This window comes from Actinomadura sp. NBRC 104412, from assembly GCF_030269515.1.
Lineage (GTDB): Bacteria > Actinomycetota > Actinomycetes > Streptosporangiales > Streptosporangiaceae > Spirillospora.
In genome coordinates this window covers 1-56,569 of sequence record NZ_BSTM01000034.1, presented here as the reverse complement: position 1 = coordinate 56,569, position 56,569 = coordinate 1, and the positions used below count along the sequence as shown (strand labels likewise).

52 protein-coding genes (1 of these 52 cut by a window edge) are annotated in these 56,569 nt (G+C 72.8%); 31 read left to right on the top strand and 21 right to left on the bottom strand.

Going from position 1 to position 56,569, the window contains the following annotated elements; translation table 11 throughout:
• The 7 genes from QSK21_RS30620 to QSK21_RS30590 all read left to right on the top strand — a co-directional run.
• Positions 1–129 carry the end of an AfsR/SARP family transcriptional regulator gene (locus QSK21_RS30620; protein WP_285700962.1) on the top strand. It extends 2,868 nt beyond the left edge of the window, so only the last 129 of its 2,997 coding nucleotides appear in the window; its start codon lies beyond the left edge, outside the window; its stop codon occupies positions 127–129.
• A gap of 93 nt (positions 130–222) precedes the next feature.
• Positions 223–1,824, top strand: a complete 1,602-nt coding sequence (locus QSK21_RS30615; RefSeq protein WP_285700961.1) for an MFS transporter — start codon at positions 223–225, stop codon at positions 1,822–1,824.
• A 41-nt stretch (positions 1,825–1,865) separates the two neighbouring features.
• On the top strand, positions 1,866–2,789 hold the full coding sequence (locus tag QSK21_RS30610; RefSeq protein WP_285700960.1) for an SPFH domain-containing protein: 924 nt from the start codon (positions 1,866–1,868) through the stop codon (positions 2,787–2,789).
• 3 nt (positions 2,790–2,792) lie between these two features.
• Positions 2,793–3,059 (top strand): type II toxin-antitoxin system antitoxin, encoded by a 267-nt coding sequence (locus QSK21_RS30605; RefSeq protein ID WP_285700959.1) that lies wholly within the window; start codon positions 2,793–2,795, stop codon positions 3,057–3,059.
• A gap of 3 nt (positions 3,060–3,062) precedes the next feature.
• Positions 3,063–3,689: a GOLPH3/VPS74 family protein gene (locus QSK21_RS30600; RefSeq protein ID WP_285700958.1), complete on the top strand. Its 627-nt coding sequence runs from the start codon at positions 3,063–3,065 to the stop codon at positions 3,687–3,689.
• A 59-nt stretch (positions 3,690–3,748) separates the two neighbouring features.
• Positions 3,749–5,308 carry a DHA2 family efflux MFS transporter permease subunit gene (locus QSK21_RS30595; RefSeq protein WP_285700957.1) on the top strand — a complete coding sequence of 520 codons (1,560 nt, stop codon included), beginning with the start codon at positions 3,749–3,751 and terminating at the stop codon, positions 5,306–5,308.
• 94 nt (positions 5,309–5,402) lie between these two features.
• On the top strand, positions 5,403–6,881 hold the full coding sequence (locus QSK21_RS30590; protein ID WP_285700956.1) for a hypothetical protein: 1,479 nt from the start codon (positions 5,403–5,405) through the stop codon (positions 6,879–6,881).
• 29 nt (positions 6,882–6,910) lie between these two features.
• On the opposite strand, the gene QSK21_RS30585 is transcribed toward QSK21_RS30590, so the two are convergent.
• Positions 6,911–7,351 carry an organic hydroperoxide resistance protein gene (locus QSK21_RS30585; protein WP_285700955.1) on the bottom strand — a complete coding sequence of 147 codons (441 nt, stop codon included), beginning with the start codon at positions 7,349–7,351 and terminating at the stop codon, positions 6,911–6,913.
• A gap of 135 nt (positions 7,352–7,486) precedes the next feature.
• Here QSK21_RS30585 and QSK21_RS30580 point away from each other — a divergent pair, with 135 nt between their 5' ends.
• Complete coding sequence (locus tag QSK21_RS30580) at positions 7,487–8,383, top strand: ATP-binding protein (protein WP_285700954.1); 897 nt, start codon at positions 7,487–7,489, stop codon at positions 8,381–8,383.
• A gap of 10 nt (positions 8,384–8,393) precedes the next feature.
• On the opposite strand, the gene QSK21_RS30575 is transcribed toward QSK21_RS30580, so the two are convergent.
• A complete protein-coding gene (locus QSK21_RS30575; protein ID WP_285700953.1) occupies positions 8,394–9,464 on the bottom strand; it encodes a mechanosensitive ion channel family protein in 1,071 nt (356 codons plus the stop codon).
• 239 nt (positions 9,465–9,703) lie between these two features.
• Between QSK21_RS30575 and QSK21_RS30570 the strand changes: the two genes are divergently transcribed.
• Entirely contained in the window at positions 9,704–11,365 is a 1,662-nt protein-coding gene (locus QSK21_RS30570) for a CocE/NonD family hydrolase (protein ID WP_285700952.1), read from the top strand.
• Positions 11,366–11,379: 14 nt separating this feature from the next.
• Here QSK21_RS30570 and QSK21_RS30565 read toward each other — a convergent pair whose 3' ends face one another.
• Both QSK21_RS30565 and QSK21_RS30560 read right to left on the bottom strand, forming a co-directional pair.
• Positions 11,380–11,850 (bottom strand): peroxiredoxin, encoded by a 471-nt coding sequence (locus QSK21_RS30565; RefSeq protein ID WP_285700951.1) that lies wholly within the window; start codon positions 11,848–11,850, stop codon positions 11,380–11,382.
• Positions 11,847–12,566, bottom strand: a complete 720-nt coding sequence (locus tag QSK21_RS30560) for a histone deacetylase (protein ID WP_285700950.1) — start codon at positions 12,564–12,566, stop codon at positions 11,847–11,849. Before QSK21_RS30560 ends, QSK21_RS30565 begins: the two co-directional genes overlap by 4 nt.
• 188 nt (positions 12,567–12,754) lie before the next feature.
• Here QSK21_RS30560 and QSK21_RS30555 point away from each other — a divergent pair, with 188 nt between their 5' ends.
• Together QSK21_RS30555 and QSK21_RS30550 are read left to right on the top strand one after the other, a co-directional pair.
• A complete protein-coding gene (locus QSK21_RS30555; RefSeq protein ID WP_285700948.1) occupies positions 12,755–14,041 on the top strand; it encodes a glycosyltransferase in 1,287 nt (428 codons plus the stop codon).
• Between the two features lie 138 nt (positions 14,042–14,179).
• Positions 14,180–17,116 (top strand): helix-turn-helix transcriptional regulator, encoded by a 2,937-nt coding sequence (locus QSK21_RS30550; protein WP_285700946.1) that lies wholly within the window; start codon positions 14,180–14,182, stop codon positions 17,114–17,116.
• Here the strand turns inward: QSK21_RS30550 and QSK21_RS30545 are convergent.
• The 4 genes from QSK21_RS30545 to chrA all read right to left on the bottom strand — a co-directional run bounded on the left by QSK21_RS30545 (position 17,113) and on the right by chrA (position 21,313).
• Entirely contained in the window at positions 17,113–18,180 is a 1,068-nt protein-coding gene (locus QSK21_RS30545) for an NAD(P)H-dependent amine dehydrogenase family protein (RefSeq protein ID WP_285700945.1), read from the bottom strand. The genes QSK21_RS30550 and QSK21_RS30545 overlap by 4 nt on opposite strands.
• Positions 18,181–18,246: 66 nt before the next feature.
• Positions 18,247–19,041: an SDR family oxidoreductase gene (locus tag QSK21_RS30540; protein ID WP_285700943.1), complete on the bottom strand. Its 795-nt coding sequence runs from the start codon at positions 19,039–19,041 to the stop codon at positions 18,247–18,249.
• Between the two features lie 105 nt (positions 19,042–19,146).
• Positions 19,147–20,100, bottom strand: a complete 954-nt coding sequence (locus QSK21_RS30535; RefSeq protein WP_285700942.1) for an ornithine cyclodeaminase family protein — start codon at positions 20,098–20,100, stop codon at positions 19,147–19,149.
• A gap of 58 nt (positions 20,101–20,158) precedes the next feature.
• Positions 20,159–21,313 (bottom strand): chromate efflux transporter, encoded by a 1,155-nt coding sequence (gene chrA, locus QSK21_RS30530; protein WP_285700941.1) that lies wholly within the window; start codon positions 21,311–21,313, stop codon positions 20,159–20,161.
• On the opposite strand from chrA, the gene QSK21_RS30525 reads away from it, so the two are divergent.
• The gene (locus QSK21_RS30525; RefSeq protein ID WP_352231345.1) at positions 21,228–21,596 is read left to right on the top strand and encodes a trypsin-like serine protease; all 369 of its coding nucleotides are present in this window, start codon (positions 21,228–21,230) and stop codon (positions 21,594–21,596) included. The two genes, chrA and QSK21_RS30525, sit on opposite strands and share 86 nt — an antisense overlap.
• Positions 21,597–21,660: 64 nt before the next feature.
• On the opposite strand, the gene QSK21_RS30520 is transcribed toward QSK21_RS30525, so the two are convergent.
• Positions 21,661–22,401 carry a thioesterase II family protein gene (locus tag QSK21_RS30520; RefSeq protein WP_285700938.1) on the bottom strand — a complete coding sequence of 247 codons (741 nt, stop codon included), beginning with the start codon at positions 22,399–22,401 and terminating at the stop codon, positions 21,661–21,663.
• A 195-nt stretch (positions 22,402–22,596) separates the two neighbouring features.
• Between QSK21_RS30520 and QSK21_RS30515 the strand changes: the two genes are divergently transcribed.
• Together QSK21_RS30515 and QSK21_RS30510 are read left to right on the top strand one after the other, a co-directional pair.
• Positions 22,597–23,709, top strand: coding sequence for an acyl-CoA dehydrogenase family protein (locus QSK21_RS30515; RefSeq protein ID WP_285700936.1), 1,113 nt, complete (start codon positions 22,597–22,599; stop codon positions 23,707–23,709).
• A 21-nt stretch (positions 23,710–23,730) separates the two neighbouring features.
• Positions 23,731–24,735, top strand: coding sequence for an ADP-ribosylglycohydrolase family protein (locus QSK21_RS30510; protein ID WP_285700935.1), 1,005 nt, complete (start codon positions 23,731–23,733; stop codon positions 24,733–24,735).
• Here QSK21_RS30510 and QSK21_RS30505 read toward each other — a convergent pair.
• From QSK21_RS30505 to QSK21_RS30490, 4 genes are all read right to left on the bottom strand, one after another.
• The gene (locus QSK21_RS30505) at positions 24,732–25,151 is read right to left on the bottom strand and encodes a TIGR03668 family PPOX class F420-dependent oxidoreductase (RefSeq protein WP_285700934.1); all 420 of its coding nucleotides are present in this window, start codon (positions 25,149–25,151) and stop codon (positions 24,732–24,734) included. The two genes, QSK21_RS30510 and QSK21_RS30505, sit on opposite strands and share 4 nt — an antisense overlap.
• A 9-nt stretch (positions 25,152–25,160) precedes the next feature.
• Positions 25,161–25,814 (bottom strand): class II aldolase/adducin family protein, encoded by a 654-nt coding sequence (locus tag QSK21_RS30500; RefSeq protein ID WP_285700933.1) that lies wholly within the window; start codon positions 25,812–25,814, stop codon positions 25,161–25,163.
• Between the two features lie 9 nt (positions 25,815–25,823).
• Positions 25,824–27,374, bottom strand: coding sequence for an AMP-binding protein (locus QSK21_RS30495; RefSeq protein WP_285700931.1), 1,551 nt, complete (start codon positions 27,372–27,374; stop codon positions 25,824–25,826).
• A gap of 186 nt (positions 27,375–27,560) precedes the next feature.
• Positions 27,561–28,250, bottom strand: a complete 690-nt coding sequence (locus QSK21_RS30490) for an ACT domain-containing protein (RefSeq protein WP_285700929.1) — start codon at positions 28,248–28,250, stop codon at positions 27,561–27,563.
• 196 nt (positions 28,251–28,446) lie between these two features.
• On the opposite strand from QSK21_RS30490, the gene grpE reads away from it, so the two are divergent.
• The 10 genes from grpE (at position 28,447) to QSK21_RS30440 (ending at position 41,914) form a co-directional block, all read left to right on the top strand.
• Entirely contained in the window at positions 28,447–29,103 is a 657-nt protein-coding gene (grpE, locus tag QSK21_RS30485) for a nucleotide exchange factor GrpE (RefSeq protein ID WP_285700928.1), read from the top strand.
• 127 nt (positions 29,104–29,230) lie between these two features.
• On the top strand, positions 29,231–30,814 hold the full coding sequence (locus QSK21_RS30480) for an Hsp70 family protein (protein WP_285700927.1): 1,584 nt from the start codon (positions 29,231–29,233) through the stop codon (positions 30,812–30,814).
• 12 nt (positions 30,815–30,826) lie between these two features.
• Positions 30,827–33,502, top strand: a complete 2,676-nt coding sequence (locus QSK21_RS30475; protein ID WP_285700925.1) for a SaeA-related protein — start codon at positions 30,827–30,829, stop codon at positions 33,500–33,502.
• Positions 33,503–33,545: 43 nt separating this feature from the next.
• Positions 33,546–34,856 carry a TRAFAC clade GTPase domain-containing protein gene (locus QSK21_RS30470; protein WP_285700924.1) on the top strand — a complete coding sequence of 437 codons (1,311 nt, stop codon included), beginning with the start codon at positions 33,546–33,548 and terminating at the stop codon, positions 34,854–34,856.
• Between the two features lie 10 nt (positions 34,857–34,866).
• Positions 34,867–37,074 carry a GAP1-N2 domain-containing protein gene (locus QSK21_RS30465; protein WP_285700923.1) on the top strand — a complete coding sequence of 736 codons (2,208 nt, stop codon included), beginning with the start codon at positions 34,867–34,869 and terminating at the stop codon, positions 37,072–37,074.
• A 3-nt stretch (positions 37,075–37,077) separates the two neighbouring features.
• Complete coding sequence (locus tag QSK21_RS30460; RefSeq protein WP_285700922.1) at positions 37,078–38,823, top strand: TRAFAC clade GTPase domain-containing protein; 1,746 nt, start codon at positions 37,078–37,080, stop codon at positions 38,821–38,823.
• Between the two features lie 148 nt (positions 38,824–38,971).
• Positions 38,972–39,427 (top strand): excisionase family DNA-binding protein, encoded by a 456-nt coding sequence (locus QSK21_RS30455; protein WP_285700921.1) that lies wholly within the window; start codon positions 38,972–38,974, stop codon positions 39,425–39,427.
• Between the two features lie 2 nt (positions 39,428–39,429).
• Positions 39,430–39,987 (top strand): PIN domain-containing protein, encoded by a 558-nt coding sequence (locus tag QSK21_RS30450; RefSeq protein ID WP_285700920.1) that lies wholly within the window; start codon positions 39,430–39,432, stop codon positions 39,985–39,987.
• 236 nt (positions 39,988–40,223) lie between these two features.
• The gene (locus QSK21_RS30445) at positions 40,224–40,826 is read left to right on the top strand and encodes a malonic semialdehyde reductase (protein ID WP_285700919.1); all 603 of its coding nucleotides are present in this window, start codon (positions 40,224–40,226) and stop codon (positions 40,824–40,826) included.
• Positions 40,827–41,002: 176 nt separating this feature from the next.
• Entirely contained in the window at positions 41,003–41,914 is a 912-nt protein-coding gene (locus QSK21_RS30440; protein WP_285700917.1) for an LLM class flavin-dependent oxidoreductase, read from the top strand.
• A gap of 9 nt (positions 41,915–41,923) precedes the next feature.
• Here the strand turns inward: QSK21_RS30440 and QSK21_RS30435 are convergent, their stop codons facing one another.
• Entirely contained in the window at positions 41,924–42,559 is a 636-nt protein-coding gene (locus QSK21_RS30435; RefSeq protein ID WP_285700916.1) for a TetR/AcrR family transcriptional regulator, read from the bottom strand.
• 61 nt (positions 42,560–42,620) lie between these two features.
• Here QSK21_RS30435 and QSK21_RS30430 point away from each other — a divergent pair, with 61 nt between their 5' ends.
• Both QSK21_RS30430 and QSK21_RS30425 read left to right on the top strand, forming a co-directional pair.
• Entirely contained in the window at positions 42,621–43,598 is a 978-nt protein-coding gene (locus tag QSK21_RS30430) for a phosphotriesterase family protein (RefSeq protein WP_285700915.1), read from the top strand.
• Positions 43,599–43,717: 119 nt separating this feature from the next.
• A complete protein-coding gene (locus tag QSK21_RS30425; protein ID WP_285700914.1) occupies positions 43,718–44,848 on the top strand; it encodes a S1C family serine protease in 1,131 nt (376 codons plus the stop codon).
• 3 nt (positions 44,849–44,851) lie between these two features.
• Here QSK21_RS30425 and QSK21_RS30420 read toward each other — a convergent pair whose 3' ends face one another.
• From QSK21_RS30420 to QSK21_RS30405, 4 genes are all read right to left on the bottom strand, one after another.
• Positions 44,852–45,649 (bottom strand): SDR family NAD(P)-dependent oxidoreductase, encoded by a 798-nt coding sequence (locus QSK21_RS30420; RefSeq protein WP_285700913.1) that lies wholly within the window; start codon positions 45,647–45,649, stop codon positions 44,852–44,854.
• Between the two features lie 91 nt (positions 45,650–45,740).
• A complete protein-coding gene (locus QSK21_RS30415; protein ID WP_285700912.1) occupies positions 45,741–46,970 on the bottom strand; it encodes a cytochrome P450 in 1,230 nt (409 codons plus the stop codon).
• Positions 46,967–47,950 carry a phosphotriesterase family protein gene (locus QSK21_RS30410; protein WP_285700910.1) on the bottom strand — a complete coding sequence of 328 codons (984 nt, stop codon included), beginning with the start codon at positions 47,948–47,950 and terminating at the stop codon, positions 46,967–46,969. The genes QSK21_RS30415 and QSK21_RS30410 overlap by 4 nt, the downstream gene beginning before the upstream one ends.
• 40 nt (positions 47,951–47,990) lie before the next feature.
• The gene (locus QSK21_RS30405) at positions 47,991–48,788 is read right to left on the bottom strand and encodes a phytanoyl-CoA dioxygenase family protein (RefSeq protein ID WP_285700909.1); all 798 of its coding nucleotides are present in this window, start codon (positions 48,786–48,788) and stop codon (positions 47,991–47,993) included.
• A 148-nt stretch (positions 48,789–48,936) separates the two neighbouring features.
• Between QSK21_RS30405 and QSK21_RS30400 the strand changes: the two genes are divergently transcribed.
• Positions 48,937–49,623, top strand: a complete 687-nt coding sequence (locus QSK21_RS30400; RefSeq protein ID WP_285700908.1) for a DUF1707 SHOCT-like domain-containing protein — start codon at positions 48,937–48,939, stop codon at positions 49,621–49,623.
• Here the strand turns inward: QSK21_RS30400 and QSK21_RS30395 are convergent.
• From QSK21_RS30395 to QSK21_RS30385, 3 genes are read right to left on the bottom strand one after another with little or no spacing between them, the layout of a single operon-like run.
• Complete coding sequence (locus QSK21_RS30395) at positions 49,620–50,390, bottom strand: hypothetical protein (RefSeq protein WP_285700906.1); 771 nt, start codon at positions 50,388–50,390, stop codon at positions 49,620–49,622. The two genes, QSK21_RS30400 and QSK21_RS30395, sit on opposite strands and share 4 nt — an antisense overlap.
• Before the next feature lie 58 nt (positions 50,391–50,448).
• Complete coding sequence (locus QSK21_RS30390; RefSeq protein ID WP_502871612.1) at positions 50,449–51,924, bottom strand: amidase; 1,476 nt, start codon at positions 51,922–51,924, stop codon at positions 50,449–50,451.
• Positions 51,890–52,885 carry a D-2-hydroxyacid dehydrogenase gene (locus tag QSK21_RS30385; protein WP_285700904.1) on the bottom strand — a complete coding sequence of 332 codons (996 nt, stop codon included), beginning with the start codon at positions 52,883–52,885 and terminating at the stop codon, positions 51,890–51,892. Before QSK21_RS30385 ends, QSK21_RS30390 begins: the two co-directional genes overlap by 35 nt.
• 268 nt (positions 52,886–53,153) lie before the next feature.
• Here QSK21_RS30385 and QSK21_RS30380 point away from each other — a divergent pair, with 268 nt between their 5' ends.
• The 4 genes from QSK21_RS30380 to QSK21_RS30365 all read left to right on the top strand — a co-directional run bounded on the left by QSK21_RS30380 (position 53,154) and on the right by QSK21_RS30365 (position 55,945).
• Complete coding sequence (locus tag QSK21_RS30380; RefSeq protein ID WP_285700977.1) at positions 53,154–53,636, top strand: DUF3830 family protein; 483 nt, start codon at positions 53,154–53,156, stop codon at positions 53,634–53,636.
• Positions 53,637–53,649: 13 nt separating this feature from the next.
• Positions 53,650–54,411, top strand: coding sequence for a maleate cis-trans isomerase family protein (locus QSK21_RS30375; protein ID WP_285700902.1), 762 nt, complete (start codon positions 53,650–53,652; stop codon positions 54,409–54,411).
• A gap of 52 nt (positions 54,412–54,463) precedes the next feature.
• Positions 54,464–55,228, top strand: coding sequence for a maleate cis-trans isomerase family protein (locus QSK21_RS30370; protein WP_285700901.1), 765 nt, complete (start codon positions 54,464–54,466; stop codon positions 55,226–55,228).
• A gap of 63 nt (positions 55,229–55,291) precedes the next feature.
• Positions 55,292–55,945, top strand: a complete 654-nt coding sequence (locus tag QSK21_RS30365) for a GntR family transcriptional regulator (RefSeq protein ID WP_285700900.1) — start codon at positions 55,292–55,294, stop codon at positions 55,943–55,945.
• Positions 55,946–56,569: the final 624 nt, after the last annotated feature.

Below are 56,569 nucleotides of genomic sequence, written 5' to 3'. Positions count from 1 at the left end.
CCCGGCGACCTGGCGCGGGTGGAGGCCGGTGCGCGCCGCCGGATCGGGGACGAGGCGTACGAGGCGGCGCGCGCCCGCGGCGCCGCCCTGCCCGCCGACCGGGCCCTGGCGGAGGCGCTGACCATGTGACCCCGCTGACCGTGTGACCCCGCTGACCGTGTGGCGGGAGGCCGTCAGCGGACGGTGCGTGGACGGTGAGCGGCGCCCGCGACCGTTGACGGCATGAACACGACCTCTCGTACCCTCGGCAACACCCGCAAATGGGGCACGTTCGTGATCTGCGCGCTGCTCGCGCTCGTGCCGAACGTCGACCTCACCGCACTGAACCTGGCCATCCCGCATCTGACGGCCGACCTGAACCCGTCCGCCGGGCAGATCCTCTGGATCGCCGACGCCTACGGGTTCGCGCTCGCCGGGCTGCTGATCACGATGGGCGGCGTCGGCGACCGGATCGGGCACCGGCGGCTGCTGCTGATCGGCACCGCGCTGTTCGGCGCGACCTCCGTCCTCACCGCGTACGCGGGCACCGCCGAGATCCTGATCGCGGCGCGGTTCCTGCTGGGCGTGGCGGGTGCGACGCTGATGCCCTCGGGACTGTCGCTGATCCGCCGGGCCTTCACCGACTCCAAGGAACGCACCATGGCGATCGGCGCGTTCATGGGCATCGGCGGGTTGGCCGTCGGGCTCGGCCCGGTCGCCGGCGGCGCCCTGCTGAACCACTTCTGGTGGGGCTCGGTGTTCCTCATCAACGTGCCGGTGATGCTGGCGGTCCTGGTGGCCGGGCCGTTCGTGCTGCCCGAGTCGTCCCGGCGCGGCCGTCCCGGAAGGCTGGACCTGGTGAGCGTGCCGCTGTCGGTCGCGGGGACGCTCGGGCTGGTGTACGCGGTCAAGGAGGCGGCGGCGGGCGGCGACCTCGGCACCGGGGTGCTCGCCCCGGCCGCGGGCGGGCTGGTCGCGCTCGCCGCGTTCGCGTGGCGGCAGTCCCGGCTGGACGAGCCGCTGCTGGACCTGGGGCTGTTCCGGCGGATCGCGTTCACCGGCTCGGTGCTCACCGGCATGTTCGCGATGTTCGCGCTGGTCGCCCAGTCGCTGATCTTCTCCCTGTACTTCCAGCAGGTGCTGGACTGGTCGCCGCTGCGGTCCGGGCTCGCGGGCCTGCCCGGCGCGGTGGGGGCGATGGCGGGCGGCGCGGCGCTGGCCCCGCCGCTGATCGGCCTGCTGGGGCGGGCGCGCGTGGTGGCGGCCGGGCTGGTGATCGCCGCGACCGCGTACGCGCTGTGCGTGGTCATCGGGCAGGACACCCCCTATTGGGGCGTGCTGGTGCCGCTCTTCCTCATGTCCGGCGTGGGGATGGGGATGGCGCTGACCGTCACCGGCGACACCGTCCTGGCGACCGTGCCGAAGGAACGGTCGGGCGCGGCGTCCGCGACCTCCGAGACCGGCACCGAACTGGGCGGCGCGCTGGGGCTGGCGGTGCTGGGCAGCGTCCTGAACGCCGTCTACCGGGGCACCATCGCCCTGCCCGAGGGCCTGCCCGCGGGCGCCGCGCACGCCGCCGGTGACTCGTTGAGCGGGGCGATCGGCGCCGCCGCCCTGCTGCCCGCGCGGCTGGCGGGTCCGGTGGTCGACGCGGCGCGGGACGCCTTCATGCACGGCATGCACGCCGCGCTGGCGTGCAGCGCCGGGCTCGCCGCGGCCGTCGCCGTGTTCGCCCTGGTCGCGCTGCGGGACGTCCCGAAGGTGATCGAGACCGGCGACGAGGCCGAGGAGGTGGAGGCGGGCACCCAGGCGGGCACCGTGGCGGGCACCGTCTTGGAAAAGTGATATCACTTTGCTAGATTGCTGCCATGCCCAAGGAGGACCCCATGAACGAGCCCCCCGCCCCCGCCGACGTGCCCGACATGCCCGATCCGGCGATCACCGAGCGGCCGGCCAAGGACGCCAACGGCTGGCCCATGCTCGGCCTGGCCCTGCTGCTGATCCTGATCGGCGTGCTGGCCCTCGTCCTAGGCCCCGCCTCCGGGGAGACCGCCGGCGTCGTGGCCGGGATCGTCCTGGGAGTCCTGCTGGTCCTGGGCGGGCTGGTGGTCGCCGCCGGGCTCACCGCGGTCGCGCCCAACGAGTCCCGCGTCCTCCAACTGCTCGGCCGCTACGTCGGCACCGTGCGCAACGACGGGCTGCGCTGGGTCAACCCGATCACCCAGCGGCAGCGGATCTCCACCAGGATCCGCAACCACGAGACGGGCCTGGCCAAGGTCAACGACCTGGACGGCAACCCCATCGAGATCTCCGCCGTGGTGGTCTGGCAGGTCGAGGACACCGCGCGCGCGGTGTTCGCCGTGGACGACTTCGTGGAGTTCGTGGCGTTCCAGACCGAGGCGGCCGTCCGGCACATCGCCGGCAGCTTCCCCTACGACTCGCACGAGCGGCTGTCGCTGCGCGACAATGCCGACGAGATCACCGGCAAGCTGTCGCAGGAGCTGGCGCAGCGCGTCGCCCCCGCCGGAGTGACGATCATCGAGTCCCGGATCACCAGGCTGGCGTACGCGCCGGAGATCGCGCAGGCGATGCTGCGCCGCCAGCAGGCCGGCGCGGTGGTGGCGGCCCGGCAGCGCATCGTCGAGGGCGCCGTCGGCATGGTGCAGCTCGCCCTGGAACGGCTGGACGAGGAGAACGTGGTCGAACTCGACGAGGAACGCAAAGCGGCCATGGTCAGCAATCTGCTGGTGGTCCTGTGCGCCGACCGGGACGCCCAGCCGGTGGTCAACACCGGGTCCCTCTACCAGTGAACCGTGGCCGCCGAGCGGAAGAAGATCCTGCTGCGGCTCGACCCCGCCGTCCACGACGCGCTGGCCCGGTGGGCGGGGGACGAGCTGCGCAGCACCAACGCCCAGATCGAGTATCTGCTGCGGAAGGCGCTGGCGGACGCGGGGCGGATGCCCCGGACCGCCGGGCGGATGCGCCGCCCGGGCCGCCCGCCCAAGAACGCCCCGGAGCACGACGACGGAGACGTTCCCCACACACCACCCTCCGAGGGACGCGCCACGAGCGAGGATTGAGCCATGGTCGAGCTACCCGACTCCCTGCCCGCCAGGATGTACCTGCTGGCCTATGACCTGAAGAAGCACCGGCTCGCGGTGTCCGGCTCCAGGCTCGGGTACGTGCTGCGCGCCGCCGCCCTCACCGAGCTCTTCCTGGACGGGCGGCTCACCGAGGAGCGTCGCAGGCCCCGGCCCGACACCCCCGGCGAGGACCCCTACGGCCTGGTCGCGCAGATCGCGGCGTCCCGTCCCCGCTCCTGGCAGTACTGGGTGCGCAAGGACAGCAAGGCCATGGTGCGGACCGTCCGCGACGAGCTGGCCGAGGCCGGGTACATCAAGGTGCGGCACCGCCGCGTGCTCGGCCTGTTCCCGTCCGAGCGGATCACCGTGCGCGACCCGCGGGTGGTCAAGACGCTGTGGGGCGGGGCGTCCTCGGCGCTGCGCGGCCTTCCCGTCGCGCACGTCAACAGCTACGACGCGGCGGCGGTCGCGCTGGCCGCGGCGGGCGAGCTGAAGACCGTGCTGCCCAGCTCGGACCGGCGGCGCCACAAGCGGCGCATCCAGGAGCTGACCGCGCGGTCCGGGCCCGCCGCCCCCGCCGTCCGCAAGGTCATCAGGGCGCAGAACGCGGCGGCCGGCGCCGGCTGACCTTCGTCCCCTCCGCGGTCCCGATCCGGCACCCATGATAGGAATCCGGGCAGGGAGTAATGCTCCGGACGGAGGGACGGCGGGTGCGCGGGGCCAGGCGAGGCGGCGGCACCCACAGCGCCCGCAGCGCGGCCCCCACCGCTTCACCAGTGCGCAACCCATGGCGGGTGCTGTCGGCCGTGTGCCTGGGCACCACCGTCCTGGTCGTCAACATGAACACGCTGAACATCGCGCTGCCCGTGATCGTCCGGCGGTTCGAGGCGGGCGCGGCGGCGGCGAGCTGGGTGCTGCTGGCCTTCGCGCTGACGCAGACCTGCCTGCTCATGGTGTTCGGGCGGCTCGCGGACGTGTTCGGGCGGCGGGGCACCTACCTGGCGGGGATGGGCGTGTTCACGCTGGCCAGCCTGGGCGCGGGCCTGGCACCGGGCATCGAGGTCCTGATCGCGATGCGGGTGCTGCAAGGGGTCGGCGGCGCGGTGCTGCTGGCCAACGGGACGGCGATCATCGCGTGGGCGTTCGGGCCGGTGCGGCTCAGCCAGGGCCTCGGGGTCTACCTGGGCGTTCTGGGCGCGGCGCCGCTCCTGGGCCCGTCCATCGGCGGGTACCTGGCCGAGGCCGCGGGCTGGCGGTGGGTGTTCTGGTTCAACGTCCCACTCGGCGTGCTGGCGCTGGCCTGGGGGCTGCTGTCGCTCCCCCGGGTGCCGCGCGGCCGACGCGAGCCGATCGACGTGCCGGGCGCGGTGCTGCTGATCGGCTGGCTGGGCGCGCTGGTCGTGGCGTTATCGGAGGCCGGGTCGCGGGGCTGGGGCGGCCCGGTGACCATCGCGGGCGCCGTCGTGTGCGCGCTGGTGCTGCCGGTGTTCGCCCTGCGGCAACTGCGGTTCCGGTACCCGCTGGTGGACCTCTCGCTGTTCGGCGACCGCGGGTTCACGCTGGGCACGGTCGCGGCGCTGTTCAACACCCTCGCCCGGTTCGGCACCATCCTGTTGCTCGCCCTGTTCCTCCAGGCGATCGCCGGGCTGACCCCGGCGCAGGCCGGGCTCGCGGTGCTGCCGGGGCCGCTGGCGTCCATGGTGGCGTCCCCCGCCGGAGGCTTCCTCGGCCGCCGGATCCGCGCCCGCACCCTCGCCGTCGCCGGCTCGGCGATCACCTCCACCGGGCTGGCGCTGACGCTGCCGATGCTGGACGGCGACACCCCGTACTGGACGGTCGCGCTGTGCATGGTGCTGGTCTCGACCGGCAGCGCCCTGTTCACCACGGGCAACACCGCCGCGATCCTCGCGGGCGTCCCGGCCGAACGCCTCGGCGTCGTCAACGGCCTGCGGATGACCGTCCAGAACGTGGGCAACGTGCTGAGCACCGCGCTGTGCCTCGCCCTGGCCACGTCCGCCCTCGCCCGCGCCGAGCGCCACCTGCTGTACGAGGGCGCGGTGGCCGGGCTGTCGCGCGGCTCCCTCGGCGATCTGGTGGACGGTTACCAGCGGGCGTTCACGCTCCTTCTCGCCGCTTCGCTCATCGCCACGCTGCTGTCGTTCTCCAACAGCCGCGGCCGCGCCCCGGCGCACGCCGGCGTTTCCGTGGACACCGCCCTGGACGAGACCGGAACCGTTCCAAAATAGAATGCGGCGCGAGAATTGCCCGTTCTAAAGTGTCCGGATGATTCGCAGGCGCCGACGCGCGGCCCCCTCCCTCGGCCCTTCTCTTTTCGAGCATGTGCGGGCGCACATACCGACCGAGGGACCCGGTCTCACCGACGGGGGCGAGCGGCTTCCGGACGAGACGGACGACAACATCTGGGCTCCGGGCGCACAGGATGGCGTCCTCACCCACCACTGGGGCGGCCAGGCCGACCCCGGCACGGTGGAACGCCTGACCGCGGCCCTGACCGAGGCCGTCGCCCGCCACGGCGGCAGGGACTCCGGCCCCTTCGACGCGCTGTACGAGACGGCGCGCGAGGTCCAGGTCATCGCGCTGGTCGAGGACCTGCTCGCGGCGGTGCGCTCGTCCGGGATCGACCCCAGGGACTGTTACGACATCGCTTACAGACTCGCGACCGAGGGACGGCACCGCGAGCCGGTGAAGCTCGGCATCGCCCTGCTCGGGCTGTTCGACGCGGGCCACCACCGCGACGAGCTGATGACGCTGGGACGCCACGACGAGTTCACGCTGTTCGCCGCGGTCGCGCTGCAGAACCGCGAGGGCGACGGCGCCGAGGCCGACCTCTGGGAGCTGGCCCGCAACGTGCGGGGCTGGGGCCGCGTCCACATCGTGGAAAGGCTGGCCGACACCGCCGACCCGCGGCTGCGGAACTGGATTCTCCGCGAAGGCTTCCGCAACGAGGTGATGGACGCCTATCTCGCCGGAATCGCCGCCGAGACCGGCGGGCTCGCCGACGCGCTCGCCGACGCCGACCCGGACGACGAGCTGCTGGACGCCGCGTGCGACATCCTCACCGCGCTCGCCGACAAGGGCGGCCCGATGCAGGGACTGCCCGCCTATGCCGAAGGCGAGCGCGCCACCACCCTTTTCCTCGGGCATATGTCGACGCGCGCAAGGGAGCTGCGCCATTTCCTGGCCGTCCACGAGCTGCGCGCCTACGCGGAGTCGGAATGGCCCCACCTGACCCCGCGCTGCGCCGAGATCCTGGACCGCCCGCTGTGGGCCGACCTCGCCCGGCGGGAACTCGCCTCGGCCGACCGCGCCGCGTTCTTCCGGGCGAACCGGGTGTGCGAGATCCTCGGCGTCCCCACGCTTCCGGCGCTGCTGAACCGGCTGCGCACCGTGGACCCGCTCGACAACCATGCCTGGTTCGACGCCGCGCGGCACGCCGGTCCCGGTGAGATCGACGAGGTGGTCGCGCTGGCCTGCGAACTGCTGCCGCTGGCCGACATCGCCACCGGTCCGGGCACCGAGACGGGCCTCGGAACCGCGTGGGCACCGCACACCTGTCTCGACTTCCTGCTGCCCGAGCTGGGCAGGTGGCCGGGACGCGGCGTACCGCTGGTGCTGGCCGGGCTGGCGAGCCCGGTCGTCCGCAACCGCAACATGGCCATCCGCGCGCTGGACGGATGGGGCCGCGACGCCTGGCCCGCCGAGATCCGGCAGGCGGTCGCCACCGCTCTGACCCGCGAGCCGGACGACGACGTCCGCACCCGCCTCCAAGCCCTCATCGACGGCCGCGAAGTCGACTGACCAGTGTGGGGGGCGACCCCCACGCCCAGCTACTCCAGGACCAGTTCGACCGGGATGTTGCCGCGGGTGGCGTTGGAGTACGGGCACACCTTGTGGGCCTGCTCGACCAGTTCGCGGCCGAGGTCGCCGGACAGGGCGTCGGGCAGTTCGATGCGCAGCACGACGCTGAGGCCGAAGCCGGATTCCAGGTCGCCGCCGATGCCCACCTCGGCGGTGACCGACACGTCCTTCACGTCGTGCTTGCCCTTGCGCGCCACGGCGCCCAGGGCGCTGGCGAAGCAGGCCGCGTAGCCGGCGGCGAACAACTGCTCGGGGTTGGTGCCCTCGCCGGTGCCGCCCATCTCGCGCGGCACCGCCAGGTTCACGTCGATCCGGCCGTCGGAGCTGACCGCCCGCCCGTCCCTGCCGTTGGCCGTCGCGACCGCCGTGTAATGCGTCGACATCGTCTGCCGCCCTTCTGGCTCGCTCATCGGACGTCCAGTAGCGTACAACTTAGTTGCACACAACTCAATAGCGGGGTCATATCTCACCACGGCGAGGCGATTTGACCGCCATACAAGGGGCAGACACCGACATAAGTGAACAAGCCGCGCTACGGAGACGATGTGGAGATCAGTCTTGATCTTCGATTCCCGCGGGACGCCGCCAGCGTGCCGGCGATCCGCCGGCTCCTGGACGCGTCACTGGACGTGCTCGGCGTCGAGGAGCGCACGCGCGGCGACATCCGGCTGATGCTCACCGAGGCGTGCGGCAACGTGGTCCAGCACGCCGGCTCGTCCGGCTCCTACACGGTGCGCGTGCTGATCCTGGACGAGCGCTGCGTGATCAAGGTGATCGACCACGGGCAGGGATTCGACCCGGCCACGATCACCGTCACCCGCGCCGCCGCCACCGAGACCGTCTCCGGGCACGAGCCCGAGCACGGCCGCGGCATCCTGATCATGGAGAGCCTGGCGGACGTGGTGCGGCTCAGCTCGCTGCCCGACCACGGCGCCCTGGTCGCCCTGGAGAAGCGGCTGAGCTTCGGCGGCGACACACTGGGGCGGCGGCTGGCCGACGCGGCCTCGGCGGACCTCCCTCGGGCCGACGCGACACCGCTGACCAGCGACGCCGACGTGGAGCTCAAGCAGTTCGCGGCCACGCTCTTCGAGATGGCCAGGCGGGGGCGGACCGAACAGCTCGTCACCTACGTCGGCGCGGGCGTCCCGGTCAACCTCGACAACGAGATGGGCGACACGCTGCTCATGCTGGCCGCCGTCCACGGGCACGCCGGCACCGTACGGGCGCTCGCGGCGCGCGGCGCCGACCCCGGCCGCGAGAACGACGACGGCCGGTGCCCCCTCACCAGCGCCGTCTTCGCGAACGAGCCCGAGGTCGTCCGGGCCCTGCTGGACGCGGGGGCGGACCCGAGGTCCGGGCATCCCTCGCCCTACGAGACGGCCCGGATGCTCGGCCACGCCGAGTTCGTGTCCTGGTTCGAGGAGGCCGCGCCGTCCGCCTGAGGGCGCGGGGTCAGCCTTCGAGCTTGGTCAGGTCGGCAGCGCGGCCGTTGTGGCGGGCCGACGGCGGCAGCATCCGCAGGTGGGGGTAGGGGATCTCGATGTTCTCCATCCGGAAGCGCCGGTGCAGGCGCTTGAGGAACTCGTGCTTGATGCGGAACTGCTCGCCGAACTCGGTGATCCGCAGGATCACGGTGAACTCGATGCCCGAGTCGGCGAAGGTGTGGAAGCGCACCAGGGTCTCGGCGTCGGGCACCGCCCCCTCGATCTCGTTCATGATCTCGGTGCCGGTCTCGATCAGCACCTTCTCCACGTGCTCCAGGTCGCTGTCGTAGGAGACGCGCCCCTGGATGAGCAGCGACATGTCCTGCGCGGGACGGTGGTAGTTGGTCAGGATCGTGTCGGAGAACCGCTGGTTGGGGATCACCTCGACGTTGCCGGACAGGGTCGTGATCGAGGTGTTGCGCCAGTTGATGTCGACGACGTACCCCTCCTGGCCGCTGCTCAGCTTGATGTAGTCGCCGGGCTCGATGGTCTTGGACGCCAGCACGTGCACGCCCGCGAACAGGTTGGCCAGGGTGTCCTGCAAGGCCAGCGCGACCGCCAGGCCGCCGACGCCCAGGGCGCCCAGCAGCGGCGTGATCGCCACGCCGAGGCTCTGCAGCATGATCAGGATGCCGATGCCCAGCACCACCACCCGGGTGATGTTGGCGAAGATGGTGACGCTGGCCGCCATCCCCTGCCTGGCGGAGGCCACCTGGCTGACGATGCCCGCGAACAGCCGGGCGCAGGCCAGGGAGATGACGATGACCGTCAGCGCGGTCAGCACCCGCCCGGTGATCTCCAGCGGCCGCGGTTTGAGGGACAGCATGTTGGCGGCCACCCAGACGCCGCCGACCAGCGCGAGCGGCACCGCCACGTCGTAGACCAGCCGGGCGGCCAGGTCGTCCCAGGCGGCGCGGGTGTCACCGGCGCGCCGGAGCAGCCGGCCGACCAGCGTGCGCAGGACGAACGCGACCACCAGTGCCGCCACGATCACGATCGCGGCGACGAGGACCCGGCCCCAGTCCAGCGACTCAGGCATCCGTGAATCTCTCCTTCCGGAACTTCCCGGATATGACGCGCATGTGAAGTGCGCGGCTTATGTCAGCTCTGCTGATCTCATCCCGATCTCGCCCGATCGTAGTGAACGAGCGCGGAGCGGGGGCCGCTATCGCCCGGACGTCACCGCCCGGAAGCGCGGGCATGGCCGCGCCGCGAGTGTGACCGGTCCCTCGCGGGCCGGTCCGCGGACCCGCGGCTCCGCCGATTACGATCGATCGAATGGTGGGTCTGAGTCTCCTGCGCCGGCTGGGGACCACGGCGCTCGGACTTCCCAACGGTCCCCACCGCGTGGCGGTCGAGCGCGACCTCAAGGTCCCGGCCGCCGACGGGGTCACGCTGCTGGCGGACCGCTACGCGCCCGTGGACGTGGACCGCCCGCCGACCGTGCTGGTCCGCTCGCCCTACGGAAGGCGCGGCCCGTTCGGCCTGATGTGCGGGCAGACCTTCGCCTCGCACGGCTTCCAGGCGGTGGTGCAGAGCGTGCGCGGCGGCTTCGGCTCCGGCGGCGTCTTCGAGGCCCTGGACGAGCGCGAGGACGGGCTGGCCACCATCGCCTGGCTCAAGGAGCAGCCGTGGTTCGGCGGCACCTTCGCGATGCACGGCCCGAGCTACCTGGGCTACGTGCAGTGGGCGGTGGCCGCCGAGGCGGGCCCCGAGCTGAGGGCGCTGTCCATGCAGGTCACCGCCTCGCAGTTCCGGGACGCCATCAACGTGGGCGGCACGTTCGCGCTGGAGTCCACGCTGATCTGGGTGGACCTCACCGCCCGCATGAAGCACCCGCTGTCGGGCCTGACCACCGGGATCATGTCCCCGCGCCGCGCCCGCCGCGCCGCGCTGTCCGGCCGCCCGCTGGCCGAGCTGGACGTGCTGGCGACCGGCGAGCAGCAGAGGTTCTTCCAGGACCTGCTGGTCAACGGCCCCGACACCCCGTTCTGGGACAAGCGCGACTTCAGCCCGACGGTGTCGAAGGTCACCGCGCCGGTGAACATGACCGGCGGCTGGTACGACATCTTCCTGCCCTGGCAGCTCAAGGACTACGCGGCGCTGCGCGCCGCCGGGCGGAGGCCCTACCTCACCATCGGCCCCTGGACGCACGCGGACCAGCGGATGATGCGCGGGTCGATCGGCGAGTCGCTGGCCTGGTTCCGCGCCCACCTTCTGGACGACCCCAGCGGCCTGCGCGACCAGCCCGTCCGGCTGTACGTGACGGGCGCGCCGGGCGCGGCGGGCGGCGAGTGGCGGGAGTTCCCCGAGTGGCCGGTGCCCGGCATGCGGGAGCGCCGCTGGCACCTGCGGCCGGGCGGCGGGCTCGGCCACGACCGCGCACCCGAGTCCGAGCCCGACACCTACCGGTACGACCCGGAGCACCCCACGCCGTTCCTCGGCGGGCCGACGCTGATGGGCGACAACAAGCCGGTGACCGACCAGCGGCGGCTGGAGCGGCGCCGCGACGTGCTGACCTACACCTCCGACGAGCTGACCGAGGATCTGGAGATCATCGGGCCGGTCGCCGCCGAGCTGTTCATCCGCTCCGACCGTGAGCACACCGACTTCGTCGTCCGCCTGTGCGACGTGACGCCGGACGGCGAGTCGCTCAACCTGTGCGAGGGCATGCGGCGCCTCGTCCCGGGAACGCCCGAGGCCGACCGGGACGGCGTGCGGAAGGTCGCGGTGGAGCTGTGGCCCGCCGGGCACCGGTTCAAGGCGGGGCACCGCATCCGCGTGCAGGTGTGCAGCGGCGCCTATCCGCGGGTGGCCCGCAACCCCGGGACGGGCGAGCCGATCGGCACCGCGTCCCGGATGCTGCCCGCCGCCCAGGAGATCTTCCACGACCCCCGGCACCCCTCGGCGATCATCCTGCCGGAGATGCCGCCCGCCTAGCCCTTCTCGCCGCCCTACCCGCTGCCCTTCTCGCTCGCGCGGGCGCGCAGCGCCTCCAGCGCGCGGTCCGCGTGGACGTTCATGCGGATCTCGCTCTTCACCACGGCCAGCACCCGCCGGTCGGTGTCGATGACGAACGTCTGCCGCTTGGTCGGCACCAGCGCCACGCCCCGCTTCACCCCGAAACGCTCCCGTACCGTCCCCTCCGGGTCCGACAGCAGGGGGAAGCCCAGCCGGTGCGCGTCGGCGAACTCCTTCTGCTTGCCGACCTCGTCCCCGCTGATCCCGACCGGCCGCGCGCCCACCTCGGCCAGCTCACCGGCCAGGTCGCGGAAGTGGCACGCCTCGGCGGTGCAGCCCTTGGTCATCGCGGCCGGGTAGAAGAACAGGACCACCGGCCCGTCCTCCAGCAGCCCGCTCAGCGTGCGCGGTGTTCCCGTCTCGTCCGGCAGCTCGAAGTCGTCCACCACATCGCCCACGTTCATGAGCCGAATCTAGGGGAACCGCCCGGCCCGGCGACAGTGGCTCGTCCCCGCAAAAGAGCCTGGATCCGCGCCGCCGACCACGCCTCGCGGGCCCCGGGACGGGTGCTGAGGTACCCGGCGGCACGTCGCGCGGTCCAGCCATGCGCCTCGCGCAGGCCGTTGCCGACCATGGTCAGGTACGGGGCGGAGGGCGCGTTCAGGCGGGCGCCGTCCGAGCCGTCCGGAGAGGTGAACGTGAGCATCGGGTGCCCGTCATGCTCCCCCACCTTGATCAGCGTCTCGTACCGCCCGGGGCCGATCACCTGGCGTCCGGTGGCCAGCACCCGCGACAGGTCGAAGTCCTCCCCCACCTCCCTGCGCATCTCCTGGGACACCACGTCGCAGAACTGCGCCCGGCTGAGCAGGTACGCGCGGGCGGCGGCGCGCCCCGGCAGGGCCGGATCGTAGAAGGCCATGCCTCCGCCCCACGTCAGCGATTCCAGGGCGAAGTAGATGCCGCCCGGTAGAGTGACCGATCGCACATCCCTGGCGGGACTGGTGTCGCGGCACCCGGTGTAGACGCGCCGCCCGCCCCGCGGCCGGCCGCCGGACAGGTAGCAGGCGAATCGCTCACCGCAGAGGTTCGACCCGTACGCGACGTACCAGACCGCCTGGTCAGCGGCGGATACCCGGTCGGGCGCCTCACCGCAACCCCGGCGGACATATCGCCCCTCCAAGCTCACCTCCATCGCCGCTTATGGCGGGTCAGTCTAAGTATGAGCGCGGTCAGGTTTCCCCCAGTCGGGCGCCTACTTCCGAAGACGGGTGTTTCAGCGGCGCTCCGCCGGAAACACAAAAGATCGAGCAGGTGTCTACGACGCAGATACCTCCAGGTTTCTCCTTTGCTGAACCCGGAGGTTCTGGTATGGCCCGTCGTTCCCTGCACATCGCTCTGGTATCCGCCTCCAACGTCGAGGGCGAGCACGTCCAGGCGATCCACACCCGAGAGCTCGCCAGGGCTCTCGCCGGGCCCAGGCCCGGCGAGGCCGAAGGCCACCAGGTCACGCTGTACGTGCGCCGCCACGACGACGCGGCGCGCGGGCGCAGCCGGCTGGGGCCCGGCGCGGTCCTGCACCAGCTCGACGCGGGCCCTGCCCGTCCCCTGCCGGAGGCGGAGCTGCTGCGGCATGTGCGCGACTTCGCCGAAGGGCTGCGCGCACGCTGGTCGGGCGCCGGACGCCCCGACGTCGTGCACGCCCACGGCTGGATCGGCGGGCTCGCCGCCTGCGCGGTCGCGCGGGAACTGGACATCCCGTTCGTGCAGAGCCCGCACGGCCTCGGCGCCGCCGAGCAGCGCGCCGGCCGCCGCGCGCACCCCGCCCGCCTCCGGCTGGAGAAGGCCATCGGACACGAGGCCGCCGCCGTCATCAGCGCCTGCGACGACGAGGTCGGGACGCTGGTCCGGATGGGCGTGCCCCGCCGGAAGATCACCGTCGTGCCCTACGGCGTGGACGGCGAGCAGTTCTCGCAGGTCGGCCCGGCGATGCCGCGCGGCGACCGGCACCGTCTCGTCACCGTCAGCAAGGACCTGGAGGACGGTGGGGTGGCCACCGCGATCCGCGCGCTCGCCCACGTGCCCCATGCCGAGCTGGCCGTGGCCGGCGGCCCGCCCCGCGAGGAACTGGAGGCCGACGCCACCGTGCACCGGCTGCGGCTGCTGGCCAAGGAACTGCACGTCGCCGACCGCGTGATCTTCCTGGGCCGGATGCCGCGCAAGTCGCTGCCGCGGCTGCTGCGCACCGCCAAGCTCGCGCTGTGCCTGTCCCCGCACCGGCCCTCCCCGATGGTCCCGCTGGAGGCCATGGCCTGCGGCGTCCCCGTGGTCGCGTCCCGGACCGGCGGGAACGTCGAGAGCGTCCTGGACGGGATCACCGGGCTGCACGTGCCCGCCGACCGCCCGGTCGTGATCGGCCGCACGATCCGGAAGCTGCTCGCGGAGGAGACCACCCTGCACGGGTACGCGATCGCCGCCGCCGACCGCGCCCACTCCCGCTACGCCTGGGAACGGATCGCCGCCGAAACCCTTCGCGCGTACGCCAAGGTCCTGCCCCCCGAGCCCGAGCCGGAGCCGGAGGCGGTGCCGGAAGCGGCATCCGTGCCCGGCACGACCGCCTCGCCCGAGGGGACGCAGGAGGCCGCCCTCGCGCGCTGACCGTCGTGACGCCGTGGCGGACCCGTCCAGGTCACGGAAAGGGCCGGCCCCCGGTTTCCGCCCGGCACGGGACCGGGGGCCGGCCCGCGCATGCGCGGCCGTCAGACGCAGCCCATTCCGGGTGCCATACTCGGCGGTGTGGGGGATGGCGAGCGTTCCGGAATGCTGATCGGCCGCCGGTCCGAGCTCCGCGCGCTCACCGGCGCGCTCGACAGGGCGGCCGCCGGTTCGGCCTCCGTCGTGCTGGTCGGCGGCGACGCGGGCGCCGGCAAGTCCCACCTGGTGGGGGCGCTCACCCGGACCGCCCGCGAACGGGGATGCGCCGTCCTGATCGGGCAGTGCGCCGAGCTCGGCGAGTCCATGCCGTACCTGCCGCTGGCCGACGCCCTGTGGGCCGGGTCCGCCTCGGGCGACCCCGCACTGCGCTCGGCCCTGGAGAGCCGGCCGGTGCTGCGCCGCCTCCTCCCCGACGGCGACGGCGCCGGTGGCGACCTCAAAGGCGAACTCGTCCAGCAGCAGCTCTTCGGCGCGGTGCTCGGGCTGCTCGGCGAGCTGGGACGGGACCAGCCCGTCGTCCTCGTCCTGGAGGACCTGCACTGGGCCGACCGTTCCACCCGCCACCTGCTGACCTTTCTCAGCAGGGTCCTCCAGCGCGAGCGCGTCTGCCTCATCGGCACCTACCGCTCCGACGACCTGCACCGGCGGCACCCCCTCCGGCCCGTCATCGCCGAGCTGCTGCGGCTCCCCGACGTGCGCGCCATCGAGGTCGCGCCGTTCGGGCTGAGCGAGACCGCCGAGTTCCTCACCGCGCTGTCCGCCGCGTCCCGCGACGTCCCGCCCACCGCCGAGGAGATCGGGCGGGTCCACCGCCGCTCCGAGGGCAACCCGTTCTACGCCGCCGAGCTCTACACCGCGTCCCGTTCGGGCGAGGACCTGCCGTCCGGGCTCGCCGACCTGCTCCTCGCCCGCGTCGAACGGCTCTCCGAGCCGGCGTCCCTCGTCGTGCGGGCCGCGTCCGTGGCCGGCGACCGCGTCCGCGACGCGCTGCTCCGCCAGGTCTCCGGGCTGGACGAGGCCACCGCCGACGAGGCCCTCCGGGAGGTCGTCTCGCACCGGCTGCTCGTCCCCGACGGCACCGAGGGCTACCGGTTCAGGCACGCGCTGCTCCGCGAGGCCGTCTACGCCGACCTGCTCCCCGGCGAACGGACCCGGCTGCACGCCACCTACGCCTCGCTGCTGTCCGCCGCCGCTGGGCGCACCAGGGCCGCCGCCGCGCTCGCCCACCACTCCTTCGCCGCCCACGACAACCTCACCGCGTTCGCCGCGTCCGTCGAGGCGGGCCGCGAAGCCGAGCGGATGGGCGCCCCGGACGAGGCCCACGAGCACTACGACCGCGCCCTCTCCCTCTGGGACGCCGTCCCCGACCCCGAGAAGGCCGCCGGGACCACCCGGCTACGGCTCCAGCTCGACGCCGTCCGCGCGTCCGGCCGCTCCGGCGACGCCCGCCGCGCCGTGACCCGCCTCCGCCGCCTCCTCGCGGCCGCCGACCCCGCCGACGCCCGCCTGGGCGCCCTGCTGCGCGGCGGCCTCGCCCATTACCTGAGCGACCTGGACCATCTCGACGAGGCCAAGGCGGTCAGCAGGGAGGCCATCGACATGCTCCCCGCCGACCCGCCCACCTACGAGCGCGCGTACGCCCTGGCCACGTACGCGCGCATCCTCTTGGCCGTCGGGGACGACGAGGGCGTCGCGCTGCCCGCCGTCGCCGAGGAGGCCATCGCCATCGCCCGCGCCGCGGGCGCCACCGAGCCCGAGGCCAGCGCGCTTGTCACGCTCGGCGTCCACCGCGAGTCCCGCGAGGCCGACCCCGAGGTCGGCGCGCTGTTCGCCCGTGCCGCCGACCTGGCCATCGGCGGGGGCGACTACCAGGCGTGGCTGCGCGCCGCCTTCCACCGCGCCCGTGTGCTCTTCGACCACGGCGACCTCCAGGGCGCCGCCGCCTCCGCCGCCGAGAGCGTCCGGTTCACCCTCGCCCACGGCCTCGGCTGGAGCATGTTCGGCGCCACCCTGCGCTGCCTGGAGTTCCTCATCCACTACACCCTCGGCGACTGGGACAAGGCCGGCCGGCTGTCTGCCGACTTCCCGGTGCAGGTCGTCCGTCCCACCGAGGCGCAGATCTCCGCGTACGCCCTGTTCGTCGAGGTCGCCCGCGGCGAGGACGTCACCGAACGGCGGCGCTGGCTCGAAGCCGTCTGGGACGAGGACTCCCTCGTCGCCTACATCGCCCGCGGGCTCCTCGCCGAACACGCCCTCTGGCACGGCGACACCGGGACCGCGCTCGGCCACACCACCGCCGTCCTGGACGAGCTGCCGCCCTTCGGGACCCAGGCCATCCGGATCATCGCCACGGCGCTGTGGGCCCATGCCGACCGCGCCGTCCAGGCCCGCGCCGCGGGCGACACCGCCACCGCCGAGGCCGCCGTCCGGGCCGCCGGTCCGCTGCTGGAACGGGCCCGCACCGACGCCTCCACGATGGTCGGCGGACGGCCGCGGGCATGGCTGGGCCTCGAAGGACACGCCTGGCTCGCGCGTGCCGAGGCCGAACACGCACGGGTGCTGGGCAAGAACGACCCCTCGCTGTGGCGGGCGACGCTCGACGCGTTCTCCTACGGGTTCACCTACGAGGTGGCCCGGTCCCGGTGGCGGCTGGCCGAGGCCCTGGCGGAGCAGGGTGATCGCGAGGCCGCGCGGAAGGAGTGGCGCACCGCCCTGGAGGAGGCGACGTCGCTGGGGGCGGCGCCGCTGGTCTCGGCCCTGACCGACCTCGGGACGCGGGCCCGGCTGGAGTCGCGCGACCAGGCTCCCGCCGGCGCGGGTCTCACCACGCGGGAACGGGAGGTGCTGAGGCTCGTGGCCGAGGGCCGCAACAACAGGGAGATCGCCGCCGCCCTGTTCATCTCCCCCAAGACGGCGAGCGTCCACGTCTCCAACATCCTCGCCAAGCTGAACGTGACGAGCCGGACCGCCGCGGCGGCCAAGGCCCACACCGAGGGCCTGCTCGCCGAAGGGACCTAGCGCAGGAGGCCGCGGCCGGGGATGAGGGGCAGGTCCATGGCCGTGAGGAGGCCGGGCGGGGCTTGGACGACGGCGGGGATCGCGTTGACAAGGCGCATCGCGGTGGCCTTGAGACCGGCGGTGTTGTGGTCGCCGTCCGACCCCAGGAGTTGCAGGTCGATCATGTAGTCGGGCTCGCCGCGGACCTCGACGCGGTAGCAGCCGACGCCGGCGGGCTGGGGCCAGCCGGGGGCGAGGTCGTCCCGGAGGCGGGTCACGTGTTCGAGGACGATGACGGGCTTGCCGCCGCGCAGGCCGCGGACCTCGAAGTGAAGGGCGGCGGCGGTGCCCTTCTCGATGGTGCCGGAGGTGACCTGGAAGGTCTCGGGCGCGGGGTGGCGCTGGTGCCATTCGCCGATCTCGTCCAGCTCGACGTCCAGGGCGGCGGCGAGCTGGCGGACGACGCTGCCCCACGCCATGGTGAGCACGCCGGGCTGCAGGAGCAGGGGCGTCTCGTCCATGGGACGGCCGAAGCCCATGATGTCGAACAGAACGGTGCGCTGGTCGTAGGTGGCGTAGTTCAGGATCTCCAGGCAGCGGACCTCGTCGATGCGCTCGCTGATGCCGGTGAGGGCGAGCGGCAGGACGTCGTTGGCGAAGCCGGGGTCGATGCCGTTGACGAAGAGGGAGGCGCCGCCCTCGGCCGCGGCCTCGCGGACCGGGCCCGACATCTCCGGCGGGACGACGCCGTCCGGGAACTGGAGGAAGACGGGGCTGCTGGAGACGACGTTGGCGCCGGTGCGCAGGATGCGGCACAGGTCGTCGACCGCCTCCATGACGCGGACGTCGGCCATGGACGTGTAGACGACGCAGTCGGGACGCAGAGCGAGAAGGGCGTCGGCGTCGTCGGTGGCCGTCACGCCGAGGGAACGGCCCAGGCCCGCGAGGTCGCCGGCGTCCCGGCCGACCTTGGCGGGGTTGGAGACCCAGACTCCGGCGAGTTCGAGGTCGGGGTGGGCGTCGATGCCGATCAGCGCGTTGCGGCCCACATTGCCGGTGCTCCACTGGACGACGCGGTAGGTCACGGGGGTCTCCCTTCTCTTCGTGGGGGCGACCCCACGCCCCGGCGCAGGCCGGTGCTCATGCTCTCGTCACGCTCCGTCAGGCCGCAGGTCCGGCAGGCCGAGGTCGAGGGTGGGGGTCTCGGTGCCGCCGTCGACCTGGAGGACGCCGCCGGTGACGAACGCGGCGGCCGGTGAGGACAGGTAGAGGACGGCGGCGGCGACGTCCTCGGGGTCGCCGATGCGGCCGAGCGGCGTGTTCGCCTCCATCCGGGCGCGCAGGTCGTCGTCGGACAGGACGATGTCCAGGGCCGACGTGGCGACGGAGCCGACGGCGATCGCGTTGACGCGGATCCTCGGGGCGAGGTCGAGCGCGGCCAAGCGGGTGTAGTGGGCGAGCGCGGCCTTGGCGGTGCCGTAGGCGAGAAAGCCGCGCCCGGTGATCCGTCCCATCACCGAGGAGATGTTGACGACCGCGCCGCCATGCTCCAGGAGGTGCGGTACGGCGGCGCGGGTCAGCGCGTGCGCGGTGCTCACATTGAACTGGAACGCGTTCTCAAGATGGCGGGGGCGGGTGTCCATGAAGGGGCGCGGCAGGGCGCCGCCCATGTTGTTCACCACGATGTCGAGGCGGCCGAAGGCGTCCACGGCGCGGCCGGCGAGCGCCTCGGCGCCCGCGGGGTCGCTCAGGTCGGACGGGACGACGAGCGCGCGCCGCCCGGCGGCCTCGACGTCGGCGGCGACCTTGCGCAACTGGTCCTCGGTACGGGAGGACACGACGACGTCGGCTCCGGCCTGCGCCAGCGCGACGGCGCTCGCGGCGCCGATGCCGCGGCCCGCGCCGGTCACCACCGCGACCCGCCCGTCCACGCGAAAGCGCTCCATGATCACGGCCGCCCACCTCCGGCGGCCAGCGTAACCGCAACTAGAACCTGTTTCAATGCGGGGTGGTGGCGCGCGGCGGCCCGGACGCGGCCGGGCGAGCGGGGCTCAGCCGAGGAAGTCGAACTCGGCGCCGACGCCCGCCTCCAGCGCGGCGCGGTACGCGGTCCAGGACAGCGCGAGGTCCTGCCAGGGCAGGCCGACCGGCGCGTACACCGTGATCTCGCTGTCCTTCACCCGGCCGGGGACGTCGCCGCGCAGCAGGTCGCGCAGGGTCCCGGACGCGTCGCCGACGCCGAGCCCCGCGGTCGCGAGCGCGCCCATCTCGACCGCCAGCGGGATGTCGTCCACGACGACGCGGGCGCCGCGCAGCAGGTCGGCCGACAGCTCGGTCTTGCCGTGCTCGTCGGCGCCCAGCGACGTGACCTGGGTGCCGGGGGCGATGTCGGCAGCGCCCAGCAACGGCCGCCGCGACCAGGTCGCCACCACCACGATCTCCGCGCCCTTGACGGCGGTGCGGGGATCGGGCGCCACCGAGGACGGCACGCCGAGCCGCTCGCCGTGCCGCCGCGCGAAGTCCGCCGCGCGCCGTGCGTCCAGGTCCGTCACGGTCAGCGAGCGCGGGGCGCGCAGCACCGACAACCCGCGCAGCACCAGCTCCGACTGCGCGCCCGCGCCGATCACGGTGACCGCCTCCGCGTCCCTGCGGGCCAGCGCGTGCGTGCCCAGCGCGGCGGCCAGGCCCGTGCGCCAGGCGGTGACGGTGGCCGAGTCCAGGACCGCCAGCAGCTCGCCGCCGTCCAGGTCGTGCAGGCACACCACGCCGCGCAGCGCGGGACGCATGCCGGGGAACTTGGCGTTCACCTTGACGGTGTACGCGGGGACGCCCTCGACCAGGCCGGGCAGCAGGGCCGTGGCGCTGCCGGTGCCGGGAAGCCTGGTGACCATCCGCCGCGCCGTGACCTCCGCGGGTTCGGCGGTGAAGCCGCGGCGCAGCGCGTCCATGCAGTCGTCCGGATCCAGCAGGCTCTCGAGGTCGGAGCGTTTCAGGAGCAAGGTCACCAAAGTATTCTCGGTGTGCTCCGCGGCCCTCGTCGAGCGGAACTCTCAGGGAGCCGGGTCAAACCGTCAGACCCGCCAGCGCGGCGACGACGCCCAGCGCCCCCGCTCCGAGCAGGGTGGAGACCACGCCCCTGCGGAAGGCGAGCAGGGCCAGGGCCGCGGCCCCGAGCACGGCGAACTGCCAGGGATGCTCGAGCGCCCGCGCCAGGGGGATCGCCGACCCCGCGATGGCGCCGATCACCGCCGGGCCCGCACCGTCGAAGAAGCCCTGGACGGCCCGGCTGGAGCGGAGCCGCCCGAAGTGCGGCGCGGCGGCCAGCACCACCGCGAAGGACGGGACGAACGCGATCAGCGTCGCCAGCAGCGCGCCCCCGAGGCCGGCGGCGGCGTAGCCGACGACCGCGACGGTCTGCACGACCGGGCCCGGGGTGATCTGGCCCAGCGCCACCGCGGTGGTGAACTCGCCCATGGTCATCCAGCCCTGGCCGGTCGCCTCCGACTGCATCAGCGGAATGATCACGAAGCCGCCGCCGTACGAGAGCGCCCCTACATTGAACGCGAGCCAGGAGAGCGCGACCAGTCCACCGCCCAGGCCGAGGCCGCCCAAGCCGAGGCCGCCCAGACCGAACGGCAGGGTGGCCTGGCGCGGCGCGAGCGGGACCCGGCGGACCGCCATCTCCACGAAGCCGCACGCCACCAGCACGAGGACCAGGTACGGGCCGATCGCCACCGTGGCGGCGCCCCCGGCCAGCAGGTAGGCGTACCAGCGGGCGCGGTGTGCCCGGCCCTGCGCGCGTTCCCGGCTGGACGGGACGAGGTCGAGCGCGGCGCGCACCGCGACGGCCGCCACGGCCGCGCCCGCGCCGGCCGCCGCGCCGCGTATCCAGGACGGCGCCTCGCCGGATAGGAACAGGACCGCGAGCAGCAGGATCAGCACCAGCCCGGGGACGATGAAGCACGTCCCGCCGACCACCGCCCCGGGCAGGCCGCGCAGCCGCCACGCGCACAGGATCGCCAACTGGGTGGAGGCGGGGCCGGGAAGCAGGTTGGTCGCGGCGATGCCGTCCTCGAACTCGTCGGGGTCCATCCATTCCCGGTCGCGCACGCACAGCCGGCGCAGCAACGTGATGTGGGCGGGCGGCCCGCCGAAACCCACGCACCCGATGCGACCCCATTCACGGGCGATGGTGCCCAGACCGACGCGCTCGTTCACGGCCCCATCCTGCCGGATGACCACATGGCTCCCTCCGGTAAGGGATTCCGACCGGGGAGGTCAGGACCAATCGCGCATCCGATGTGCCAACGAGCCGCGGGTCTCCGGCCTGATCCAGACCACGGTGTGCGCCGAGCCGGGCGACAGCGGCGGATCGCTGTTCGCCGGATCGACCGCGCTGGGGCTCACCTCGGGCGGCAGCGGCAACTGCTCGTCCGGAGGGGTCACCTTCTTCCAGCCGGTGACCGAGGCCCTGGACGCCTACGGGGTCGACGTGTACTGAGAGTTGTACTGAGGGGTGTACCGACCCGCGGCGACGTCCGCCGGTCCCGGCCTTGCGCGCGAGGTCAGGGGCCGGCGGGCACCCGCAGGATCCGCAGCACCTCGGCGGTCACCTCGGATTTCCTCGGGACGAGGTAGAAGTGATCGCCCGGCCACGAGCGCACCTGGAACGGCTCGCCGTCGGTCACCTCGCGCCACCGCTCCGCCACGTCCCGGTCGACATGGGGGTCGGAGTCGCCGAGCAGGACGGTCACCGGCGTCCTCAGCCGCGGCTCGGGCCGGTGCCGGTAGCCTTCGATGAGCGCGAAGTCGTTGCGCACGTACGGCAGGACCAGCTCGCGCATCTCCTCGTGCTGGAAGATCTCGACGTCGGTCCCGCCCAGCTCGGCCAGCTTCTCGACCAGCCCGTCGTCGTCGCGTTCGGCGATGCGCTCGTCCTCGCGGTCGTGCGGTGGCCTGGCGCCCGACGCGAACAGGTGGACGGGCGGTGTGCCGCGCTCCTCCAGCAGCCGCGCCACCTCGTACGCCAGCACGGCGCCCATGCTGTGCCCGAACAGCGCGGCGGGACGGTCCAGCAGCGGCTCCATCGCCGCGGCGACCTGCCGGGCGAGCTCGTCGGCGTCGGTGATGAACGGATCGCCCATCCGGTCGGCGCGCCCCGGATACTGGACGGTCCGCAGCTCGACGGCCGGTCCGAGCGCGTCCGCCCACGTCCGGTAGAAGACGGCGGACCCGCCCGCGTGCGGGAAGCAGAACAGCCGTAGCGGCGCCAGCGGGCGCTCCTGTACACACCGGAACCAGTTCACCCGCGCGAGGCTACTGGCCTCCTGCCCAGGCCCGGTACCCGCAAAGACCATGATCCCCGCCATAACGGGCATCGTCCGGAGACGGTGAGGAGAAGCGCGACGACATCCAGGAGCTCAGCGACTCCGAACCCATGGTGGACGAGACGGTCCCCTATTATCTAACAAGCATCTGCTTGGTTACCGAAGGGACGCCGGATGGACCTCGTGATGTCGGAGGAGCAGGAGGAACTGCGGGCCGCCCTGCGGCGGTTCTTCGCCGACAAGTCGTCGCCGGCCGAGGTGCGGCGCCTCATGGAGACCGCCGAGGGCTACGACCCGGCGGTCTGGGAGCAGATGGCCGGGCAGCTTGGCCTGCAAGGGCTCGCGATCCCCGAGGAGTACGGCGGCGCGGGCTTCGGCATGCGCGAGGTGGCCGTGGTGATGGAGGAGATGGGGCGGAGCCTGGTGTGCGCGCCCTACCTCTCCAGCGCGGTCATGGCGGCGGGCGCGCTGCTGGGATGCCGGGACGAGGAGGCCAGGCGCGAGTTCCTGCCCGGCATCGCGGACGGGAGCACGCTGGCCACGCTCGCCTGGATGGACGGGGACACGTGGGACCTCGGCTCCATCGAGATGCAGGCCGGGCGCGACGGCGATGGCTGGCTCCTGGACGGGGCCAAGACCTACGTGCTCGACGGGCACATCGCGGGGCTCGTCCTGGTCGCCGCGTGGGCGGAGGGGGAACTGGGCCTGTTCGCCGTGGACGGGGACGCCCAGGGCCTGAGCAGAACCCCCTACACGACCCTCGACCAGACCCGGCGGCTGGCCCGCCTCGAACTCACCGGCGTACGGGCCCGCCTCATCGAGCCGGACGCGCGTCCGGTGCTGGAGAGGGCGGTGGACCTCGCGGTGGTCGCGCTGGCCGCCGAGCAACTGGGCGGGGCGCAGCGGACCCTGGACATGACCGTCGACTACCTCAAGGTGCGGCACCAGTTCGGGCGTCCCATCGGCAGCTTCCAGGCGCTCAAGCACCGGTGCGCGGACATGTTCGTGATGGTGGAGTCGGCGCGGTCGGCGGTATTGCAGGCGGCGGCGGTGGCCGGCGACCGGCCGGACGAGCTGCCCGCCGCCGCGGCCCTGGTCAAGGCGTACTGCTCGGACGCCTACTTCCACGTGGCGGCCGAGACCATCCAGCTCCACGGCGGGATCGGGTTCACCTGGGAGCACGACGCGCACCTGTACTTCAAGCGTGCCAAGGCGTCCCAGGAGCTGTTCGGCCCGCCCGCGCGGCACCGTGAAAGGCTGGCCCGCCTCGTCGGCATCGCCCCCTGATCCCCGCCTAGGATTTCGCGAATGCGGACATCCCCGGCAAGCGGCAGCATGTTCGGCCTCGCGTACGGCGACGCGCTGGGCGCCCCCACCGAGTTCCTGACCATGAAGCAGATCCGGCGCCGGTACGGCGAGGACGGCCCGCGCGAGCCCGCCGGGAACCCGGCCCTGGTCACCGACGACACGCAGATGGGGATCGCGGTCGCGCTCGCTCTGCTGGACGCCTTGGAGAACCCGCCGTTCACCCCCGATCTGATCACGCCGATGTGGCGCCGGCGGTTCATCGACTGGCTGGTCAGCCCCGACAACAACCGGGCGCCCGGCAACACCTGCCTGACGGCCTGCCGCGGTCTCCAGAACGGACGGTCCTGGCTTGAGGCCACCCAGCGCGACTCCAAGGGGTGCGGCGCCAACATGCGCGTCACACCGGTGGGCCTGGCACCCGGCCTCACCGACGAGCAGCGCGCGGGGGCGGCGCAGCTTCAGGCCGCGATGACCCACGGGCACCCGACCGGGCTGGCGGCCAGCGAGCTGACCGCGTTCACCGTGTGGTGGCTGCGCGAGGGGATGTCCCCCGCCGACCTGCCCGCGGCCCTGCGCGAACGCGCCAACGCCCAGCGCACCACGTATCACGGCCGCTGGCTCGGCGACCTGTGGCAGCGGCCTGCGGTCACCAGCCCGGAGGAGTTCATCGCCCGTGGCTGGGACGAATGCCTCGGCGTCCTCGACCGGCTGGACGCCGCGCTGGCACGTCCCGACAGAACGGCCGACCCGTGCGAGGCCACGGGCGCGGGCTGGGTCGCGGAGGAGGCGTTCGGCACCGCGCTGCTGTGCTTCCTGCTGTTCCCGGACGATCCCGTCGCGGCGATACGGCGCGGGGCGGCCAGCTCGGGCGACTCCGACTCGATCGCCTGCCTGGCGGGCGCCTTCGCCGGGGCGCACCTGGGCATGGACGCCTGGCCCGCGGAATGGGCGGGCCGGATCGAGTACGGGAACGTCCTCGCCAGGATCGGGAGCGCCTGGGACTAGGTGGCGGTCCAGCCCGTCCAATCGTCGATGAGGATGGCGATGACCGGTCCCTCGGGCGGGCGCTCACGGTACTGCCGGTAGCGGTCGGCCAGCAGGGCGATGGGCTTGGCCATGTCGCGCTCGTCCTCGACGATGCGGGCATGGCCGTCCACGCGGACCCACCACAGCCGGTCCCAGTCGTCCTCGTAGTGGTCGGCCAGCAGGCTCACCCGCGGGTTGGCGCGGATGTTGGCCAGGCGCTTGAGGTCGCGGGTCGACTTCGGCTTGTGGTCGATCGCGGTGTAGACGGTGCCCCTGCTCGCGGCGAAGGTGATCGTCACCAGGTGCGGTCGGCCGCGCTCGTCGGCCGTCGCCAGCCGGACGACCGGGACGGTCATCAGCCGGCGCAGCGCGTCGTCGGGTGCGAGCCGGGGCACGGCATCAGCCTAGGCCCGATAGCCGGGCGGGGTCAGGCCGCGCTCCACGACCCGCTGCAATTCCTCCTCGGTCAGGACGCGGGGTTCGCCGATCGCGCGGGCCTGGACGTAGACGGAGCACAGCCACTCCAGGAGGCGGGCGTTCTCGTAGGCGTGCTCCAGGTCGTGGCCGAGCGTCACGCCGCCATGGTTGGCCATCAGCGCGGCGTACATGTCCCCCCACTTGCCGCCTTGCAGCGCGGCACGCACGTTGGCGGCGAGCTCGGGCGTCCCGTACGTGGCGTAGGCGGCGACCTTGACCACGCCGCCGAGCGCCAGGGTGTTGTAGTGAACGGGCGGCAGCTCCGTCATGGTGGTCGCGACGACCGCGCCGTAGGTCGAGTGCGTGTGCACGATGGCGGTGGCGTCGCTGACCTCGTACACCGCCAGGTGCATCGGGGTCTCGGACGAGGGGGCACGCGCGCCGTCCACCACACGCCCGTGCTTGTCCAGGACGGGGCAGTCCTCCGGGGCCATCCGGTCCAGCATCATCCCGCCGGGCGAGACCGCCACCAGTTCACCGGCGCGCACGCTGACATTGCCACTCGACCCCATGACCAGGCCGGACGCCACCATCTTCCGGCCGGTCTCGCACAGCGCTGCCCGCTCGCGTTCCAAGAGCATGCGCACACGCTAAATCTTCTGGTGGCGGTCCTCCCAATAGGGGTCGCGCAGGAGGCGCTTGTAGAGCTTGCCGGTGGGCGTGCGCGGCATCGCGTCCACGTAGTCCACCGTGCGGGGCGCCTTGAAGCCGGCCAGGGACGCCCGGGTGTGCGCGATCAGCTCCTCGGTGAGCTCGTCGGACGGCTCGTAGCCCTCGTTCAGCTCCACCGCGGCCTTGACCTGCTCGCCGAACTCCTCGTCCGGGATGCCGAACACCGCCACGTCCCTGACCGCCGGGTGGGTGATCAGCACGCCCTCGATCTCCGCCGGGTAGATGTTCACCCCGCCGCTGATGATCATGTCGATGGCGCGGTCGGCGAGGAACAGATAGCCCTCCTCGTCCAGGTAGCCGATGTCGCCGGTGGTGAACAGGCCGCCGGGGCGGTGCACCGCGCGGGTCTTCTCCTCGTCGCCCCAGTACTCCACGTCGTCGCCGCTGGTGTAGCGGAACCAGATCTGCCCGCGCTCGCCCGCCGGGACCGGCTTGCCCTCGTCGTTCAGGATGTGCAGCTCGGTCAGCGGCAGCGGGCGGCCCACGCTGCCCGGCCGCTCCAGCCACTCCGACGCGGTGATCACGCTGTTGATGGACGCCTCGGTGGAGCCGTAGTACTCGTGCACGATCGGGCCGAGCCAATCGATCATCTGCCGCTTGACCGCCGGGGAGCAGGGTGCGGCGCCGTGCCACACGCACACCAGGCTGCCGCCGTCGAACGCGTCGCGGGTGGCCTCGTCCAGCCTCAGCAGGCGGACGAACTGGGTGGGCACCAGATGCAGGTGAGTGATCCGGTGCTCGTCGATCAGGCGCAGCGTCTCGGCCGGGTCGAACGAGCGGCGCATCACCACCGGCCGGCCCATCAGCAGCAGCACCAGCGACCACAGCCACTGCGCCGAGTGGTACACCGGCCCGACCAGCAGCGACCGCCCGTTCTCGGGGATCAGCAGGATCTCGGCGAACACCGCGCCGATCAGCGCGCCCGTCTCGATGGGGATGCCGGGCGCGAGCTGCTTGCGGCTGACGCCCTTGGGCCGCCCGGTGGTGCCCGAGGTGTAGAACATCGGGAAGCCCATGGTCTGGTCGTCCGGCTCGCCGTCCGGGCCGGACGCCAGGAACTCCTCGTACGGCGTGAACCCGTCGATGCCGTCGCCGATCGCGACCTTGGCCAGCAGGTCCGCGCCCTTGGCCGCCTCCCCGGCGACGCCGCCGAAGGCGTCCTCGGAGAACAGCGCCTTCACCTCGCCGTCCCGCAGGACGTAGCGCAGCTCGTCGGCCGTCCAGTGCCAGTTGACCATCACATAGCGCAGGCCGATATGGCCCGCGGCGCACATCAGCTCGAAGTGCTCGCGGCGGTTGGCGGAGTGGATCGCGATCGCGTCGCCGGTGACCAGGCCCAGGCCGCGCAGCGCGCCGGCGAGCCGGTCGGTCCGTGCGTTCAGCTCGCGCCAGGACGTGGCGCCGCGCTCATCGGTGATGGCGGGTTCGTCGGGACGGGCCTCGGCATGCGGTCGGAGCAGCTCGGCCATGTGCGGACCTCCTGGAATGCCGCGGGCGTTCAGAATCCGGACTCTAAGCGGCGATCAACCGGAAGACCACATCAACGAGAAAATTGGAATAAAACGCGGAATGGCCCCCGATGCGACCGCGCCGCCACATCAAGGGCCATGTCCATCACCGTAGACGCTGTCCGCGTCCGGCCGGTTTCCCTTTCGTTACAGGTTTCGCACCAGATATGCCTCAGTCGCCCCGTCTGCCCCACTGCTTCGCCTGGTTCCCAGAACCGCCTCGGCCGCGCCGACCAGCTCGGCGAGGCGCAGCACCTCGGTGCGGTGGAACGGCGGTGCGCCGGTGCGGGCGACCACCAGGACCAGCCGGGAGCCGGGAGCCGCCTCGATCGGGCACAGCGCGTACTGCGTCCCGTCCTCGGCGGTGAACGCGCGGGCGCGCAGCGGCTCCAGCGCGGGCAGGACCAGCTCGCCCAGGCCGCCCACGCTGACATGGACGAGCGCGGGCTTGCCCCCGCCATCGGGCGCTGGCTCGGCCAGGACGGCCCAGTCGGCGCTCAGCAGCGCCGGGACCGCGTCGGTCAGCGTCACCGCGCCGCGCTCGGGGTCGGCGGCGAGCTGCCCGATCAGCGCCGCATCCGGGTAGGCGCCCTGCGGCTCCTCGGTCGGCCAGATGCCCACGATGTCCACGCCGGGGACGGACGCCAGGCCCTCCAGCAGCCGGTCGATCCCCGCCCCGGCGGACCAGGCGACCGTGAAGTCGTCCAGCGCCCGGCCGTTGTCGCGTTCCAGCACCGCCATCTGCGCCACGTTGGCGCCCGCCACGCCCAGGATCCGCGCCACCTTGCCCAGCGACCCCGGGCGGTCCGGCAACCTGACGCGAATCCGCAGCAACATTTGCGCACCTCCCGGTGGTTCCCGCACTCTTGCACCAGATGTCCCTTACGCTCCGACACCGGCGTTTCCATCGTGTTACCCCGTCATGTCAACGTAGAGAAACCGAAGACTGGCGCCCGAAGCGCGTTTCCGGGCTATCCCGGCAGGGGGCGGGACGTTAGGGTTACTGCACGTGTCGAGCGCCCCGGAAAGCCGAGTGAGCGAGGAGCCCGCCTCGGGCGGCGAACCCGCGCCCTCCCCCGTTCCCGGTGGGGAGCCCACGCCCGCCGGCACCGCCGAGATCATGGCGGCACTGGCCGAGCTGACCCGGCGGCTGGACCGCGAGCACGAGCGCGCCGCCCACCGCGAGCGCGTCATCGACCGGCTGCACGAGGAGAACCAGGCGCTGCGCCGCGGCGAGCTGCAATCCGCGCTCGAACCCGTCCGCGCCTCCCTCTACCGGCTGCACGACCTGGTCAGGCGCGAGGCCCGCCGCTGGGCCGAGCTGCTGGACCGCCCCGAACCCCCCGACCCCGCGCACGCCGCCGCGCTGCTGGCGGCCCTGGCCGACGAGGTCGCCGACGCCCTGGAGCGCACCGGCGTCCGGCGGTTCACCGTGGAGCCCGGCGAGCCGCACGACGCGGCGCGGCACCGGCCCGTCGCCGCCGAGCCGGTCACCGATCCCGCCGCCGCCGGTACCGTCCTGGCCGTCCGCAGCGACGGCTTCGAACGCGACGGCCGGGTCGTCCGCAAGGCCGAGACGGTCGTCGGGCAGATCCCCGGCGACCCTCCGATCGCCGATCCCGTCCCGTCGGGAGGGTCAAGTGGCCTGCGCGAGAACGGCCGAGGCGAGACGATGAGACCCAGGCCGTGAAGCCTGGCACCCCCGCTGAGCCATGATCAGGTGAGAGGGAGGCACCCTCCCCCCGCCGCCCATCGAGAGCAGGAAGGGAGCGAGCGCGAGCACCGCCGGCCGCGGGCCGGGGCGCCGCGCGACTCTGATGGCCGTCTACGGGATCGACCTGGGAACCACCTACTCCTGCATCGCCTCGATCGACGAGGTCGGGCGTCCCACGGTCCTGCGCAACCTGGAGGGCACCGACACCACACCGTCGGTGATCTACTTCGAGAGCGCCGACAACGTCGTCGTCGGCGCCACCGCCAAGGACACCGCCGTGCTGGCGCCCGACCGGGTGGTGAGCCTGATCAAACGGGACATGGGCCGCGACGTCAAGCGCACGATCGGCGGGTTCGACTACACGCCCGAGGAGCTGTCGGCGTTCATCCTGCTGAAGCTGGCGACCGACGCCCGCACCAACGACGGCGAGGAGGCGCGCGACGTGGTGATCACGGTGCCCGCCTACTTCGGCGCCGCCGAGCGCGACGCCACCCGCAAGGCGGGGCGGATCGCCGGGCTGAACGTCATCGACATCATCTCCGAGCCGATCGCCGCCGCCATCACCTACGGGGTGCTCAACCCCGAGACCGACCGCACCATCCTGGTGTACGACCTGGGCGGCGGGACCTTCGACACCACCGTGATCGCGCTGCGCGGCGGGCACATCGAGGTGGTGTGCACCGACGGCGACCACGAGCTGGGCGGGGCCGACTGGGACGCGCAGATCGTGCTGTACCTGGCCGAGCGGTTCCGCGCCGAGCACCCGGACGTGAGCGACCCGCTGGACGACAAGCAGACCGAGCAGCAGCTCCGCCGGGACGCCGAGGACGCCAAGAAGGCCCTCACCACCCGTACCTCGCACACGGTCCGGGTGATGCACGACGGCCGGGTCGCGGCGGTCGAGCTGACCAGGGAGAAGCTGGAGGAGCTGACCAAGGACCTGCTCGACCGCACCATCGAGATCACCGGCCGCACCCTGGCGACGGCCGCCGACAAGGGCGTCCACGACTACGACGACCTGGTGCTGGTCGGCGGGTCCACCAAGATGCCGGTGGTGGCGGCGCGGCTGGAGACCGAGCTGGGGCTGCGCCCCCGGCTCCAGGACCCCGACCTCGCCGTGGCCAAGGGCGCGGCGCTGTACGCGTTCGAGGAGACCTACCGGCGGCTGCTGGCGGCGGGCGACGCCGACCGCGCCGAGCAGATGGCGGGCAAGGCGGGGCTGTCGGAGCGGCAGCAGAAGCAGATCGCCGCCCGTAAGATCAAGACGGTGGCCTCGCACGCCTTCGGGATCGTCGTGGTGGACCGCGAGACCGCCGCCGAGCACGTCGCGCACCTGGTGCACGCCAACGACGAGCTGCCCGCCGCCCGCACCGAGGACTTCTTCACCGTTTACGACGACCAGACCTCGGCCGACATCCGGGTGATGGAGCAGGCCGGGAGCGTGGAGTCCATCGAGCTGATCGACAACACCGAGATCGCCACCGGTGAGATCCGCGTCCCGCCCGGCAAGAAGGCGGGCTGGCCGATCGAGGTGACCTTCGCGCTGGACGCCTCGGGGCTGCTGAACGTGACCGCCGTGGAGAAGGAGACCGGCGAGCGGCTGGAGCTGAAGGTCGACGTGGGCGGGATGTCGGAGGAGGAGGTCGAGAAGTCCCGCAAGGCCCTCTCCCGGGTCCAGGTCACCTGATCCGCTCTCCCCATGGATGACCGCGTGAAGGGCCGCGAGCGGATGGACGCGGGCGGCCCGCGTGGCCTGGACGCTCTCTACCAGGCGGAGGTGCTGGAGCCCGCGCGGGCGGCGGGGGACCAGCCGCCGGAGGATCTGCGGGTGCGGTACGCGCTGCCCGATCCGCTGACCGCGGCGGCGGTGGCCGCGCGGGTGAAGGAGGTGCGGCAGTGCTGGCGGCGGGCGCGCGGCCAGCTCAAGTACCGCAAGCTGATCGACCGGCTGGAGGCCGAGCACCGGGAGCTGGCGCCGCTGTTCGCGGCGGCGGAGCGGGGCGACCTGGGGCCGCTGAACGAGCGGCTGCGCGGCGGTGAGGAGCGGACCCGGGCGCGGCTGGCGCAGGCGCGGGCGCGGCTGGCGGACGCGGCGGGCATGCTGCGGATGGTCACGCCGGGCGAGGTGGACGCCATCGCGCGCACGTCGGGGGTGACGCGGGCCGAGCTGGAGGACCTGGCCCGCTCGGACCGCATCGACGTGCGGGAGCCCGATCCGCTGCCGGCGTCGTCCCCGTACCCGGCGTACCGGAAGGTGCGGGAGTCGCTGGACGTGCTCGGCCGCCGCCATCTGGCGCACTTCATCTTCGGGGGGCGGCTGCGCGGCCCGATGCGGGTAGTGCGCGGCTTCGCGGCGCCGGGGCCGGGCGGCGAGCCGCTGCGGCTGGACGAGGCGGCGGTGAAGGCGACGGCGGCGGCGTGGGCCAAGCGCAGCCGCGACACGAGCACCACGCACGCGGACACCGTCCTGGCGGCGCTGCGGTCGGGCGCGGACCTGAACGAGCTGGTGCGGTACGACCTGGTCGAGCGGCTGCGAGAGCGGCTCAGGCAGCGCGCCTCGGAACGGGCGCTGCTGAGGCACGCCCTGGAGGACCTGGACGTCGACCGCGACGACGGCCTGAGGCTGGTGTTCGCCGTCCTGCGCGAGACCGGCCCGGACGGCGGCCTGGCGGGGCGCCTGCGCGCGCTGCTGGACGCGGGCGAGGTGTACGCGGCGGCGGAACTGGCGGAGGCGGCGCAGGTCCCGTCCCCGCAGGCGGGCGAGGAGCCGGACGACACGCAGATCCTGGCGGCGGAGGCGCGGCGCCGGGTCGACACGGCGGTGCGGCTGCGCGAGCACGCCGTGGCCGCGACCGATCCGGACAGGGCGTGGCTGCTGCTGGCGGACGCGCTCAAGCTGGTCCGCGACCTGCCAGGGGCGCGCGATCACATGTCGCGGCTGCCTCCGCGCCCGGTGCCGTCCGTGCACGCGGAGGCGGACGGCTCGGCGGTACGGCTGACGTGGGAGCCGTCCCCGTCGACGGCCGGTGAGGTGGGCTACCAGGTGGTGCGGCGGCGCGAGCGGGCGCCGCGCGGCGCGGGCGACGGCGAGGCCGTGGCGGGGCGGCGGGACGACCGGCCGCCCGTGAACGTCCCGCTGTACTACGGGGTGGTGGCCTTCCGAGGCGAGGCCGCGGCGGCCCCGGCCGTGGCGGGGCCGGTCGTGGTACGGCCGGAGCCGGGCGAGATCGAGCTGATCCCAGGGGACGGCCAGGTGACGGGGCGGTGGCGGTGCCCCGCCGAGGCGGTGCGGGTCCAGGTCGTCCGGGACGGGCGCCCGGTCGCGGCCACACGTGAGGGCTTCCAGGAGAAGGTCCCCAACGGCACGACGCACCACTACCGGATCTCGGCGGTCTACCTGGACGCCGACGGCAGCGAGGTGACGACACCGGGGGTGTTGTTGCCGGCGCGGCCGAGCGCTCCGCCCGTCCCGGTGTACGAGCTGGACGCCGAGCCGGACCCGTCCGATCCCGGCCTGCTGCGGGTGCGGTTCGAGCGTCCACGGCACGGCATGCCCGAGCTGGTGATGCTGGACCGGTCGCCGCCCTGGCCGCGCAGCGCGGTCGTTCCGCTGGAGGAGGTGCGCGCGGCGAGCCGGCGTCTGGGCGGCACGCCCACGGAGGACGGCCTGTCCGTACGCCCGGGGTCGGGTGGCTGGCTGCTGGCGGTGACGGTCGCGGAGGGCCTGGCCGCGATCGGCGCGTACCACCGGCACGTGCATCTGCCGCCGCCACGGCGGCTGGTGGCCGAGCGGAGGGGCGCGTACGTGCACCTCGGGTTCGACTGGCCGCAGGACGTGGCCGAGGTCGAGCTGACGTACCGGATCGGGACGGGGCGGCCCGATGAGGAGGGCACGGTGGAGCGGGAGGTCGTCAGCCGCGCCGCCTATGACACCCAGGGCGGGATCCGGGTGCCCGTGCCGGAGGAACTGCCGGTCGAGCTGTCGGTCGCGTCGGCGGGAACGGCCGGCGGGACGCGGGTCAGGGGCCGCGCGGTGACGGCCGAGGTGGGCGCGCGGGTCCTCGTCCACTACGACGTGGAACGCACCGGCCCGCCGTGGCGGCGTGCCCTCACCATCCGGCTGACGTGCGCGCGCCCGGTACGGGTGCGGCGGCTGACGCTGGTACGGCGGGACGGGCGGATCATGCCGCACAGGCCCGGCGACGGTGAGACCATCGCCGACTGGGAGCAGGTGCCGGTGCCGGGCGAGCTGTCGGTGTCCCTGCCGAGGTCACAGGCCGGGGGCGCGGGGGGCTATTGGCTGCGGTGCTTCGCCGAGGATGATGTCATCGAGCTCCGCGACCCGCCGGTACGCCGCTTGCGGGTCGCGAGATGACGGACGGGGACATGACGGAGCGGCATGGGAAGGGGTGGTCGCGATGTCGCTGACGTCACGGGTCCCGCTGCCTCGCGTGCGCGCCCGGCATGGGTTGACCTGCCCGTACTGCTTCGCGGTCGTGGCGCCGCAGCGGATCCCGTTCCGCTGCCGTGGGCGCGTGGGCCGCCGTCCGGGGTGCGAGCCGGAGCTCGACCACAAGCTCGCCGAGTACCTGGGGTCGGCGGCGGGCGCGTCGCTGCCGCCGGTGTTCGAGGCGCGCGTACGGCGGGGCACGGCCCGCGTCTCCCGCCCGCCGGGGAGGGCCGACTGTCCCGGCTGCGGGCAGGTGACGGGCAACCGGGTCTGCCCCGAATGCCACAACCCGCTGCCGTCGGCGTACGTGGACTCCCCCGGCCGGATCGTCGCGCTGGTCGGCGCCAAGAACGCGGGCAAGAGCACCTACATCGCCGTACTGCTGCACGAGCTGATGAACCGGGTCGGCACCGAGCTGGACGCCTCGCTGGTGGCCTGCGACGACCGGACGATCGAGCGTTACAAGCGCGACTTCGCCCGTCCCCTGCTGGAGCAACGGCGGCTGCTGCCCACCACCGCCAGCGCCGCGACCGGCCCGCGCGAGCCGCTGGTCTACCTGCTCACCCGCACGCGCCGCTCCCGGGGGCTGCCGGTGCGGACGCGCGCCCGCACCGACTCGCTCGCGCTGGTGCTGTTCGACACCGCGGGCGAGGACCTGCGCAGCCGCGAGGTCCGCGACCTGCACCTGCGCTATCTGGAGGCGGCGGACGCGATCATCTTCCTGGTGGACCCGCTGGAGCTGCCGGGCGCCGCGTCCGCGCTGGCGGACACCGTGACGCCCGGCTCCCCGGCCGACGATCCGGACAGCGAGCCGATCAACATCCTCGCGCGGGTCACCGAGGCGCTGCGGCAGCGGCACGGCACCCGTCCCGGCGACCCGCTGCCGGTGCCGGTCGCGGTGGCGCTGACCAAGATCGACGTGCTGCGCCCGGCGCTGACGCGGCAGTCGGCGCTGCACCGCTCGCGGGACGGCTCGGGCGTCCTGGACCTGGACGACAGGGAGGCCGTGGACGCGCAGGTGCGAGCCCTACTGCACGAGTGGCAGGCCGGGCAGCTCGACATCTACCTCGGCCAGCAGTACGCCGACCACGCCCTGTTCGGCATCTCCGCGCTGGGCGGCGTACCGGAGGACGGGCGCGTGGGCGCCGGGGGCGTGCGGCCGTACCGGGCCGAGGACCCGCTGCTCTGGCTGCTCTACAAGTTCGGGATGCTCGACGGGGTCAGGCCCGGCACAGGCACCGGCGGCAAGGGAGCGGCGTCTCCCCTCCAGGGAAGGTGAGGGCGGCGGCGTGGCCTGGCAGCTCCACTACACCTCGACGCGCAGGGGCCCCACGGGCCGGGCGGGGTTCCAGTTCGTCGCCGAGACGCCCGGGCTGCCGGAGGGCGCGCGTGCCGGGGTGACGCCGTACCTGTCGTACCGTCCCCCGCCCGGCGCGCCGCTCTCCCCCGAGGCGCACGAGCTGGACCGCTTCCCCGTGGCCCTGCTGTACGACCGGGTCGCGGGACGGCCGTTGCTGCTGCGCTGCCGCTATCTGGGGCGTGACTACTCGGGGCGGTACGGCAACTTCTTCGCGCACGCGGTCGTGGCGGAGGAGGAGGAACTGGAGGGCCTGCGTCCCGCCGAGCTGTGGCACGCCCCGCTCTGGAACGACGGCCCCCTGGACGGGAACGGCGCCGCGCTTCCCCTGCTGGAGGAGTTCGCTCCCGGCGCGGAGTCGGATCCCGAGTTTCTCGCCGAATGGCTGGCGGGGCAGGGCAAGGACCCTTACGGGCTGCTCGCCGGGCTGATGGACGCGGTAACCGAAGTGCTGAAAGACGGCCATGGCCGGGTCGTGCTGGTCGCCGACGACGTGGAGCCGATCGCCCGCTGGATCGCGGTGGTGTCGTACTCGCTGCCGGTCGCCGCGGCGGCGGGGATGTCGTTCGTCACCTACAGCGCCGACCCGGACGCCGCCGCCCAGCGCCTGGTCGGCACGACACCGGACGTGTGGGCCTCGTCCCAGCGGCAGGCGGGGCACGCCTTCCACCTGGACGAGGGCGGCTCCGGCGGGCACGCGCCGAGCCGCCACGCGCCGAGCCGCCACGCCCGGACGGTCGCGGCCTGCTGGCGCGAGTTCGACTTCGCGGGCCTGGACGCCCTCGCCGAACTGGGCGAGCTGGGCGGGCCCGGGGAGGCGGCCACGCTGCTGTCGCTGTGCCGGGGCGACCGGACGGTGACGGCCGCCGAGGAGGCCGCCGTCGTCCGGCTGGTCGAGCGGTACGGCGAGCGGATCCCCGGCTGGGTGTGGCGGGAGCTGGCCGGGAGCGGCGCGCCGATGGGCCTCGACCTCGCGCTGGCCGTGCACGCGAGGGTGGGCGACGGCACGTCCCTGGCGGCGGCGCTGGAGTCGGCGCCGGACCTGGCCGCGGTCGCCCGGATCGCCGAAGCGGGAGCCGATCCTCCCGGGATCCGGGCCGCCGCCGCGCGATGCGTCCGCGAAGGCGGGGCCGGTGACCTTCCCGCCGCTCTGGCCCGCGTCTCCGGGGCCTCGCGCGGGCCGCTGCTGGAGGGTGTGCTGTCGGGCCTCGCGGAGGCGGATCCGGGCGTGCGGCGGGCCGTCCTCACCGGTCCCGCCTGCGACGCGCTCTACGCGGAACACGGGCCTCTCTTGGCCGTCCCGTCCGTGGCGCTGCCCGTGCTGGTGACCGTCGCCTCGCGCCATCCGGGACGCAGGGTCGCGGTGACCGCGGACCTCCTTGCCCTGCGGCCCGCCGATCCGGCCACCGACGAGTCGGCACGCGCGCTGGCACGGGTCTGGACGGAGCCGCCGTCAGCGGCCGACTGCCTGGCGTTGATGGACGCCCATCCCGGCGCCTTCGGGCCGGGAGCCGCCCTCGCCGGGCTGCCGTCCCGCACGTTCGCACGCATCGCCGCCGGAGGGCACGCGGCGCTCTGCGCGCCCGAGACGCAGCGGCTTGTCGCGCGGGTCCGTACCGTGCGTCCCGACCCCGGAGGCGAGTCCGCGCGGGCCGCCGTGGCGGTCGGCGCCTACACCGACGCGGTCACGGCGCAACGCCCGGAGCGCACCGCCGAGGCGCTGGCCGCCCTCACCGGCTCCGGCGCGGCCGAAGGACTGGTCGAGGACGTGCTGTCCACCGCCGCGCGCCGCCTCGCCGCCTCACGCGAGCCGCCCTTCCGCGCGGCGCTGCTGGCGGCCGTACCGGCCGGGGTGCGGTCGCGGCTGGGCGCGCTGTGGGCCGCCGGGCTTCCGGGACGCGCCCGCTCCGGCCGGTCCCCGGTGCGCGCGGCCGAGCTGGCGCAACGCAACGAGCTCATCGAGGTCGTGCTGCGCCTGCGCCTGCTGGGCGCCTCCGAACCGGCGCTGGAGACCTGGGCGCGGTCGGCCGCCGGGCGCTGGCTCTCGGCCCGCATGCTGGACGCGCACTTCTCAGGCGACCCGAGGCTGCGCGCCGCGCTCAAGGATCTCATCGCCGAGGCGCGAGGGCGGGGTGAGTGACCGATGCACCCCATCGTCGTCCTCGTCCTCGCCGCCGCCTGGGTCGCCGTCATGTGGCTGGGATTCACGGTGGTGTTCCCCGTCCTGTTCCCCGCGACGCTGGTCGTGGCGGGCGCCGCCGCCCTCGGCCTGTACTACGTGCACGCGTGCCGAACGCTCGCGCCGTCCACGGTCAAGGGACCCTCCCCCGTGGCCGAGCCCGAGATCTCCTACCGCCACTACCTCATCTCGCAGGTCTGGCGTGACTGGTGGACCATCACCCGTACCGTCGTCCCCCGCGTCTGGACGGCCGCGTCCGGCATCGTCGTCGCCCTCACCCGGACGCTTCTCGGCGGACCCTGGGGGTTCTTCACCTTCCCCCTCTGGGCCGCCCTGTGTGCGGGCATCGCCGCCGCCGCGATCCCGGCCGCCGTCATCGGGGTGGCGCTCACCGTCCTGTACGGGGCGGTCGCCGCGATCGGCCTCGCCGCCTGGCTGGTCTGCGTGCTCGTCCTGGCCGCCGTGGAGCGCCTCTTCATGGCGTACGGACGCATCCTGCAAACCTGCCCGCACCCCTTCTGCTACGAGAAGATCGCCCTTCCCGTCTACGAGTGCCCGAGATGCGGGGCGCACCACCCGCGCCTCACCCCCGGGCCCGCAGGCGCCTTCCGGCACGTCTGCCGCTGCGGCGCACGGCTCCCCACCACAGTCTTCCTCGGTCGCTTCCGCCTTGCCGCGTACTGCCCCCGCTGCCAGGGCCGCCTGCCCGAGCGCATCGGCCGCGTACGCGTAGAACCACTGCCGATCGTCGGAGGACCGGCCGCGGGCAAGACCACGTTCATGGTGCTCGGCATCCGCGCCCTGCACGCGCGTGCGCAGTCCCTGGACGGGCGCCTGACCTTCGTCGAGAAACGACACGCCGACGCGTACGCGAGGCTCATCCAGGAGTTCCAGCACGGCGGCCGTCCCGCCAAGACGGGACCCGAGTTGCCTTTGGCCACCATGGTCGACCTGGACCTGCCCGGCCGCGCCCGCCGCATCCTCTACTTCTTCGACCCGGCCGGGGAGCACTACACCGGCGCGACCGAAGTCGAGTCGCTCCGCTACCTGGACCACGGCGAAGCGCTCCTGTTCGTGGTCGACCCGTTCGCCCTCCCCCAGGTGCGCCGCTCCCTCACCACGGAGGAACGGGTGGAGGTGGACGAGGCCGCCGCGTCCTCCGAGGAGGACCCCGCCGACACCCTGCAGCGCGTCCTGAACGAACTGCGCTCCCGCCCGGACAAGGGTCACCAGAAACGCGTCGCGGTCGTCGTCACCAAGACCGACCTGCTCACCGGCACCGAGATCGGCCACCTGCCGCCCGACCCGTCCGAGAACGACCTGCGCGCCTGGCTCGACGGCACCGGCCTCGGCAACGCCGTCCGCGCCCTGGACCAGACCGCCGGAGAGGTCCGCTACTTCGCCTCGGGCCTGACCACCAGCCCGTGCGCGGTGGCCGACCTGCTCATCTGGATCTCCGGCCTGCCCCCCGAGCCCCGCCAGGACGACGCCGAGCCGGCCTCCGAGGACCTTCCGGGCACGGCCCCGCTGCGCGCCCCCTGGCCGGTGCGCGGGCGCGACGCCACCCGCGTCCCCGCCGGTTACCAGGCAGGCCGCTGGGCGGTGCTGGCGGGCCTGTCGGTCCTCACCATCGCCACGCTCACGGGCGCCATCGTCACCGCCGCGACCCGCTTCCACCCCCCGTCCCTCCCGACCTTCCCGCCGTTCTAGGGCCGCTTGGCCCAGAACGCCCGGCGGTAGGCGCGGCTCGGGCGCATCGCTCATGCCCGCGACCAGCAGGCGGTCGCCGCCCGGGCGTCCCCTTGCGTTTGCTGCGTTTGTTTCGCATACTGCGAATAGGTGAACCGTAGGGGGCCGTATGACAGACGTCCAGGTCAGGCGCATAGAGCCGGGCGCGATCGACGCGGAGCAGGCTGCTCGAGCCGTCCAGAGGATCAAGGCTTATCTTCAGCGGCATCCTGACGAGCAGGCCATCAGAGTGCAGGCCGAAGTCGGCGGGGAAGAGGCCCTTGTCCTACCTCGACGAGCGGTGAGCCTGCTCGCCTACGTCTTGTCCCAGGCTGCCGCCGGGCGAGGGGTGTCGGTGATGCCATCGCACGCCGAACTGACGACCCAGCAGGCGGCGAACATGCTCAATGTCTCGCGGCCATACCTGATCGGGTTGCTGGAGACGGGAAAGATCCCCTACAGGCTGGTCGGGCGGCACCGCCGCATCAGGTGGGACGACCTCATGGCCTTCAGGCGGGAGAGCGAGGCGCAGAGCCGCGCCGCCGCCGACGAGCTCGCCGAACTCGGCCAGGAGTTGGGCATCTGACCATGACGTTCGTAGTGATCTACGACGCCTGCGTCCTCTACGGCAATACGCAGCGCGACCTGCTGATTCGTATCGCCCAGTCAGGTCGGGTCCAGGCCAAATGGACAAACGCCATTCTCGATGAGGTGCAGGAAAATCTGGCCGCCAACCGTCCCGACATCCCGACGGAGAAGCTCACCAGGCTCCGCAACCTGATGAACAAGGCGGTCCCCGACGTTCTCGTTGAAGGGTACGAGCCGCTCATCGAAACGCTGAAACTGCCCGACCCGGAAGACCGGCACGTCCTGGCCGCCGCCATCAAGTCTCAAGCGCAAGTGATCGTCACCTCGAACCTCAAGGACTTCCCGGCTGACCTGCTCGCGGCTTGGAACGTGGAGGCCAGGAGCCCGGACGACTTCGTACTCGACCAGATCGACCTCGACGACCGGGTCGTCTGGGCGTGCGTCCAGCAGATCGTCGACTCACGAAGCAACCCACCGGAGACGATCGAGGATGTGCTGGACGCGCTGGAACGCGCCGGCCTCGTCGAGTCCGTCGCGGCTTTGCGGACCCGGGGATAAGCCACGGCACGGCCGCCGACGCCGAGTCGCTGACCGTGGCTCCCGGTCCGCCACTGGCCACCGCTCAGATTCGGAGGCCGGGGACGCCCCACGGCCATCTGGGTACGCATTCGTGGGAGCGCGCGTATTCCCTCGCTGAGGGTGATGTGACGCACCCCACTGCCTGACGCGGCAGATAACGGATCGTCATCCTGTTGCAGCCGGATGGATTCTCAGGCGTGACAGAAGGGGGCGGGATGGTGGCACCTCCAGGGGGCGTCCTGGACGACGCGGGCATGGATCTGCTGTTCCGGGAGGCCCACACCGCCAACGCCTTCACCGATGAGCCGGTGACCGACGAGCAGCTACGGGCGATCCACGACCTGGTCAAGTGGGGTCCCACCGCGATGAACAGCCAGCCGCTGCGGCTGGTGGCGGTGCGTTCACCGGAGGCCCGGCGGCGGCTGGTGCCGCTGATGTCCGAGAACAACCGGGAGAAGACCGCCAAGGCGCCGCTCACGCTCATCGCCGCCGCCGACAGCGACTTCCACGAGCATCTGCCGGTCACGTTCCCGCACCGGCGGCGGGCGCGTGACTCGCTGGCCGCGTTCCCGGGACGGGAGGGCATCGCCCGCTTCAACGCCAGCATCCAGCTCGGCTACCTCATCGTCGGCATCCGGGCCGTCGGGCTGGCCGCCGGCCCGATGGCGGGCTTCGACGCGGAGGGTGTGAAGAAGGAGTTTCTCGCCGACACCAACCGGCACCCCATGGCCGTGGTGAACATCGGCCGGCCCGCCCCCGGAGCGTTCGCGCCCCGCAACCCCCGCCTGGAGTACGACCAGGTCGTCACGACGATCTGATGACACAGGCAGTTCCCCGCGCCGTCTCCGAGGCCGCGCCCGCCGAGCCGGGACGGGCACGGCCGTGCCGATGGCCGCCGCGCTGACCGTCGCCGCCATCCTGGCCGTGACCCTGCTCGCACGCCGGGGCACCGGAAGGGTTGCTTCACGAGACTGACCCGCCGTACGGTCGTGAGGTGATCGTCAGAATCGGCCTGGCGCCGGCGCTCGGCACCGCCCCCGACGGTGAGCGGCTCGCCGAGCTGGCGCGGGGGCTGGAGCGCGCAGAGTTCGACTCGCTGTGGGTGACCGAACGCGCCACCGGGCCCATGGGGGATCCCGTCGTGACGCTGACCTACGCGGCGGCGCTCACCCGGCGGATCAAGTTCGGCACGGCCGTCATGGCCCTGCCCGGCCGCCCGCCCGCGCTGCTCGCCAAGGAGCTGGCCACCCTCGACCTGCTGTCCGGCGGGCGGCTGCTGCCCGCGTTCGGCCTCGGCATCCGGGACCCGGGTGAGCAGCAGGCGTTCGGTGTGCGCAGGGAGGAGCGCGCGGCCATGTTCGAGGAGGCGCTTCCCCTGCTGCGGCGCCTCTGGGCGGAGGACGAGGTCACCCACCACGGGACGTACTACCACTACGACGGGCTGCGGCTGCGTCCCAAGCCGGGCAAGCGCGGGTTCGACGTGTGGATGGGCGGCTCGTCCGACGCCGAGCTGCGCCGCACCGGGCGGCTGTCGGACGGCTGGCTGGCCTCGCTGACCACCCCCGCCGAGGCCGACCGCGGCCGGCGGCTGGTCCAGGAGGCGGCGGCCGGGGCCGGACGCGAGATCGAGGAAGAGCACTTCGGCGCGGTCGTCTCGTACCGGCGCGGCCCGCTCACGCCCGAGGCGGAGCGGCGGTTCGCCCGGGTGCGGCGGGTGCTCGGCCCCGCCCCGCCGGACGAGGTCATCCCGAGCCTGGAGAACCTGGAGACGCACCTCAAGCGGCTGATGGAGGCCGGGCTGTCGAAGTTCGTGCTGGTGCCGCCGGGGCCGCCGGACGACTGGGCGCGGGAGCTCGCCGAGCTTCGCGACGCCGTGCTGCATCTCCAGACGCGACGGAACACGTAGGAGGCGCGCTCAGCGCGGGTCCAGGGCGGACAGCAGGAAGGCGGTCACCTCGTCCGACAGGTCCTCGGCGCTCTTGGGGCCGTCGGCGCGGTACCAGTGCGGTAGCTGGTTGACCATGCCCAGCGCGACGATGGTGACCGTGTCGGCGGACGCCTCCGTCGCGAACACGCCGTCCTTCTGGGCCTGCTCCACAAGGCCGCGGAAGCGGACGTGGTAACGGCGGCGGTCGGCGCGCACGGCGTGCATGTGCTCGTGGTCGAGGCGGTGCATCTCGCGGGCGAACACCTTGGCCTCGTCGATGTGCTCGGCGGTGCTCTGGATCAGCCCGGAGACGATCTCGCGGACGGCGTCGCGGGGCGGCAGCCCGGCGGCCAGGATCCGGTCGAGATCGGCGAGCTGGCGGGCGATCAGCGAGCGGTAGATCTCGTAGAGCAGGTCGTCCTTGGAGTCGAAGTAGTGGTAGAGGGCCCCCTTGGTGACCTCCGCCGCGGCCACGATCTCCTGCACCGAGGTGCCGTCGAAGCCGCGTTCGGCGAACAGCCGCAGCGCCGCGTCCAGAATCCGCCGCTCGACCGGGCTGCGCCGGGGGTGGCCGCCCCGTCCCGCACCCGAGACCATCGCCTGGACCTCCATTGACGCGTGCATGGACCTGGTCATAGCTTGCCAGAAAACCGACCAGTCGGTATGCCCGGAGAGGATCACCCCCATGCCCTCAGTCGAGACCGCCCGCGGGCCCGTGGACACCGCGGCGCTGGGCCGGACCCTCATGCACGAGCACGTCTTCTTTCTGAACACCGAGAACGTCCAGAACTACGGCGTGGGCGCCTGGTGGGACGAGGAGGAGCGGGTCGCCGACGCGGTCGCCAAGCTGAAGGAGCTGGCGGGCCGGGGCATCACCACCATCGCCGACCCCACCGTGTGGGGACTGGGCCGCTACATCCCGCGCATCAAGCGGATCGCCGAGCTGGTGCCCGAGCTCAACATCATCGTCGCGACCGGGGTGTACACCTACAACGACCTCCCGTTCCAGTTCATCTACCGGGGCCCGGAGACCCTGCTCGGCGGGCCCGACCCGATGATCGACAACTTCTGCCGCGACCTGATGGAGGGCATCGCCGACACCGGCGTGCGGGCCGCGTTCCTCAAGTGCGCCGTGCACACCCAGGGCCTCACCCCCGGTGTGCGGCGCGTGCTGCTCGCGGTCGCCGCCACCCACCGCGAGACGGGAGCGCCGATCACCGTCCACACCGACAGCGAGACCGGGAACGGCCGCCAGGTCGTGGAGGTGCTCGCCAAGGAGGGCGTGGACCTCGGCAAGGTCGTCATCGGCCACGCCGGCGACAGCAACGACCTAGACTACCTCAAGTCGCTGGCCGACACCGGCGCGATCCTCGGGATGGACAGGTTCGGGCTGGACCTCCTCAACCCGATGACCGACCGCGTCGCCACCATCGCGGCGCTGTGCGAGCAGGGCTACGCCGACCGGATGGTACTCAGCCACGACACAAGCTGCTACTCCGACTGGTTCGGCCCCGACCCGGAGACGGCGCGCGGGGTGGCCCCCAACTGGATCTACACCCACATCAGCGACGACGTCCTGCCCGCCCTGCGGGAGAAGGGCGTCACCGAGGCGCAGATCGACCAGATGCTCGTGGAGAATCCGCGCCGGTACTTCACCTGGTAGCCCCCCGCGGCCGTGGGAGGTCACCGCGGACATCAGTGATCGGGAGCGCGAAACCGGGGTAGAGCGTTCAAAAGGGCGATCATGTCCGTGGGGGCGGCCCGGCCGGAGGAGGGCGCGAGGTGTACGAGATCCCCGACGGCCGCCGCTCGGGCGGCGGTGCGGGCGGCGGCTGCGTGGTGGTCCTGGGCGTCCTCGCCGCCCTGGCGGTGCTGCTGCTCGGGCTGAACCTTCTGGACGAGCCCAGCCGCAACGTTCCGCCGCCGCAGAGCACGTCCAGCGCGCCCGCGTTACCGCCGCGCACGCCCAGCGGGCGCGGCCCCGGCGTCGTGATCATCGACACGGTGCAGGGGCTGCGCAACACCCGCGCGGCCGGTACGGGCATCCTGATGGACGCCTCCGGCCATGTGCTGACCAACAACCATGTCATCCAGGGCGCCACGTCCATCCGCGGGACGGTCGCCGACAACGGGCGGCGGTTCGTCGCCGACGTGCTCGGCTACCAGCGGTCCGGCGACATCGCGGTGGTGCGGCTGCGCGGCGCCTCCCGGCTGAGGCCCGCGGTGTTCGGCGACTCGTCGCGGGTGTCGCTGGACGACCCGGTCACCGCCATCGGCAACGCGGGCGGGAAGGGCGGGACGCCCAGCGTCGTCACCGGCACGGTCACCGCGCTGGACCAGGTGGTGACGGCCACCGACGAGTCCAACGGCACCTCCGAGCGGCTCACCGGGATGATCGAGACCAACGCCCCGATCCGTCCCGGCGACTCCGGCGGTCCGCTGCTGAACGCCGCGGGCCAGGTCATCGGCATGAACACGGCCGCGTCGGCGGGGTTCCGCGTGGAGGAGGGGGGCGCGGAACGCGGCTTCGCCATCCCGTCCAACCGGGCGCTGACCGTGGCCCGGCAGATCCAGCGGGGCGAGGCGTCCGCGACCGTCCACATCGGCGACACCGCGATGCTGGGCGTGCAGGTGCGCCCGGTCGGCGGCGACGTGCCCGGCAGCCCGCCGCCGCCCAGCCCCACCGGCGCCCTCATCGCCGGGCTGCTGCCCGGCACGCCCGCCGAGTCGGCCGGCCTGCCCCGTGGCGGCGTCATCGTGTCCCTGGACGGCCGGCCGGTCGACTCCCCCGGGAGGCTCACCGACCTGCTGCTCCTCCATCACCCGGGCGACACCGTGAGCGTGGGCTGGGTCGATCCGTCCGGGCGGCACTTCACCACCGGCATCACCCTCGCCAAGGGCCCGCCCCAATAGCCGCTAGCCCGCCTCCCTCGCCTGCCGGATGGCGTGCTCGGGGCGGTGCGCCAGCGTCCCCCCGTCGATGACGATGGTCTGGCCGGTGATGCAGCGCGCCTCCGACGAGGCGAGGAACGCGACCAGCGCGGCGACGTCCTCCGGCTCGCAGGGGTCGGGCAGCAGCCGTTCGGCGGCCTTCTCGGCGAGCCGCTCCGGGGTCATCGCCCGGCGGGCGACCTCGGTGAGGACGAGCGCGGGCGCGACGGCGTTGCAGCGGATGCCGCGCCTGCCGTACATGGTGGCGACATAGCGGGTGAACGAGATCAGCGCCGCCTTCGCCGCCCCGTACGCGGCGTGGTCGGTGTCGCCGACCAGGGCGGACACGGAGGTGGTGTTGACGATCGCGGCGCCCGCGCCCATGCGGGGGACGGCGTGCTTGACGCAGAGCATCGCGCCGCGCAGGTCGACGGCGAGGGTGCGGTCCCACACCTCCACGTCCATCTCGGTCAGGTCGAGGTCGCGCCCGTACACCTCGCGGGACAGCACGGCGGCGTTGCTGTGCAGGACGTCCAGGCGGCCGTCGTCGCCGGCCGCCGTCTCCACCATGGCGCGGACGTCGTCCTCCACGCTGACGTCGCCGGTGACGGGCCGGGCGGCGCCGCCCTCCTTGACGATCAGCTGGGCGGTCTCGGCCGCCGCCGCGGCGTCGATGTCGGCGACCGTGACCGTGGCGCCCTCGGCGGCCAGGCGGCGGGCGCAGGCGCGGCCGATGCCGGAGCCCGCGCCCGTCACCAGGGCCGTGCGGCGGGCGAACCTCACGGGTTCACTGTGGGGGGACGACCCCCCACACCCCCGGAGGTGCCGAGCGGGCCGGCTCCCTCCACTCCGCTGACACTCCGCTCCGGGGACCTCACCGTTCATCCCATTCGACAGGCAGGCTCGCCAGCCCGCGGCCGACCATGCTCTTGCGGTACTCGGGCGTGGCCCCCGGCACCAGGCGCAGGCTGGGCAGCCGGGCGGTGAGCCGCTGGAAGGCGATCTCCATCTTCAGCCGGCTCAGGGCCGCGCCGACGCAGTGGTGGATGCCGTACCCGAACACCATGTGGTCGCGGGCGTTCTCGCGGCGGATGTCGAACCGCTCGGGGTCGGGGAAGACCGTCTCGTCGTGCCCGGCCGAGTCGGTGTGCAGCAGGACCTGGGTGCCCGGCTTGATCGTGGTGCCGTGCAGGGTGACCTCGCGGGTGGTCGTGCGGAAGCTGCCGAGGCTGGCGCCGTCGATGCGAAGCGTCTCCTCGGCCATGCCGGGGATCAGCGACGGGTCGGCGACGATCTCCTCCCAGACCTCGCGCTCGCGCAGCAGCCGGTAGACCGCGTTGGACAGCGCGTTGGGAACGGTGTCGTTGCCGCCGAGCAGCAGCGCGCTGATCGTCTCCACGACCTCGCGGTGCGAGAGCCCGTTGTCGATGTGCTCGGCCATGAGCGAGACGAAGTCCTCGCGGGGCTCGGCGCGGCGGTCGCTGACCAGCCGGTCCACGTAGTCGAGGTACTTGAGGAAGTCCTGGGCCAGCTCGCGCTGCCGCTCGGGCGGCTGGGGCGACAGGAACAACTGGAACCAGGAGGTCACCCAGTGCTTGACCCTGTCCTCGTCCTCGGGCGGGACCCCGATGAAGTGGGCGGCCAGGCGCGCGGACGGCCGGTGCGCCAGCTCGACGGTGAAGTCGGCCCGCCCGGCGGGCAGGATCTCGTCCAGGGCGCGGTCCACCTCGGCCTGGAACCGGTCACCGAGGCGTTTGACGGCGCGGGGCGTGAAGGCGCGGGAGATCGCCCGGCGCATCCGCGTGTGCTGGGGCGGGTCCACGTTGGCCGAGAAGTTGTCCAGGAACGAGTGGTGCTCGCCTAGCGTCTCCTTGACCTCGTCGGTGAGGGTGCGGGAGATGGTGAGCGAGCCGACGCTGGAAAAGGTCTCGTGGTCGCGGTAGGCGTTGCGGACGTCCTCGTACCGGGTCAGCACCCACATGCCGAAGTGGTCGCTCCAGAAGACGGGGTGCTCGTGGCGCAGGCGCCTCAGGAACGGGTACGGGTTGGCGACGTGCCAGTCGGAGGTGATGTCGAAGTCCGTTGCGGTCTCCGGGGTGGTCACGGACGGCCTCCGGTCTCGGTCGGGGTGAGGATGTCGTGGGGGTTGGTGACGAGCATCTGCCGTATCTGCTCCTCGGTGACGCCCCGGGCGCGCAGGGCGGGCAGCACGTCCCGGGAGATGTGCAGCAGGTGGTAGTCGGGATGCCGCTGCTTGATGACCTCGGGTTCGAAACGGTCGTTGAAGCAGTAGGAGTCGTGCGAGAGCACCATGCGGTTCGCGTGGCCGCGCTCGCACATCGCGACGACGGTGGCGACCCGGTCCTCGAACGAGGTGAACTCGATGCCGAAGCGGTCCATGCCGATATAGGACCCGTTGGCGATCAGTTCTTCGAGGTAGCCGAGATCGGTGGAGTCGCCCGCGTGCCCGATCACCACGCGGGACAGGTCCACGCCCTCTTCGGCCAGGAGTTTCTGCTGGTCAAGCCCATTGCGGGTGGCCGACTCGCTGTGCGTGGTGATCGGCACGCCGGTCTCGCGGTGGGCCTGGGCGACGGCGCGCATCACCCGTTCGACGCCGGGCGTGAGGCCCTGCCTGCCGGTGGCGCACTTGAGCATGCCCGCCTTGACGCCGGTGCGCCCGATGCCCTCGGTGATGTCGCGGATGAAGAACTCGGCGAGCCGGTCCGGCCCGCCGAACAGCGAGCCGGGGCCGCGGTTGCCGAAGTACGGGGGCAGCGCGTCGTAGGTGTAGAGGCCGGTGGCGGCGACGATGTTGACGGAGGTCAGCTCGGCGACCCGCTGGACGGCCGGGACGTACCGGCCGAGCCCGATCACCGTGAGGTCGACGATCGTGTCGATCCCGGCGGCCTTGAGCTCGTCCAGCTTGGCGGCGGCCTCGCGGGCGCGCTTCTCCAGGTCCCAGCCCTCGGGGATGTCGGGCCAGTTCCACAGGATCTCCGGGCTCAGCCCGAAGACGTGCTCGTGCATCAGCGTGGCGCCGGTCTCGCCCACCGGCCCGCGTACCGTCTCGATGGATGTCATGGCGCCGCCTTGTCCGGACCGGTGAGGGGGGAACGACACGTCATGAGGTGGGCACCACCGGGAACAGCGGGTGGTCGAAGGGCTCGTTGACCTTGAGCCCCAGGTCGTCGGTCTGCCCGTACGGGGCGCCGGTGTAGAGGCTGGCGGCGTCGAAGTAGGTGACGGTGAACGACAGCCGGGGCCGGTCGCGGCGGTTGGCCGGCGCGCCGTGGATGACCAGGGCGCTGTGCACGGTGGCGTCGCCGGGCGCCATGTCGATCGGCGGGGAGACCTCCAGATCCTTCAGCCAGGGGTGCTGGCTGAGCGCGTCGTCGCCTTCGCGGACGAAGCTGCGCCCCAGCGGCCCGTACAGGTGGGAACGGTCGTAGAAGCGCAGCGAGCCCATGTCGGCGGAGACGTCGTCCAGCGCGAGCCAGATCGTGAGCATCGCGGAGCGGTCCATCGGCATCCACGGGAAGTCCTGGTGGAAGACCGTGGCGCCGTGGCCGTTGCCGTCCTCCGGCTCCTTGATCAGCAGGTTGGTGACCTGGAGCCGGACGTTCTGGACGCCGAGCAGCAGCCGGGTGGCGTTGCGGCCCAGGCCGGGCGACAGGGCGAGCGCGCGGAACGCCTCGTCGTGCTCGGCGATGTCGCGGTCCTGGCCGAACGCCTGGTCGACGAAGCTGTTGCGGAACGCCTCGCGCCTGGCCGCCAGCCGTTCCAGCGCCCGGTCGCGCAGCCCGGCCACGAATCCGGGGTCCACCAGGCCGGGCAGCAGGGCCCAGCCGTGCTCGCGGTAATGCGCGATCTCCTTCTCGGTCACGTCGCGAACGGGAGCCTGCACTATCGGTACACCCATGGGCGCTGTTCCTTTACGCCGGTTACCTGCAAGGACCTTCAAGTGGACGGTAACGCCAACACAGCGTATCAAGCAAGCGCTTGGTATTATCGCGGGGCCTCCGGCACCTCGATCGTGATCCGGCGCGAACGGGCATAGGCTTCGCCCCATGACGTCTTCTCCGCCGCCCTCCGGACAGGAGCGCGGGAGCTCCTCCCCCTACCCGCCGGAGATGCGGGCGTCCGACGCCGACCGCGACCGGGTCGCGGAGGTGCTGCGCGAGGCCGCGGGTGACGGCCGGCTCACGCTGGAGGAGCTCCAGGAGCGGCTCAACCAGGTCTACATGGCCAAGACCTACGCCGAGCTGGAGCCGATCACCCGCGACCTGCCGAGCCCCGGAGGCCGTGGCGACCTGGCGCCGTACACGCCGCCGTTCGCCGACGCGCCCGCCGCCGACCCGCCGAGCTGGTGGACGGGCCTCGCCATCATGAGCGGGTTCAGGCACGAGGGCCGCTGGACGGTCCCGAGGCGGTTCACCACGTTCGCCTTCTGGGGCGGCGGCAGGCTCGACCTGCGCGAGGCGCGGTTCGCCGAGCCCGAGGTGAGGATCCGGGCCTTCGCGATCATGGGCGGGGTCGAGGTGATCGTGCCCGAGGACATCGCCGTCCGGGTCAACGGGATCGGCATCATGGGCGGCTTCGACCACCACGCGAGCGGTCCCGGGGTGCCGGGAGCGCCGCGCGTGGTGATCTCGGGCCTGGCGTTCTGGGGAGGCGTGAACGTCAAGCGCAAGGCCCGCAAGCACGCCAGGAGGCTCCGCGAGGGGAACGAGGCCCGCGGCGAGCTCGAAGGCTAGGCCCGGCTCGGGGCCAGCTTCGAGCCCGGGTAGGGGCTGAGCAGGTTCTCCCGCCAGGGCCCTTCGAGGTAGGCGCGGGCGCGCTTGCGCCAGCTCAGCAGGCGGTGGTCGGCGGGCACGCCGTCATCGAGCCCGAGCGCCGCGTCCCTGGACCTTTGCAGCTCCAGGTGGGCGTCGATGTCGGTGCCCCAGAGCGTGACCACCTCGCTGTCGCAGAACTGCACCTCGTACGCGCCGACCAGCCGATGTCCATGATCGGCCAGTATCGGCGCACGCTCCTCCTGGACGGCGGCCAGGTAGTCCAGCGCCGCGCCCGGCCGCACCTGCGCGCTCTCGAACAGGTACAGCGGCGCCGCGTACCCCTCGGAGAGCAGGTCCGCCACCGCGGGCGAGCCCGGGGCCGCGCCCAGCGGCCGGGAGTAGGCGGAGAACCGCAGGTCGTCGATGTCGGACAGGAAGAGGTTCTGCTGGACGTCGTCGTAGATCTCCACCATCTGCCGCCAGCCGCCGTCCCAGCCGCCGTGGCAGTCCCAGAGGGTGACGACCTTGAACTGCGGGTGGCCGCTGATGCCGACCGCGTAGAACGCCCCGACCAGGTCGATCTCCTTGGAGCGGATGGACAGGCCCTCGGTGAGCCTCGGCGCCCCCGCCTCCATGCGGTCGTCCTCCCGCTTGTAGCCGGTGAGCCAGCGCAGGTACTCCAGGGGCCTGCGCGAGTTCATCGGGTGGAACTCGACCTCTTCGAGCAGGTAGATGCCGCGGCGCATGGAGCCTCCAGTCGTTAACCAAGCAATTGCTTGGTTAACGACCGTACTGCGCTCGCGATCAGCCGTCCAGTGGCGGGCGGCGCTCGTGCCAGGGACGGGCCCGCTCGTAGGCCAGCGCGGCGTTCATCACCCGTGCGTCGGCATGCCGCGGCCCGACGATCTGGAGCCCTGCCGGAAGCCCGTCCGGGGTGAACCCGCACGGGACGCTCGCGGCCGGCTGCTGGGTCATGTTGAACGGGTAGGTGAACGGCGTCCAGGCCGTCCAGCGCCCCACCCCGCCGTACAGGCCGTCGGCCGGGCTCTCGCGGCCCGCCTCGAACGCGGGGATCGGCACGGTCGGGGTGAGCAGCAGGTCGTACTCCTCGTGGAACAGGCCCATGATCCGGCCCAGCTCCCGGCGGCGCGCGACGGCGTCCAGGTAGACGCTGAGCGAGTACTGCGCGCCCTTGTCGCAGATCTCGCGCAGGCCGGGGTCGAGCTTGCCGCGCTCCTCCTCGGTGAGGTTCTCCACGACCTTCGCGGCCCCGGCGAACCACAGCACCTCGAAGTCCTCGACCGGATCGGCGAAGCCCGGGTCGGCCCGCTCCACCTTGGCGCCCAGCTCGGCGAACACCCCGGCGGCCGCGTCCACGAGCGCGGCGACCTCCGGGTCCACCGAGGCGAAGCCCAGCTCGGGGCTGAAGGCGACGCGCAGCCCCGACACGTCCCCGGCCAGCGTGGAGAACGGCTCGCGCGGCGGCGGCAGCGCCGACCAGTCCCGGCCGTCGAAACCGGTGATCACATCCAGCAGCAGCGCGGCGTCCCGCACCGTACGGGTCATCGGTCCGACGTGCGCCAGCGTCCCGAACGGGCTGGCCGGGTAGTGCGGCACCAAACCGTAGGTCGGCTTGAGCGTGACCGTGCCGGTGAACGCGGCCGGGATGCGCACCGAGCCGCCGCCGTCGGTGCCCAGCGCCAGCGGAGCCAGGCCCGCCGCGACCGCGGCCGCCGCTCCCCCGCTGGAGCCGCCGGGCGTACGGGCGGTGTCCCACGGGTTGCGGGTGACCCCGGTGAGCGGCGAATCGGTCACGCCCTTCCAGGCGAACTCCGGCGTCGTGGTCTTGCCGATCGGCACCGCGCCGTGCTCGTACAGGCGGGCCACCGAGGGCGCGTCCTCCGGCCAGTCCAGGCCGGGATCGATCGTGCGCGAGCCGCGCAGCGTCGGACGGCCCTTGGTGATCAGGATGTCCTTGATCGAGACGGGCACCCCGTCCAGCAGGCCCGCGGGCTCACCGCGCCGCCACCGCTCCGCCGAGGTGCGCGCCGCCTCCAGCGACCACTCCGGGTCGACCAGGCAGAACGCGTTCAGCCGCGGATCGATCCGCTCGATCCGTTCCAGGACGGCCTCAGTGGCCTCCACCGGGGTCAGCTCCCTGCGCCCGTAGGCGTCCAGCAGCTCGGTCGCGGTCAGGCCGGTCGGATCGGTGCCGGTCATGAGACCTCCTGGTTCGGTGCGGCGGTCAGCCGGACGCGGTCGGCGTCCCGGAGCCGACATACCCGAGGCGCTTGTCCACCACGTTCAGCAGGGGGCGGCCGGCGACGTACCGGCCGAGGTTGTCGGCGAACAGGCGGACCAGCTCCGTCCTCCACCCCACCACGTCCCCGGACATGTGCGGGGAGACGATCACGTTGGGCAGGTCCCAGAGGGGGGACGGCTCCGGCAGCGGCTCGTCCTCGAAGACGTCCAGGGCGGCGCCCGCGATCCGTTCCGCCCGCAGGGCCTCGACCAGGTCGTCCTCCACCACCAGCGCGCCCCGGCCCACGTTGATCAGCCGGGCGGTCGGCCGCATCCGCGTCAGCGCGGCACCGTCGATCATGCCACGGGTGCGGTCGGTGAGCGGCGCCGCCAGCACCACCCAGTCGGCCTCGCCCAGCGCCTCGTGCAGCCGGTCGTCCGGCAGCACCTCGCCCAGATCGGGATCGCCGGTGCGGGCGGTGCGCCCCATCCCGGTCACCACGATCCCGGCCGCGGCCAGCGCGCGGCCGATCGCCCGCCCGATCGGGCCGGTGCCGATCACCAGCGCGCGGGTGCCCTCGATCCGCTCGCTCTCGCGGTGCCGCCACACCCGCCGCTCCTGCAGCCTCAGCGTCGTCCGCAGGTCCTTGGCGAAGCACAGCACCAGGCCCAGCACGTACTCGGCGATCGGCCGCTCGAAGACCCCGCGCGAGTTGGTGACGACCGTGTCGCTCTCGACCAGCCCGGGGAACAGCAGGCCGTCCACCCCAGCGCTGGCGACATGCACCCAGCCGGGCGCCCCTTCCCTCGGCCATACGCGGGAGGGTGCCCGTGAGAAGAAGTCGTACACGAACAGCACGTCGGAACCCGGAAGCGCCTCGGCGAGCCCGGACCCGTCCACGTAGCGCACGCGGGCGAGACGTTCGACCGGCTCCATGGCCGGCGGCGGATCGGCCTCGTCGCGCAGCACGACCACCCGCGGCCTGCCCTCTGGCTCCATGGCCTCACTTTCCGGGGTCGGCGATTAACGAGAACGCAACGCATGGGGGCATTGACACGCTAGGAAGCGCTCGTAGGATTGTCAACAATCAGCGCGGGTACCTCGAAATCCAGAACGAGCAGGTGACCGTGCTGGTCGTGCTGCAAGACCGTCGCAACCGTTCCACAGGCCAGGGCGGATCCCAAGGCGCTCTATTCGTCAAGAGTCCTCTCGGGTGAGCGACGCGTCGCTCACCCCTGTGCCCGGGGAGGCCGGCATGCCCAAGCTCATGACCATCACGCTCGAGCGCCGAGGCGTCTCCTGCATCGCCGAACTGCTCGAAAAGGACGCGCCCCGGACGTGCGAGGCGGTCTGGCGGGCCCTGCCGCAGGGCGGCGACGCGTACCACGCCAAGTACGCGCGCAACGAGGTCTACACCATGGTCGAGCGGTTCAGCGACGAAGAGATCGGCTTGGAGAACCCCACGGTGACCCCCATCCCGGGCGACGTGGTGTATTTCGACTTCCACGGCGGGATGCTGGACAGGGGCTTCAAGGAGGAGAAGGGCATCGACGGCCTGCCCGGCGTCGTCGACCTGGCCATCTTCTACGGGCGCAACAACCTGCTGCTGAACGGGGACGTCGGCTGGGTGCCCGGCAACGTCTACGCCACCATCGTGGACGGGCTCGACCGCATGGCCGAGGCGTGCAACGACGTATGGCGGTCCGGCGGCGTCGGCGAACGCCTCGTCTACGCCAGGCACGACGGCTGAACGGGCGGCGGTGATGGCATTCGACCCCAAGCTCATCGTCGGCCCGGAACTGCCGGCACAGCACGGCATCGGCGTCGTGGCCCCGTTCGACTTCGCGCTCGACCGGGAGCTGTGGCGCTGGACACCCGACGACGTCTCGCTCTTCATGACGAGGCTGCCCTACGTCCCGGTGCCGGTGACGGTGGAGATGGCCTCGGCCCTGTCCGACCACTCGATCGTCCGGCAGGCGACCCGCGACGTGCTGGCCCCCGAGCCGCTGGCGGTGGCCTACGCCTGCGCCTCGGGCAGCTTCATCCGCGGCGCGGAGGGCGAGCGGGAGCTCCAGCAGGCCATGCTCAAGGCCGGGGCCCCGGCCGCCACGACCACCTCGGGCGCCCTGGTGGAGTCGCTGTCCCTGCTCGGCATCGGCCGGATCGCGGTGGTGACCCCGTACATCGACAGCGTCACCGACCGGCTGGTGTCCTTCCTCGGCGCGCACGGCGTCGCGGTGGTGTCCTCGGTCGGGATGGGGCTGCTCAACCACATCTGGAAGGTCGGCTACCAGGAGGTGGTCAACGCCGTGTCGGCGGTCGACCGGCCCGAGGCGGAGGCGGTGTTCATCAGCTGCACCAACGTCCCGACGTACGACATCATCGCGCCGCTGGAACGCATGATCGGCAAGCCCGTGCTCACCGCCAACCAGGTGACCATGTGCTCCGCGCTGCGGGCGATGGGGCTCCAGGCCGCGGGCGAGGGCCAGTGGCTGGTCCAGGTGAGCCAGGCCCCGGCGGCCTAGATCGCAACTGATAGGATTGTCGACAATTTTTCCACTGGAGGGGCGGAAGTTGGTGCCCAGCGTCGGATTCCTCTACCCGGGCCACAGCGCCGAGGACGACTACCCGGTGATCGAGCGGATCCTCGGTGACGTGCGGCTGCCCGTCGTCCACACGCTCATGCGGGAGGACGCGCACCGGGTGGACGCCCTGCTGGACGTGGGCGGAGCCGACGTCCTGTCCGAGGGGGCCAGGACGCTGCGCGGGCTTGAGGTGGCGGCGGCCGTGTGGGCCTGCACCAGCGGCAGCTTCGTGTTCGGCTGGGACGGCGCCGCCGCGCAGGTCGAGGGCGTCAGCGCGGCCGCCGGTGTGCCCGCGTCCAGTACCTCCTTCGCCTTCGTCAACGCGGCCCGGCACCTGGGCGTGACCCGGGTCGCGGTGGCCGCCACCTACCCGGCGGACGTGGCGGAGCGGTTCGCCGCCTTCCTCGCGCACGCCGGCATCGAGGTCGTCGCGCTGACCAGCCGCGGCATCATCACCGCCGCCGAGGTCGGCACGCTGGGACGCGACGACGTCCTGGACTTCGTCGCCGCCAACGACCATCCCGGCGCCGAGGCCGTCCTGGTCCCCGACACCGCGCTGCACACGGTCGCCTGGCTGGACGACCTGGAGGCGCGGCTGGGCAAGCCCGTCCTCACCGCCAACCAGGTGAGCGTCTGGGAGGGCCTGCGCCTGGCGGCGGGGAGCGTGCCGCGCCCCCGCCCCGGCCTGGGCACGCTGTTCGCCGAGGGACCGGCCGGAGCGGCGGCTCCGGACGCGATCCGGGCGGCCCGCCTGTGAGACACGAGCGAGTAGCCCTCGGCATGGGCCGAGGTGAACTGAATAAAGAGAGGAACCCTCGGCATGGGCCGACTGGGTGAACTTGAACCCGTCCCCCGCAGATCCACCGTGGAGATCGTCTACGACGAGCTGAGAACGGCGATCCTGTACGGCCAGCTCGAACCCGGCGAGCAGCTCGGCGAGGCCGATCTGGCGGGACGGCTGGGCATCAGCCGCGGCCCGCTGCGCGAGGCCATGCAGCGGCTCGTCCAGGAGGGGCTGCTGCACAGCGAGCCGCACCGCGGCCTGTTCGTGGTCACGCTGGACCGGAGCGACGTGGAGGACGTCTACCGTGCCAGGCTCGCCATCGAGCGGGCGGCGTGCGTCCTGGTGATGGAGCGCAACCGCGGCGAGGCGGTGGCCCGGCTCACCGAGGCGCTGGACCACCTGGTCGAGGCCGCCAGGGAACGCGACCGGGTGAAGATGAGCGATGCCGACCAGGCTTTCCACGAGGTGCTGGTCAGCTCGTCCGGCAGCCCCCGGCTGGAGCGCATGGCGCAGACCCTGCTGGTGGAGACCCGCATGTGCCTGAACGCGCTCCAGGACACCTACCCCGAGCCGGAAGAGCTGGTGGAGGAGCACCGGCGGCTCGTCGACGCCATCTCCGACGGCGAGGAGGAGCGACTGCTGCACCTGATCGAAGAGCACATGCTCGACTCCATCGAGCGACTGTCGTAGGAGCTCAGCTGTCCCCCGCTCTCGCCCAGAGGCTCGGCGCTGTGTTCATTGGCGGTGCCTGCGGCGTCGGGCGCTGGGCGCCCTCCTTCTCCGGCACCGCGCGCGATCGCTGCATCGCTCCGACTCGCCTAGAGGCTCGCTACGCGATCAGATTCTTGCTTCGCTTGAATCTGCCTTCGGTCGCGATCGCAGCGCTTGGGCGCCGCTCGGGGCTGGGGTGACGGGTTGAGGTCGTTGGGAGAGGTGTTTATTGCATGCGCGGGCTGCGCTCCGTTTATTGGCGGTGCCTGCGGCGTCGGGCGCTGGGCGCCCTCCTTCTCCGGCACCGCGCGCGATCGCTGCATCGCTCCGACTCGCCTAGAGGCTCGCTACGCGATCAGATTCTTGCTTCGCTTGAATCTGCCTTCGGTCGCGATCGCAGCGCTTGGGCGCCGCTCGGGGCTGGGGTGACGGGTTGAGGTCGTTGGGAGAGGTGTTTATTGCATGCGCGGGCTGCGTGTCAATCCCGGCCCAATCGTGACCCGGTTGTTCCGGGTGAACCGTGACCCACCCGATTGTTGATCTTTAGTTGTCGGTCTTGGCCGCGGGGACGCGGCCGAGGTCGCGGTCTTTGAGCCGGTAGCT

What these genes read in the sequence shown, in the direction of transcription:
- QSK21_RS30555 (WP_285700948.1), top strand. Translation starts at nt 12,755, where the DNA reads ATGGCCCGTCGTTCCCTGCACATCGCTCTGGTATCCGCCTCCAACGTC.
- QSK21_RS30455 (WP_285700921.1), top strand. Translation starts at nt 38,972, where the DNA reads ATGACAGACGTCCAGGTCAGGCGCATAGAGCCGGGCGCGATCGACGCG.
- QSK21_RS30365 (WP_285700900.1), top strand. Translation starts at nt 55,292, where the DNA reads ATGGGCCGACTGGGTGAACTTGAACCCGTCCCCCGCAGATCCACCGTG.
- QSK21_RS30585 (WP_285700955.1), bottom strand. Translation starts at nt 7,351, where the DNA reads ATGAGCGAGCCAGAAGGGCGGCAGACGATGTCGACGCATTACACGGCG.
- QSK21_RS30375 (WP_285700902.1), top strand. Translation starts at nt 53,650, where the DNA reads ATGGCATTCGACCCCAAGCTCATCGTCGGCCCGGAACTGCCGGCACAG.
- QSK21_RS30490 (WP_285700929.1), bottom strand. Translation starts at nt 28,250, where the DNA reads ATGTTGCTGCGGATTCGCGTCAGGTTGCCGGACCGCCCGGGGTCGCTG.
- QSK21_RS30615 (WP_285700961.1), top strand. Translation starts at nt 223, where the DNA reads ATGAACACGACCTCTCGTACCCTCGGCAACACCCGCAAATGGGGCACG.
- QSK21_RS30460 (WP_285700922.1), top strand. Translation starts at nt 37,078, where the DNA reads ATGCACCCCATCGTCGTCCTCGTCCTCGCCGCCGCCTGGGTCGCCGTC.
- QSK21_RS30410 (WP_285700910.1), bottom strand. Translation starts at nt 47,950, where the DNA reads ATGACATCCATCGAGACGGTACGCGGGCCGGTGGGCGAGACCGGCGCC.
- QSK21_RS30400 (WP_285700908.1), top strand. Translation starts at nt 48,937, where the DNA reads ATGACGTCTTCTCCGCCGCCCTCCGGACAGGAGCGCGGGAGCTCCTCC.
- QSK21_RS30575 (WP_285700953.1), bottom strand. Translation starts at nt 9,464, where the DNA reads ATGCCTGAGTCGCTGGACTGGGGCCGGGTCCTCGTCGCCGCGATCGTG.
- QSK21_RS30395 (WP_285700906.1), bottom strand. Translation starts at nt 50,390, where the DNA reads ATGCGCCGCGGCATCTACCTGCTCGAAGAGGTCGAGTTCCACCCGATG.
- QSK21_RS30480 (WP_285700927.1), top strand. Translation starts at nt 29,231, where the DNA reads ATGGCCGTCTACGGGATCGACCTGGGAACCACCTACTCCTGCATCGCC.
- QSK21_RS30405 (WP_285700909.1), bottom strand. Translation starts at nt 48,788, where the DNA reads ATGGGTGTACCGATAGTGCAGGCTCCCGTTCGCGACGTGACCGAGAAG.
- QSK21_RS30475 (WP_285700925.1), top strand. Translation starts at nt 30,827, where the DNA reads ATGGATGACCGCGTGAAGGGCCGCGAGCGGATGGACGCGGGCGGCCCG.
- QSK21_RS30385 (WP_285700904.1), bottom strand. Translation starts at nt 52,885, where the DNA reads ATGGAGCCAGAGGGCAGGCCGCGGGTGGTCGTGCTGCGCGACGAGGCC.
- QSK21_RS30570 (WP_285700952.1), top strand. Translation starts at nt 9,704, where the DNA reads ATGGTGGGTCTGAGTCTCCTGCGCCGGCTGGGGACCACGGCGCTCGGA.
- QSK21_RS30470 (WP_285700924.1), top strand. Translation starts at nt 33,546, where the DNA reads ATGTCGCTGACGTCACGGGTCCCGCTGCCTCGCGTGCGCGCCCGGCAT.
- QSK21_RS30450 (WP_285700920.1), top strand. Translation starts at nt 39,430, where the DNA reads ATGACGTTCGTAGTGATCTACGACGCCTGCGTCCTCTACGGCAATACG.
- QSK21_RS30380 (WP_285700977.1), top strand. Translation starts at nt 53,154, where the DNA reads ATGACCATCACGCTCGAGCGCCGAGGCGTCTCCTGCATCGCCGAACTG.
- QSK21_RS30515 (WP_285700936.1), top strand. Translation starts at nt 22,597, where the DNA reads ATGGACCTCGTGATGTCGGAGGAGCAGGAGGAACTGCGGGCCGCCCTG.
- QSK21_RS30565 (WP_285700951.1), bottom strand. Translation starts at nt 11,850, where the DNA reads ATGAACGTGGGCGATGTGGTGGACGACTTCGAGCTGCCGGACGAGACG.
- QSK21_RS30610 (WP_285700960.1), top strand. Translation starts at nt 1,866, where the DNA reads ATGAACGAGCCCCCCGCCCCCGCCGACGTGCCCGACATGCCCGATCCG.
- QSK21_RS30525 (WP_352231345.1), top strand. Translation starts at nt 21,228, where the DNA reads ATGTGGGCGGGCGGCCCGCCGAAACCCACGCACCCGATGCGACCCCAT.
- QSK21_RS30500 (WP_285700933.1), bottom strand. Translation starts at nt 25,814, where the DNA reads ATGCTCTTGGAACGCGAGCGGGCAGCGCTGTGCGAGACCGGCCGGAAG.
- QSK21_RS30435 (WP_285700916.1), bottom strand. Translation starts at nt 42,559, where the DNA reads ATGCACGCGTCAATGGAGGTCCAGGCGATGGTCTCGGGTGCGGGACGG.
- QSK21_RS30390 (WP_502871612.1), bottom strand. Translation starts at nt 51,924, where the DNA reads ATGTCGGCTCCGGGACGCCGACCGCGTCCGGCTGACCGCCGCACCGAA.
- QSK21_RS30430 (WP_285700915.1), top strand. Translation starts at nt 42,621, where the DNA reads ATGCCCTCAGTCGAGACCGCCCGCGGGCCCGTGGACACCGCGGCGCTG.
- QSK21_RS30510 (WP_285700935.1), top strand. Translation starts at nt 23,731, where the DNA reads ATGCGGACATCCCCGGCAAGCGGCAGCATGTTCGGCCTCGCGTACGGC.
- QSK21_RS30495 (WP_285700931.1), bottom strand. Translation starts at nt 27,374, where the DNA reads ATGGCCGAGCTGCTCCGACCGCATGCCGAGGCCCGTCCCGACGAACCC.
- QSK21_RS30445 (WP_285700919.1), top strand. Translation starts at nt 40,224, where the DNA reads ATGGTGGCACCTCCAGGGGGCGTCCTGGACGACGCGGGCATGGATCTG.
- QSK21_RS30600 (WP_285700958.1), top strand. Translation starts at nt 3,063, where the DNA reads ATGGTCGAGCTACCCGACTCCCTGCCCGCCAGGATGTACCTGCTGGCC.
- QSK21_RS30540 (WP_285700943.1), bottom strand. Translation starts at nt 19,041, where the DNA reads ATGGAGCGCTTTCGCGTGGACGGGCGGGTCGCGGTGGTGACCGGCGCG.
- QSK21_RS30595 (WP_285700957.1), top strand. Translation starts at nt 3,749, where the DNA reads ATGCTCCGGACGGAGGGACGGCGGGTGCGCGGGGCCAGGCGAGGCGGC.